The following is a 57671-nucleotide window of genomic DNA, read 5'->3' on the forward strand; positions in this document are numbered from 1 at the left end:
GAGTTCTTTCCATTTCTACCAATGATTCTTCTACTCGTACTTTTTCTAAGGCTACATTGTTCTTAGCTGCAAAGCCATTTAATAAGGGAATGCGTACAGATACTCCTATTACTGAGTTTAAGTTGTTATCAAACTGATCTAAATAGCTTATTTGCTGTGAGCTAAATTGACTTTGTTCTCTCATCACAGGAATATTCTGATTGTTAATTGTAACAAAATCTCCTGTCTCTACAGTAGAGCGCCCAACCTCTGTAAAAGTTTGCGCAGCACTGGAATAATTGGTGTTTAATTGCCCGAAGATTGATACTTGCGGAATGTATTGTGCTCTTGCCACTCCCATTCCTTTTTTGGCAGCCTCTACTCGTAACTCTCTTGCTTTAAAAGTAGCCAAGCTTTGCAGTGCATCTTGGTACACTTCATCAGAAGACAACTTATATTTCTCAAAACTTAGCAAGACTGAGCTTTTGTCAATAGCTACCTCTTCATCTAGATTTAACAACCTGGCCAAGCTTAATCTTGCATTGTTTAATTCAATCTGTGAAGACAAAATATTGGTTTCGTCAATGGCTTTTTGACCCAGTAGATCTGTATAATCTGCAGGATTGGATCTTCCCTCATCATACAGATCTTTCTGAATCTTGAGTTGATTTAAGGTGGCTTCTAAACGTTGTTCGTTCAACAGCAGAACATCTCTACTGTTCAATACTTGCAAGTATGCCAAAGTAACGGACAACACAAGGTTTTGTTTCTCTTGTTCTACCTCCATCATTGCTGCCTTTGCATTCAGTTTTTGCTGCTTTACACTATTTAGCAAACGAAATCCATTGAAGATAACTGCATCCAAATTCAGGTTGGCATTTGAAAACGTTAGACGCTGATTGATGAAATCGTTGGTAAACGGATCAATACTTCTTCCATTGTTAACTCCCAAGTTGTAGTTTCCGTTAACGCTAGGAAGCAAGTTTGCTTTTGATTGTTTGAAATTAATGTTTGCAGATTTCTCTCTGATCTTTGAAGATTTCAAATTCAAATTGTTCTTCAAAGCAATGGAAATACATTCTTCCAAGGTGTACCCCTTCTCCGTTTCTTGAGCAAGGCACAAGGATGAAAAAAGAAAACAAGCAATGATTATGAGGTTTCTCATTTTAATATTGTCTTAAAATTTTATTCTGTTCTTAATGAATCTACCGGGTTTGATGTAGCTGACCTGATGGCTTGGTAACTTACCGTTATCAAGGTGATCAAAAGTGCTCCTGAACATGCGATGAAAAAGACTGTCCATGAGATTCCCGTTCTGTATGGGAATTTTTGCAGCCATTGGTTCATCATAAAATAAGCTATAGGTGATCCGATAATTAGTGAAACCAATACAAGCTTTACAAAGTCTTTTGATAGCAAAATCCACAATTGACTCACAGAAGCTCCTAAAGTTTTTCTTACTCCTATTTCTTTAACTCTCTGCTCAGCCACAAAAGAAGCCAATCCGAACAATCCTAAACAGCTAATAAAAATGGCTAGTAAAGTGAATACTTTTGATAAGTTAGCCACTCGTTCCTCAGTTCTAAATTTTCTACCATATCTTTCATCTACAAATTCATATTCAAACGGTAAGCTTGGAAAGTTAGCTTTATAAGTGCGTTCAATAGCATCTAAATTTTCGCGTACACTTTGCTCCGGATTCAATCTTAGATTGTAATAATTTTCGTTATTCCCTCGGTTAAATACGTACATTGATTGTTTTACCGGGCTGTATGGCGATTGCATGATCATATCATCAATCACTCCAATAATCTTTAAAGGCGGTGCCGGGTCTTCATCACTAGAATCTCGAATATACTTTCCAACAGGGTCCTTTATTCCCATATAGGATACAGCCGTTTTATTTAGTATAACAGCTAATGAATCTGAAGCAAAATCTCTTGAAAAACCTCTTCCATCTATAACTTTTAATCCTAATGTTTCTACAAATTCATGCGAAACCGAAGTATGTGCTAAATCTTCTTGGAATCCCGGAGGCTTACCTTCCCAAGTATATCCACTTCTATTTGACCACACACTTGTGGTAGGGCTACTGGTTGACGCCATTTCTATTGCACCTCCTGAATTGATGAATTGGTTTCTCATAAAGTCTCCTTTACCAATAAATTCGGTACTCATAGCCGGTATTTGAATCAAGCCTTCTTTGTTATATCCTACAGGTCTGTTCTTTGCATAATCGATTTGATCCATTACAATCATGGTTCCAATAATCAATGCTACAGAAACAGTAAACTGAGTTACTACCAATATCTTTCTTGGCAATGCAGAGTAACGTCCCATTTTGAAAGTTCCTTTTAACACAGCAACAGGATCAAAAGAAGACAAGTACAATGCCGGGTAGCTTCCTGCCAAAAACGCAGTAATAACAATAAAGATTAATGAAGTGAGCCAAAATTGAATATTTGACCACGGAAAAACAATAGACTTACTAGCCAGATTGTTAAACCCATCTAGGAATAGTAAAACCAATCCGATGGAAAGAACAAAAGACAAAAGAACAATAAGGAATGATTCGCTCAAAAACTGCGTAATCAATTGTCCTCTTTTTGATCCAATAGATTTTCTAATTCCAACTTCAATAGCTCTTTTCTCTGATCTTGCTGTACTTAAATTCACAAAATTGATACAGGCTAAAAGCAATACAAAAATCCCTATAATTCCAAACAGCCAAACGTTTTCTATTCTTCCTCCTACCTGAACTCCATTTTCAAAGTTGGAATACAGATGCCACTCTTCCATAGGAAACAGAAATATTTGAGGATTGTATTCTGCTGTTTCTGCAGATAAATTCTTTTTTACATCAATGATCTTCTTTGTAATTCCATCCATTGTTGTATTCTCGTTGATCTGAACAAACATCTGAAAAGAGTTATTTCCCCAACTGGTTTCAGATCTTTGTATCCATGGACGTGAAGAGACGTAATAATCCCAAGTACCCAAAAAATTCAACTCGTCAAAACTATTGTTAGAAGGAATGTTCTTATATACGGCTGTTACCATCAAGTCTGCAGTATTATTCACGCGAAGCGTTTTTCCTATCGGATCTTCGCCTTTGAATAGCGCTTTTGCTGTAGATTCAGAAATCATAATTGAATTCTTTTCTTTCAAGCCATTTTTTTCTCCTGCAATGATCTCTAAGCCTAACATTTCCGGAGCTCCTTCTTGCATAAAGTTTCCATCTATATTCAAGTTGATCTCTCCATATCTTAAGTATCTAGGCTGGTTCCATGAAGACATAATAATATGCTTAAAGTTGTCTCCATAGTCTTTTCTTAATGCAAATTCTAAAGGACGTGGAATTGCTTCTCCCGTTTCTACTTCTCCGTTACTAGATTGGTGCTGAAAAACTTGAGCTATCGTTGCTTTATTTTCGAAGTAATCATTGTTACTCAACTCATCATTAATCCATAATCCAATCATAATTGTAGCCGTCATTCCAATGGCCAATCCTGAGATATTGATTAATGAGTAGACCTTATTCTTTAATAAGTTTCTCAGTGCTATTTTTAAATAATTTTTAAACATTTTTTTCTTTTTATATCATTGATGGTTGATAATTATTCTGATCGTAAGGAATTAACCGGATTTGTTTTAGCTGCTTGTATTGTTTTTGTGGCTACAATCATTATTGAAAACAAGATCATTGCCAAGCCACTTACAAGAAATACCCAAAAACTTATGCTTGTTTTGTAAGCAAAATCTTGAAGCCACACATAAATACCGTACCAAGCAATTGGTGTTGCTACTGTAAAAGCAACAATTACTAGGGTTAAGAATTCTTTACATAGTAGAGTATTGATCTGTAATATTGATGCTCCTAAAACTTTACGAACACCTATTTCCTTTACACGTCTGTTTGTTGTATAAATAACCAGTCCTAATAAACCAAGGCAACTGATCAAAATAGATAAGCCTGTAGCCCAGTTTAATAATGTTGATGTTTTCTTTTCTCTGTGATAAAATCTTTCGATTGACTCATCGATAAATTGAGCTCTGTAATCTTCAATTTCTGTATAAACTTCTCCGTAAGCAGACTCTACTTTTTCCATTACCGAGCTTAACTGAGTAGCCTCTATATTATTAAAACTCGCATGCACCGCCTGAAACCTGCTAAATCTAGGTCGATACCAATCTCCAACTAGAGCCATTGGTCGGATACCGGATTTTAATGAACGTTGATTAAAGTCACTCATCACACCTACAATGGGCATGTTTTCATTATTTATAAAAATTGTCTTTCCTATAGCTTCTTGCGGTGTTTTAAAACCGTATGTTTTTCTCGCAGTTTCGTTAATTACAATTTCGTTGATTGTATCGTTAAGACGATTTCTTCCTGCGAGCAGCTCTAATTCAAAAAGTTTCGCATAATTAGCATCTCCAAAAAGCAATTGAAGTTCTGTTTGTGCACTACTCTCTCCATTGTTATAGGTTGTTGTGGTTGTATTTGACGATAGTGAAGCCGGTGCGTGTCCGCCTATACTCAATTCTTTAAGTTCCGGAATCGATTTTAACTTAAGAAGCAGACGCTCTTTCTTTTCTAACTGACTCTCACTTCTTGGACTGTAAACAGAAATAACAGCATCTGTTTTAAAGCCCATGTCTTTGGTAAGCATAAAGTTGATCTGCTTACCAACCAACAACGTTGCAATGATAAAAACCTGAGCTATGGTAAACTGAAAAATTGTCAAAAGCTTTCTGAACTTTACTTTCTTTTCTCCTGTTGCCAAATTGTTCTTTAATACAGCGATTGTATTGAATCTAGATAGCACCAATGCCGGATAAAACCCTGATAAAAATGTAACCAATAACAGTAAAGCTATTACAGATATAATAACAACAGGTGCTTTAAAAAGCTCAAAGCTTACACCTGCAGGAACGAAATCTGAAAGTGCATTGATCAATAGTTTTGATACTAATAAAGACAGAATCACAGAGATCAAAACCAATAAAAAGGTTTCTCCCATGAATTGAGCAATCAGCTGTTTCTTAGTACTTCCCAATGCTTTACGTATTCCTATTTCCTTTGCTCTCTCAGTAGCTCTTGCAGTATTGAGATTGATAAAGTTTATGCATCCTAGAAGAAGTAAGAAAATTGCGATTAGGATTAGATTTTGAAGTAACGACTTGCTAGCCTGTCCTTGTGCCCAGTTGTAAATACCATAATTATCATTAAAATGGATATCGCTTAAAGGCTGTAGCTTGAATTTTCTTTCTTGTCCGTGTTTACGTGAAAAATCATCCCAATGTTCAAAAGCCAAAGCATCCAGTTTTTCTTGAATCTTTTCAAGATTTGCTACTTCATTCAACTTCACATAGAGCTGAGAACTAGAACTTGTAGAGCCCCAATTTTTGTCTAAAAAATCTCCTCTGAGTCTCGTATTTAAAATCGTAGGCATTGAGACAAACTCCTCAAAAACAAAGTCAGTACGCTTTTTAAAGTTTTCTACAACGGCAGTAACCTTTACATTCAAAGAGTCATTATAAACAAGTGTTTTACCAATAATCTCATGAGGTAATTCATTAGGAAAATATGTAGCAGCTCTATTTTCTGTTAAGATAACACTATTAGGATCGGTTAAAGCTCCCGATTGGTTTCCTGCTAAAAATTTATACTGAAAAAGATCAAAGTAATCTTCATCGGTAAAAATAACATTGCTTGGCCATTTTGCTTTAATATCTGCCTCTCTATTCTCTACTTTCGCAGGTCTTTCTATATAAAACCCACTAACTGTTTCAAAGTTCGAATTGTCTTTTAACGCATCTTCCAAAGCAACAGTAACCCCGGAATTATAGGATTTTCCTTCCGGACTCGTAAAATCAGTAACTACTCTATAAATTCTATCTCCACCTTCATGAAAATTATCAAAGGTGTAATCATAGTAAACCATTAAACTGATGAGAAATGAAGCACTCAAACCAATGGTTAAACCAATAACATTTACAAAAGAAAACACTTTGTTTTTGGCCATGTTTCTAAATGCTATTTTGAGATAATTTTTGATCATGTCTGTTGAATTATTACGAATCTGTATCTACTTGAAGTAGTAATTAAACCAAGATGTTTTCTGTTACTTTTTGTCCATCTAACATTCTAATAATGCGATGACTGTATTTTGCATCGTGCTCACTATGCGTAACCATTACAATGGTTGTACCTGCTTCATTAAGATCTATCAACAGATCCATTACTTCATTTCCATTAGAGCTGTCTAGGTTTCCTGTAGGCTCATCTGCCAAGATCAGTTTAGGATTATTCACAACAGCTCTTGCTACCGCTACTCTTTGTTGCTGACCTCCCGATAATTGTTGTGGAAAGTGATTGCGTCTGTGCATGATCTGCATTTTCTCCAAAACCTCTTCTACACGACGCTTTCTTTCTGCTTTTTTTACTCCTGTGTAGATCAACGGAAGTTCTACATTTTCAAAAACAGTTAACTCGTCGATCAAGTTGAAGCTTTGAAAAACAAAACCAACACTGTGCTTACGCAACTGTGATCGTTTTCTTTCATTGTATTTAGAGATCTCTTCTCCATTAAATTTAAAGCTACCTCCATCCGGATTATCTAACAATCCTAAAATGTTTAACAAGGTAGATTTTCCGCATCCTGAAGGCCCCATGATGGCAACAAATTCTCCTTCTTTTACTTCAAAAGATAATTTGTTCAGAGCAATGGTTTGCACTTCATCTGTTCTGTAAAATTTTTCTAAGTTCTTAATCTGTAACATGACTTTATTCTTATTTTTTTGTGAGTTATTTTATGATGAGTTGTTCTATATCATTGAATGATTCGTAACTAGAAGTGACAACCTTATCTCCTACTTTCAATCCTTCCAAGACTTCATAGTATTGAGTATTCTGACTTCCTAAACGGATATTTACTTTATGAGCTTTGCTACCATCTTCATTTAGTTTGAAGATCCAATTTCCTCCGGTCTTTAAAAAGAACCCTCCTTTAGGTACTACCAATGCTTGCTTTTCTGCACTTAATGCCAAACGGATTTGTAGATTTTGTCCTCTACGGATTCCTTCAGGAGCCTTGTCTTCAAAAAGCATATCTACCTGAAATCTTCCATTATTTACCTGAGTATACACCTTTTTGATAACCAAATTGTAGGTTTTATTGTTCAACACAAAAGTTCCAACCTGACCGGCATAAATTCGAGAAATGTAGTATTCGTCTATTTCTGTTCTTACTTTAAAAGATGAAGTAGCATCCAGTTGCCCTAAACGTTGACCTTTGGTTTTAGATTGACCAATTTCTGCATCTAAAGATGTTAACTGACCATCAATAGGAGCTCTTACCACCAAATCTTCTACTTTTTTACGCATTAGCTTTAAAGCATTTTGAGTTCTTTGATAAGAATTTTCTGCTTGCTCAATTTCTTGTTTGGTAGAGATCGAATCTTGCTTTAAAACCTTTTTGGTCAAAATCATTCGTTGTTTTTGGTAATTGTAATTATTCAAAGAAGACTGGTAATCTTGCCTACCAATAGCTCCTTTTTCATACAACTTAGCATTGAGTTCATACAATCTCTTTGCTTCCACCAAACTGTTCTCTACATCTGTGTATTGATTCAATCTGTTAATGGTATTCTGTCTTGCAGCATTTTGAGAAATCTGCATTTGCGTAAGTAAATTGTATACCGCAGTTTCTTGGTTGATCAAGCTCAGTTCCAAATCTGTATTCGACAATCGTAAAATAGGATCTCCTTTTTTCATCATAGCCCCATCTTCTACAAATTTCTCTTCTACACGACCTCCTTCTACAGCATCTAAATAAATGGTAGAAATTGGCAAAACAATTCCACTTACCGGAATGTTTTCTTGAAACACATCACTCTTAATAGTACTTATTGACAAGCGCTCTTCAGATACAGAAAGCTTAGCTCCTCCTGATGTATTTATAATTATATAAATGATAAGAATCAAAAAGATGACAGCTCCTCCGATCATCACTAATTTCCCTTTCGAAAACTTCTTTTTCTCAATTTGTACGTCCATGATTAAATTTTTGTTCGATCTATCTATAGAGAAGACAATGCCAAAAATTCAACATGTTGATTATCAGTTGTTTGTGATTTTTCAAGATTTAAAAAGTGTCCGTTTTTGATACACTTTATGTTCGCTATTGATACACTTCTCCGCTTCTCTTTTTTGTTTCTCAGATTTTTTTTCATCCTGAACAGAATGTCGTAATATTGTGAATATGGTTTTAAAGAAAACTCGAATACTAATTATTGATGATGACGCAGATGTGTTAACAGCTATGCGGCTTCTTCTAAAACCACTGGTAAGTGAGGTTGTTACCGAGAAAAATCCTTCCAACATTAATTTTCAAATAGAAAGTAAAAAGTTTGATGTTATTATTTTAGACATGAACTTTAACGGACTTATCAATACCGGTAATGAAGGAATTTTTTGGTTGAACAAGATCAAAAATTCTAGCCCGGAAACCTCTGTGATTTTAATGACTGCCTTTGCAGATATTGATCTTGCCATTAGAGGTTTGAAAGAAGGTGCTTCCGATTTTCTAGTAAAACCTTGGAAAAACAAGAAACTAATAGATATTGTTACTTCTTTGGTAAAGAAAGAAAAAACGAAAAAGAAGGCAACAAAAAGTTTCGCTTCCATCAGTCAACCCATTGTTGGAGAAAGTGATGCCATGGAAGATGTTTTTGTAAAGATCAAAAAAGTTGGCCCTACAGATGCCAATGTTTTGATTCTTGGAGAAAATGGAACAGGAAAAGATCTGATTGCAAGAGCTCTTCACGACAATTCTCATCGCAAAGACAAGCCTTTTGTAAAAGTGGATGTAGGATCTTTATCTTCTTCTTTATTTGAGAGCGAACTCTTTGGATATAAAAAAGGAGCTTTTACAGATGCGCGAGAAGATAGAAAAGGGCGATTTGAAGCTGCCAATGGCGGAACTCTTTTTTTAGATGAAATTGGAAATATTAGTTTGGGTCAGCAAGTAAGATTGCTAACCGTTCTTCAAAATAGGCAGGTAACGCCTATAGGTTCTAACGAATCTATTCCTGTAGACATCCGATTAATTTGTGCAACCAATGTTGAACCTCAAGTTTTAGCGGATGAGAAAAAGTTTAGAAAAGATCTAATTTATAGAATTAATACCGTAGATATTACCGTACCTCCTCTTAGAGATAGAGATTCTGACATTTTGTTATTAGCAAAGTACTTTGTTTCTATCTACGAAGAAAAATACAACAAAGGTCCTTTTGAATTTGATGCGAGCTTTATCAAAAAATTAAAAGGTCATGCCTTTCCCGGTAATGTGAGAGAACTCCAATATATTTTGGAAAGAGCAGTGATCATGACAGATGATAATGAATTGACTTCTGAAGACCTAGTGTTTTCTACTATTGAAAAGTCAGTTCAAACAACTGCTCCGCAAACCACCAATTTAGATGACCTTGAAAAGAATACTATTTTAAAAGTATTAGAAAAAAACAAAGGGAACATCTCTCAATCGGCTAAAGAATTAGGAATTACCAGAGCTGCCTTATATAGAAGATTAGACAAGTATGAATTATAGAGATTACATACTTAAGTTGTTTTTGAGGGTCTTTATTTTGGTAGGGCTTATTTTAGGTCTTATCTACTTCATTTATGAGGAAAAGACAGTATATCTTACACTCATCAGTTTTGCTATTATCTATTCCATTATTGAACTCTATCAATTCATCAAAAGGCGTTTTTCTGCTATGGATGACTTTTTTGAAGCAGTAAAATATCGGGACTTCTCTCGTTGGTTTCCAGAAGACAGAGGCCCAAAAGACATTCGATTTTTGTACACCGGTTTCAATGAAGTAAACAGAACTATTAAAGAGATCAACCGTCAGAACGAAGCTCAGTTTGTTTACCTACAAAAGATCTTAGAGATGGTAGATATTGGGATTGTCGCCTACAACTTAGAGAACGGAGATGTGTTGTGGATGAACAATTCTTTTAAAGATATTATAGATTTTCCTTCATTTAAAAACATCCGTTTTGTTGAAAAAAGGAAACCCGATCTCTACAATTCTATCTTTGAAACGTATAACAAAGAGCCAAACTCCATCAGTATTGCTCTAGAAAACGAAAAAATTAAGGTTTTGATCTCAGATACCATTTTTCAGGTAAACGATGATTCTTTTAAATTGGTTGTATTACAGAACATAGATAACACACTTAATAGAAATGAATCTGAAGCCTGGAAAAAGCTTTTGAGTGTTATGACTCATGAGATCATGAATTCCATTGCGCCTATTTCTTCTTTAGCAGATACCTTGCAACGAAATATACAGTTCAGTATAGATGATGAAGAGAATCATCCTTTAGAATTGGAAGATCTTAATGCAGGAATTAAAACAATAAAAACAAGAAGCCAAGGCTTATTAAAATTTGCCAAAACTTACAGGAGTCTTAGTAAGGTTACCCACTTAAATCTTCAAAAAGTAAAAGTGGCAGAGCTTTTTCAAAGTATCGAACTTTTAATGGCACCTTCTATCAAAGCCAAAAATATTGAAATAGAGTTTTCAGTTTCTTCAAAAAGGCTTGAATTAGATATTGATGTTCACTTGATCGAGCAAGTGCTTATCAACCTCATCTTAAATGCAAGAGATGCTTGTCAGAATAGCGAAAATCCATTGATCAGGATCAAAGCATCACAAAGTCAAAACCAACAAATTGTCATCAAGATATATGACAACGGTATTGGAATATCTAAAGAGATCATGGAAAACATCTTTGTTCCTTTCTTTACCAGTAAAGCTACCGGAAGTGGAATTGGGCTGAGTTTGTGTAAGCAAATTATGTTATTGCACAAAGGACGTATCCTTGTGAATAGCAAAGAAAATGAAGGAACAGTATTCAGTTTGATCTTTTAAAAAAGACACCTATCGTTCTTAAAATAATGTTAAAATCAAAAAGATGTGTAAGAGAATCCAAAGTTTAGCGTCTTACTAAGCGATAAGATCCTCTTATCATTCTTTTTCATAGCAATTTTTCCCACTCATTTATGAGTGGGTTTTTTGTTTTATATTGCTTTCCAAAAACTTCCTTTTTGAAGAGAATTGTTGTTTCTGTTTCTAACGATCTTGTAACCGACCAACGCGTCGCTAAGATCTGTCGTACTCTTTCTGAGTTAGACTATGAAATTCTATTGATAGGGCGAAAGAATTATTCTCCTTATGTTCTCAACAGAACCTATAAAACAAAAAGGATGATAATGCTCTTTAACCGAGGATTTCTCTTTTATGCAGAGCTCAACATCCGATTGTTCTTCTTATTACTATTCACAAAAAAAGACATTCTCTTTTCTAATGATCTAGATACGCTGTTGCCCAATTATCTTGTCTCTAAAATTCAAGGAAAGGAATTAATTTTTGACAGTCATGAGCTCTTTTCAGAAATTCCTGAACTGACTCACAGAAAGTTTGTGAAAAGTGTATGGCAGCGACTCGAAAAGTGGATATTACCTAAACTTGAGAAAGTAATTACAGTTAGTGACTCTATAAAAGAACACTACGAAAACCTGTACAACATTCATGTAACGGTGGTTAGAAACCTTCCATTTACACAAACTACAGATCAGGTTTCTTTCCCTTTTTCAACCAAAGGAAAAACAGTAATTATCTATCAAGGGTCTGTAAACATTGGAAGAGGCTTAGAATTAATGGTAGAGACCATGAAGCTTTTAGAGAATCACTTGTTGGTGATTGTAGGAGTTGGAGATATTACTGAGTCGTTAGAAACCAAAGTTCTTTCTTCAGGTCTTGAAGACAAAGTAAAGTTTATGGGAAAGATACTTCCCAAAGATTTGAAACACCTTACTCCAAATGCAAACATTGGTATAAGTTTGGAAGAAGATCTTGGACTAAATTACAGATATGCCCTGCCTAATAAGGTCTTTGATTATATACATGCAGAAATTCCGGTAATTGTATCAAACTTACCTGAAATGAGCAAACTGGTATGTTCCTATCAGATTGGTGAAATCATCAACAACAGAACCCCTAAAGAGTTGGCTAAATTGATATTGAGGGTTGAGAAAAAAGATTATTCAGAAGCATTAAAATCAGCTAAAAAAGAATTGAATTGGTCACTTGAAAAAACCAAGCTAATAGCATTACTTAATTCTTAAAGAGTTTATTTCTTGTATTCGTGCTTGTTCTTTTTCACCCCTCTTTTAAAGAGTTTTCTTAGTGTGCCTCTTAAAAAACTATCACACTGCAGTATTGCGTCTTTTAACTTTTCTGAGGGTCTTCCTCTAAAAGTAGTTACATGAAAAGAATCTGTGCTTTTTAGCGGAGTTTCAGAAAAGTAATAATTAGAAACACAACACCTTACTTTGTCTGACATTACTTTACTAACCGAATGCCAAGAACTTTGATGCGTGGTCATTATAGCCAACCTGTTAAATTTACTTTCTATAGTAATAGGTTCGTTCTTTACTCCATGTGGCCATAACTCCAAATTCCCTCCATCTTCCAATCTCCAATCCGGGGTTACATAATACAAAAGGTTTAGCACCCTCCATCGACTACGATCTTTGTCATGCGAATTATCTAAGTGAGGGTTTAAAAAATTATGTTGCTTCATTAATGAAATACCTCCTGCATATAAATTCTCGTCCGGTTCCAATCCTTGTATACCACAAATCTTTGCCACTTCGGCAACAATTTCCGGTTCTTGAAATGCATAAATAACCTCTTCCAACAATGAATCGAACTCGTTCATTTGATATCCGACATATTTGTATTCCCGTAACGATTGTTTTTTTACTGCTTCTTCTGTTGCAGGAAAAGCCTCATGTATTTGCCTGGCCAGATTTTCCGGCAATACATCATCTACTACAAAATACCCAATATCTTGATGGGTCTGTTTGAATTGCTCTTGTATACTTTGGCTATTCTTTTGTAATGATTTTAGAATAAATTCAGCTATTTCTTTTCTGCTATTGATCAAAAGCACATATTTTACAATTCGATAAATGTATTCATTTTTTAAGTTCTATTTTTGCTCTGATGCAAAAAAGGCTACATCTCATTTCTTTTGATATTCCTTACCCTCCTTCCTATGGTGGTGTAATTGATGTTTTTTATAAGATCAAAGCATTAAAAGCTTTGGATATAGATGTTATTTTGCATTGCTTTCAATACAGTCAGCCACAACAACCCAAATTGTTAGAGTACTGTAAAGAGGTTTTCTATTACGAACGAAACTCTTTTTTTAAGAGTATGCTCTCAAATGAAATTCCTTTTATTGTGAAAAGTAGAGGAAATGACCTTTTGATCTCTAATTTAAAAAAGGACACTGCTCCAATTGTTTTTGATGGGCTTCATACAACTCACGTATTGAATCTGGCTGATTTTAAAGACAGGGCTTTATTTTTAAGAGCTCATAATGTAGAGCATCGTTTTTACAAAGGACTGGCAAAAAGCGAATCCAACATCTTTAAACGTAACTTCTTTAAGCAAGAAGCAAAAAAGCTAAAGAAATACGAGAAGATCATTTCTCAAATGGATGCTGTTTTCACGATCTCTCCATACGAACAAGCTTATTTCTTGAAGAAATATGGAAAAAAATGCACATATGTTCCCGCCTTTCACGATGCTGAAAAACATACTCGAAAGTTTACTAAGAGTAAGAGATCTGTATTATATCACGGGAATATTTTAGTTTCAGAAAATGTAAAAGCTGCTCTTTTTCTCATAGACGTATATAAAAAATCTAAGTTTGATCTGACCATTGCAAGTAGCTATATCAATAAGGAGATATTAAAAGAGATCGAAAAATATTCGAATATCAATTTTTATCATATAAAAGAGCAGAATGAATTGTATCGTCTTTTTGAAGAGTCTCACATCAATGCTTTACCTACGTTTCAAAAAACAGGAATCAAACTAAAACTTTTAAACACTCTTCATCAAGGAAAGTTTGTCATTGCAAATAATGATATGATAGAAGATACCGGTTTAAAAATGCTTTGTGAAAAAGCAAATACAAAAAAAGAGTTCCTTCAGAAAACAACAGAACTGATGGCACAGGATTTTTCTGAAAAGATGTTAGAAGAAAGACAAAAAGTGCTTGTAGATCTTAGTCCGGAAACCGGAGCTCAAAAGATGGTCGATATTATTTTTAAGTAGTTGCTTCAATAGCCATCTCAAACAATTCACCACCCTCACATTTAATGGTTTTTTGCTTGAACTTTACAATCAAGGCATAATCATGTGTCGCCATTAAAACACTCTTCCCACTTTTATGAATCTCATTTAGCAATTCCATAACCTCTAAAGACGTTTTAGGGTCTAAATTTCCCGTAGGCTCATCCGCTAAGATCAGCTCAGGATCATTCAATAAAGCACGTGCAATAGCAACACGTTGTTGCTCACCCCCGGATAGTTCAAAAGGTTTCTTGTAGTATTTGGTTTTCATTCCTACTTTTTCCAGAACCTCCTCGATTTTTTGCTTGATCTCTTCTTTATCTTTCCAGCCTGTGGCTTTTAATACAAAAGATAAATTATCAAAAACCGTTCTATCATTCAATAATTTAAAATCCTGAAAAACGATTCCTATTTTTCTTCGTAAGAATGGAATATCTTTTTCTTTTAGCTTTTTAAGATCAAACCCTGCAATAGAACCTACGCCTCTTTGCAATTTAAGGTCTCCATAAAGAGTTTTCATCAAACTACTTTTTCCACTTCCTGTTTTACCAATAAGGTAATACCACTCGCCTTTATCAATCTTCAAGTTTACCTTAGAAAGTACCAAATTGTCTCTTTGATAAATATCTGCATTCTCTAAGTATAAAATTGAGTTTTCCATGAGTTCGTAGTTTCTACAAACCTACATAATTTTATTGATAGATTTCCCAATTGAAATCGAGGAAAGATGTAAATCAATTGCTACCTTTGAGTTAGATTTCGACTATTTTTTCGTTCCCAAATCCAACAAAACATGAAATCATGCGTTATCTCTTGTAAATAGCAAAAAACTCTCCAATGAAAAATCGCTTTTTTAATCGAACACTAACCGCCTTGTTTTTTTCTATTCTTTCAGTAAATGCTTTTAGCCAGCAATCTGAGATCGATATCAACCTTATGGCAGACTACAATCATGCCGTAAAGCTCTTTAACAGTAAAGCCTATGCTGCTGCTCAAAAGACCTTTGTAGATGTATCTGAAAACTCAGAAGACAGAATGCGTTTGAAAGCTGATGCTGATTATTACGATGCTATGTGCGCCATTCGTTTGAATCAGACAGATGCAGACAAAAAGGTACTGAGCTTTGTAGAAAATCATCCAAACAGCAACAAGAAAGATAAAGCCTACTTTAATGTTGGTAACTATTACTTTGCCAACAAGAAAGCAGCCTATGCTTTAAAGTGGTATTCCAAAGTAAATCTGGATGCTCTTTCTGAAGCAAACAGAAAAGAGTTGAACTTTAAAATGGGATACTCCTTTTTATCAACCAGAAATCTAAGTTTGGCAAGAACTAAGTTTGCTAGGCTCATCAATGATCCTAAGTACGGAAATGATTCTCGCTATTACTTCGGATATATTGCCTACAAGCAAGAGGATTATGACATTGCTGAAAAGACGTTGGAAGAAATTGCCGATGATTTAGCATATAAAAGTGAGGTAACTTACTATTTATTAGACATTAGTTTTAAGGCAGGGCGATTTGAAAAGTGTATTGAGGTAGGAAAGAAACTGTTGGAAAAGGCAAAGCCAAAAGATCGTTCTGAGATTGCAAAGATCGTTGGAGAAAGTTATTTCAACCTTAAAAAATACGAAGAAGCCATTCCTTACCTAAAAGAATACAGAGGAAAAAAAGGAAAATGGAACAACACAGATTATTATCAGTTAGGATATGCTTATTTCAAGCAAAACGATTTTGAAAATGCTGTAAGTAATTTCAATAAGATCATTGATGAGAAAAACAATGTATCTCAAAAGGCATACTACAATTTAGGAGAGTGTTACTTGTACTTAGAAAAGAAAGCAGAAGCACTGAATGCATTTAAAAGTGCCAGTGAAATGAATTTCGATCCAAAAGTAAAAGAGGATGCTGCTCTAAACTATGCAAAGCTGAGTTATGAAGAAGGGAATCCTTACAAGAGTGTTGCAGAAGTATTGCAAGATTTCTTGAAAGCCTACCCAAAGAATCCTAGTTATAATGAGATTAACGGATTGGTTGTTACTTCCTATCTATACCAACAAGATTATCAAGGAGCTCTTAACTACTTAGCAAAGAAAAAGAGCAAACAAAATGAAGAATTGAGTTATGAGGTTTCTTATTACAGAGCCATTCAATTGTTCAATGAAAATAAACTGCAAGAATCTTTAGCCTATTCTTTAGAAGGAATCAAATCTATAGATAGCGGTATCAAAGCTAAATCTCAATACTGGAATGCAGAGGCCAATTACAGATTAGGGAACTATAAAGAAGCTCTTGATATGTTTCTTGAGTTCAGAAAAAATGCAACAGCCAGAGATACCGAAGAGTATGCACAAGTTGACTACAATATTGGATACAGTTACTTTAAGCTGAAAGATTATGCTGGAGCGGTAAAAGCTTTCCAAAATTTCATTCAGACTAAAAATGAAGATCTAAGCATGAATGATGACGCCATCATTAGAGCCGGTGATAGTTATTATGCAGAAAGAGATTATAAAAATGCGATCAATTCGTACAGAGTGGTTGTAGATCAAGTAGGAACCGGAGCCGATTATGCGCAATATCAAATGGGAATGAGCTATGGTTTCTTAGGTGATAATGATAAAAAGACACAAGAATTAGAAACGCTTTTAACCAATTTTGAGTTGTCTAATTTTAGAGATGATGCATTGTTCCAGTTAGGAAACACTTACGCTTCTTTAAAAGACAACGATAAAGCACATGGAGCTTATAAAAGACTGTTCCAAAATCATCCTAGAAGTTCTTACAACCCAAGAGCCTTACTAAGAGATGGTCTTTTGTATTACAATGACAACGAAAATCAAAAGGCCTTAACCAATTACAAAGACCTTGTTTCTAGATACCCAAACTCTAATGAGGCTTTAGAGGCTATTAAGAATGCTAGAAATGTATACGTTGATATTGGTAAAGTTGATGAATATGCGACTTGGACAAAAGGGCTTGACATTGTAAATGTGCCTAATGCCGAATTGGACAACGATACTTACGAATCTGCTGAGAATAAATTTAGAGAGAACGATGAAGCAGAGGCGATCATTCGATTCCAAAAATATATTCAAGGATTCCCAAATGGAGTTAACGCTTTAAAAGCCAATTTCTATCTGGCACAATTGCTAACAAAAGCCAATCAACAAGAAAGTGCAATTCCACATTATCAATATGTAGTAGGGCAGTCTCAAAGTGAGTTTAGTGAAGAAGCCATTAACAAACTGTCACAGATCTTATTGGAAAAAGAAGATTGGGCAAACGCAATTCCTTTGCTGGAACGATTAGAGCAAGAGGCTAACTTCCCTCAAAACATCTTATTTGCACAGAGTAACTTGATGAAAGGATATTACCAAGCCGGTCAGTACGAAAAAGCTGTAAACTATGCAGAAAAGATTCTTTTACAAGACAAGTTAGATTCTACTGTAGAGTACGATGCGAAGATCATTATTGCTCGCTCCGCATTCCAAACAGAAGATTATCCAAAAGCAGAAGAATTTTACAGAGAAGTAGAGAGAAATGCTCGTGGTGAGTTAAAAGCTGAAGCTTTATACTACAATGCTTATTTCAAAAATGAGAAAAAACAATATGCTGAATCTAATAAAGTGATTCAAACTATTACTTCAGATTATTCGGCCTATAAATATTGGGGAGCCAAAAGTTTTATCATCATGGCTAAGAACTATTATGCCTTAGAAAACAACGATCCTTATCAGGCTACCTATATTTTAGAAAATATCATTAAGAACTTCAAGCAATTCGACGACATCATTAACGATGCTAAAAATGAATTGAAGAAGATCAAACTCAACGAAGCCAAAACCAATAATTCTGTAACAACTCCTAAAAATTAAGAATTGATGAAAAAGAGTGTTTTAATAGTATTCGCATTTGTTTTAGCTTCTGTACAAGTATTTTCTCAAGAGAAGCCAAAAGATAAAAAGAAAGATACCATAGGCCCAACAGTTGTAAGGGTAGTTACCTCTTATACTCCTACTGTATCTGATGCCTTTAAGATCAAGAAAAGTCCACGTATTATATTAAGTAAGAACTCAGAAAAGCAGAAATTAACTTATAAGATCTTCTCTGCTCCTGTTGCTTCTACTTTTGTTCCTAAAAGTGGGGTTGTTAAAGGAATTGACGTTGGAAAAAAAGAACGTTTGTTCGATAATTATGTAGCTGCAGGTTTTGGTAATTACACCACTCCATTTGTAGAAGCATTTCTACATCAGAATAGTAAATTTGATAATGACTTTGGAATTTATTTGAAATACATTTCCTCTGAAGACGGAGTTGAAAATACGCCTTTAGACAATGGGTTTACCGACATAAAAGTTGGTGCTTATTACTTACAAGAAGAACGTTACTTTACATGGAAGATCGGTGGAAATATAGAACGTCAGAAATACAACTGGTACGGGTTACCTGCCATTAATTTTGATACTCAAACCATTGCTTCTATTCAAGAAGAGCAAACCTATGGTTTTTACCAACTAGAAGGTGAAATGGTTTTTAAAGAGTCTTATTTTGATGATGTAAGTGCATCCTTAAGTATGTTTGACGATAATTTTGGAAGCAAAGAAATTCAGTTTAGCTTAAAGCCTAATTTTAAACTTCCTTTAGATCGTTTTAACAGAAATTGGAAAGACCTGAACTTAAAAACCTCTATTGATTATCTAAGCGGAGAGTTTGAGCAAAGTTATGCAGGTACTGCTAATGTAAAATACAGCTTTTTAAATGTTGGATTGAATCCTACCTATCGTTTTGACTGGAAAGATTTAAATGTAAAACTAGGAACCAAAGTATACTTGTCTTTAGATATGGAGAATAGTTTGACGGATTTCCTAGCATATCCTGATATTCAGTTAACCTATCCTTTGGTTTCCAAATTGGCAAATATCTACGTAGGAGCCGGTGGTGATTTGCAGCTGAATTCTTTTAGAAGTTTAAGTGAAGAAAATCCATTTGTATCGCCAACCTTGTTCCTAACACAAACCAATCAGCAATACAATGTGTTTGGAGGAATCAATGGTAAATTTTCTTCCGATGTAAGCTTTAATATCAGAGCAAGTTATAAAAGTGATGAAGACAGAGCTTTGTTTGTGCGAAACAACTCTAAATCCGACGGTGTTTTTAACGCCTTTAATCCTTTGTTAGGATTTGAATACGGGAACTCATTTGGAGTCTTGTATGATGATATCAAAACCTTATCGATCTTTGGAGAATTGGAGATTGATGTTACCAAACGTTTGGTTGTAGGAGGAAATGCACAATTCAATTCGTACACAACCACAAATCAAACAGAAGCATGGAACTTACCGCAAATGGAAGGTGCTGTTTTTGGAAAATACAAGAATCATAAATGGTATGCTTCTGCAAATGTTTTCTTTGTTGGAGAGCGTAAAGATTTATTGTATTCAGGAGTATTTCCTTCAACCATTAGTGGAGTGCAGAACCTAGATGCTTATGTAGATGTAAACTTAAACGGAGGATATCACTTTAATGATTTTGTTTCGGTATTTGTAAAACTAAACAACATCTTAAATTCAGACTATGAGCGTTTTGCAAACTTTAATGTGCAAGGTTTTCAGGTCTTAGGAGGATTTACTTATAAGTTTGATTTTTAAAGGCATTGCCTTTTTAGGTAATACTTTTTGATACTAAAATAGATGATCAAAGGAATCATCCATATTCTTGTTTTTGTTCTTTTAACTCTTATAACACAAATAGGAGGTGTTATCTATTTATTTTCTGTGCTTATCATCAAAAGAAAAAAGAAACGATATAGACTCAAAAGATTTCTTGTTTTTGCTTCTCTTTATCTTTTTGCTACTTATTTAGTAGTGCCAAATACATCTTCCTTCATTTCCGGAAGAGTGCAGGTACAAACAAACACCCACATGCGGGCTCATAATTTTTTGACAGGACTGTTGAATAGGAACTATGTCTCTAAAGATCTACACGAAAGTCTTATAGATATCGCTTCCAAAGTCAATAATCGTTTCCACGAAATTCAATTAATATATCTCGATGCCAACTTTCCTTTTTTCGACGGATTTCCTCTCTTACCTCATTTGAGTCATAACGATGGTAAAAAAATTGACATCTCATTCATTTATAATGATCAAAATGGAATAATAACCAATCGCAAACCATCAAATAGTGGTTATGGTGTTTTTGAAGAACCTAAAGAGAATGAATTTGATCAAACCAAAGAATGTAAAGAAAAAGGTGCTTGGCAATATGATTATCCTAAGTACCTAACTTTTGGAGTTCACAAAGAATTATCATTAAATGAAAAAGCTACAAAAGAATTAGTTGAGCTTTTCACACAAAACCCAAAAGTGAAAAAGGTATTTATTGAACCTCATCTCAAAAGACGATTAAGACTCTCTTCTTCAAAAATACGCTTTCAAGGTTGCAAAGCTGTTAGACATGATGATCATATTCATGTAGAGATCAACTAAATATTGTTACCTTAGTTTCCTCGAAAGATCGAAGATCACATGCTAACAATGCTTTCTTATTACATTACCGCTATTGTCTGTATTCTTACGGGTTTTGTCATTCAAAGAATCTACAGCAAAGAAAAACTACGAAATGCGAAAGCTATCTCCATTCAAGGAATCAAATGGTTTGCCTTGGCAATTTTCTCTTGGGGATTAGGCGCACTCATTAATATCATTCTTATTTCCTTTTTTGATGTTGCCAATGAAGACAAGGTCATTGTTAGTTTAGGAGTATTCTTTTCGCTAATCAACTCTTTATTTATTTTGATGTCTATACCCTCTATAGAACATCATGGCAAACGAAATCTGGTTATACGAATCATAGAACGGTTTACTAACAAAGAGGTCTTTATGATCTTTGGTGGAATCCTTTTTATGATCTCTTCCGTCTTTCTCATTTCCTTTTACAGCAACAGTCAACAAGACGCTAGTAATAATGTGATCTGGCTTATTGATATTCCTATTTCATTAGTGGTAGCTATTGCGCTCTTACAAGAGTTGAACAAGGCCTTTAGAAAGAGGGGAATGCGATTTATGTATTTACCCACATTTGCCTTGTTTGTAATGATCGTTATTGCGGTAACTCATCGTATCATTCCTACAGAACAAGCTGCTGAATGGATGCATATTGCAACTTGGAACATGATTGGTGTGATTGCTTCTTTATCATTCAAATTTCTTTTCATTCTCTTATTTACCATCTTACTTTATAGCTGGAAGTTATTAGCTGAAAAAGAAGAACAGCAAAGTGAGTTTATCAAACTTAAAGAAGACAATCAGCAATTAAGAAAAGAACAAGAGACTTTATTATTAGCCAATGAAAGTCATTTAGACACAATCAAAAATCTAAAATCCGATCTGAATCAACAACAGAAAAAGTACGAACAACTTAAAAAAGATTCTGCTGTAGAACTGTCTGATCGTCAAAAAGAAGTCTTGGCTAATTTGGGTATTTGTGGGGCGAAAAAATCCTATACAGAGATTGCAGAAGCTATGAACATTAGTGTAGATGGTTTTCAAACACATATTTATCAGATCAAAAAAGTACTAAACATTTCCGGTTCCGGCGGAAAAGAACAACTTATCACCTACGCTTTGGAGAACGATCTACTCTCCTATGCTACTATTTCTTGCAATGACTAACCATGCTTAACCCCATGCTTAAGCATTCTTCCTTTTAAATTTCATCACTGCGTAACCTTTCGCTCTGTATTGATTCTAAGCAATTTAGCTTCATCAATTCAAACAAGATGAAATACATTACAACACTACTCTTTTTTATGGGCTCGATTGCCTCGTTCGCTCAAGAAAACACACAATCCTTAGACCAACGAATAGATCAATCCTTTGCCAATGCAACAGATTGGTATACAAATGCTATTTTATATGAAATTCCAATTACCCAAAACATCAGTATCCCTTGGGTATTGATCATTTTAGTTTGCGGAGCACTGTATTTCTCTTTCTACTTCAGAGGAATTAATTTCCGAGGCTTTTTTACAGCCATCAATGTTGTAAGAGGAAAATACGATCACGTCGACAAATCCGATGAAAGTGATAATGACAATGGAGAAGTTTCCCATTTTCAGGCGCTTACTGCCGCACTATCAGCCACCGTTGGATTGGGAAATATTGCCGGAGTTGCCATTGCATTATCTATTGGAGGTCCCGGAGCTACCTTTTGGATGATTGTTGTAGGATTACTGGGAATGGCTTCTAAGTTTGTCGAATGTACTTTAGGTGTCAAATATCGAGAGATCGATAGCGACGGAACTGTGTTTGGTGGTCCTATGTACTATTTGAGAAACGGGTTGAAAGAATTAGGGATCGGAAAGATCGGGCGAGTTTTATCCATACTCTTTGCCATCATGTGTGTGGGAGGTTCTTTTGGTGGAGGAAATATGTTTCAGGTAAACCAAGCCTTCAAACTCTTTGAATATGTGACCGGAGGAGAAGAAAGCTTTATCTATGGTCAAGGGTGGATCTTTGGTACCGTAATGGCCATTTTTGCCGGGATCGTAATTATTGGAGGAATCAAAAAGATCGCAAAAGTAACCGATAAGGTAGTTCCTGTTATGGTAGTTGTCTATGTTTTAGCTGTGCTAACCATCTTAGGAATGAACTTTTCGCAGATTCCTGCTGCTTTTGAAGCAATCATTCAAGGTGCTTTTAACCCTGAAGGAATTGCCGGAGGACTTGTAGGTGTTATGATTCAAGGATTCCGAAGAGGTGCTTTTTCAAACGAAGCCGGAATTGGATCGTCTTCTATTGCTCACTCTGCAGTAAAAACCAATTATGCTGCCAGCGAAGGACTGGTTGCTTTATTAGAACCTTTTATAGATACGGTTGTTGTATGTACCATGACAGCCCTAGCACTTATTATTACAGGACAAATCACTGCCGGAAATGCTGTTACCTTTGAACAAGGTGCTATTTTAACATCTAAAGCTTTGGAAAGTGGTATTTCATGGTTCCCTTATGTATTAACTGTTGCCGTGATCCTTTTTGCTTTCTCTTCTATGATCTCATGGTCTTATTACGGATATCAATCTTGGTCTTACTTATTTGGAAGAAAGAAAAGAACCGGAAATATTTACAAGGTAATCTTCTGTTTATTTACCATTATAGGAGCGGCTGCAACCTTAAATTCTGTTGTCGATTTTTCCGACGCCATGGTTTTTGCCATGATGGTTCCAAACATGATCGGACTTGTATTATTAGCCCCTAAGGTCATCAAAGAATTAAGGAGATATAAATCGGCCATACAAAACAAACTATCTTAATTGGATTTTGTACTTTTAGAAGCCTAAAAACCAACGAACACATGAAAAAATTAGTACAGCTGGCTTTCGCTTCTCTATTAGTGATTGCTTGCCAGACGAATGAGAAACCTACAGTAAGTTCTAAAGCTTTATCTGCAGAAGAAAAAATAGACTCTACTCATATCAAACAATTTTTCAATACTGCCTTAACAGAAGGTAAATCTTACGAGTGGCTGCGCGATCTAACACAAAACATTGGAGGACGATTATCAGGCTCACCGGAAGCTGCTAAATCTGTTGTCTGGGGAGAAAAAGTAATGAAGGAAGTAGGTCTGGATTCTGTATGGTTACAACCTGTAATGGTACCTCATTGGGTTCGTGGAGAAAAAGAAGAAGCTCATTACACCGTAAACGGGCAAAAGAAAGATGTTGCCATTTGCGCCTTAGGATTTTCTGTGGCTACTCCTAAAAGCGGAGTAACGGCAGAAGTGATTGAAGTAAAGAGCTTGGATGAAGCAGAAAAGTTAGGAGATCAGATGAAAGGAAAGATCGTTTTCTTTAATCGCCCATTCGATGATACTTTGATCAATACATTTCAAGCCTATGGAGGTTGTGTAGGACAGCGTGTTTTTGGTGCTGCTGTTTGTGGTAAATACGGAGCCAAAGGAGTAATTGTTCGTTCTATGACCAATAGCATTGACGATTTTCCTCATACAGGAACCATGAGCTACAGAGATCTTCCAAAAGAACAGTACATTCCTACTGCGGCTATCAGTTCAAAAGCTGCCGAAAATCTAAGTGCTGATCTAAAGAAAAATCCAAACTTAAAATTCTATTTCAAGCAAAGCTGCGAGACTTTACCGGATGCTCCTTCATTTAATGTGGTTGGAGAGATCAGAGGTTCTGAAACTCCGGAAAATATTATTGTTGTTGGAGGTCATTTAGATTCTTGGGATTTGGGTGAAGGTGCTCATGATGACGGAACGGGAGTTGTACAATCGTTGGAAGTAGCATACCTGTTCAAGAAAAATGGAATTCGCCCTAAAAACACATTACGCGTGGTTTTCTTTATGAATGAAGAGAACGGAACTCGCGGAGCACAAGAATATGCTCGTTTGGCAAAAGTGAACAAAGAAAATCATATTGGAGGATTAGAATCTGATGCTGGTGGACATACACCAAGAGGATTTTCTATTGATGCCAATGATGGAAATACCAAATTGCTGCAGAGTTGGAAAAAATTATTGAGTCCTTATGGATTGCACGATCTTGACAAAGGAGGAAGCGGTGCAGACATTTCGCCCTTAAAAAATGAAACTGTTACCTTGGTTGGATACAGACCAGACAGTCAGCGTTACTTTGATTATCACCATACTTCAAGAGATACATTTGACAAAGTAAACAAACGTGAGTTGGAGTTAGGAAGTGCTTCTATGACCAGCATCATCTATTTGATGGATAAATATTTATACGACAATACGCCTGTAAAACCATAAGCATGAAAAAACTCGTTTATTCTCTGTCTATCCTTTTGGCTTTTGCTTCTTGCAAACAAGAGGAAGTAGATCTGATTGTTACCAATGCCAATATCTATACTGTTGATGATGCGTTTGGCAAGGCAGAAGCTTTTGCCGTAAAAGACGGAAAGTTTGTAGCCGTAGGAAGCAGTGATGAGATCACCAAAAAATATACAGCTGGTAATACCGTTGATGCCAAAGGACAAACCTTGGTGCCGGGATTGATTGATGCCCATTGTCATTTTTTCCGTTACGGGTTACAACTTCAGAAAGTGAGTTTGGAAGGAACCAAAAGTTACGACGAGGTATTACAAAAGATCTCTGATTTTATAGATGAAAAAAAGGTTGATTATGTAACCGGACGTGGTTGGGATCAGAACGATTGGGAGGTAAAAGAATTTCCTACCAAGGAAAAGCTAGACAAGTTATTTCCTCGTACTCCGGTGGCTGTAAAACGAGTAGACGGTCATGCCTTATTGGTAAACGAAGCTGCCTTAAACTATTCTGGTCTGTCTGAAACCAACTTCCCAAAGAATATCACAGGAGGCGAATTCATTACCAAAAACGGAAAACTCACAGGAGTTTTGATCGACAGGGCAATGGATTATATCAAAATGCCAAACACCTCTACCAAAGAAGCGATTTCTGGTTTGATGGATGCTCAAAAGATCAATTTTAGCTATGGTTTAACAACTGTTGATGATGCCGGACTAGCGAGAAAGGAGATTGAGCTTATGGATAGTTTGCAAAAAACAGGTGATCTAAAGATGCGTGTTTATGCCATGGTATCTGCAAGTCAAGAAAACTTGGATTACTACACTCAAAAAGGAATTTACAAAACAGATCGTATGAATGTACGTTCGTTCAAAGTATACGGAGACGGAGCTTTAGGTTCTCGTGGTGCTGCCATGAAAAAATCATATAGCGATAGAGAAAATCATTTTGGTGCTTTGATCTATTCTCCTGAAAGATATCAGCAGATAGCCAAGCAAATTGCTGCTTCAGATTATCAAATGAACACACATGCCATTGGAGATTCTGCCAACTATTGGGTGTTAAAAGTTTATAAAGATGCTCTAGGAGATGCAAAAGACAGACGTTGGAGAAACGAACATTCTCAGATAGTAGATATGAACGATTTTGAATTGTTCGAAAATGTAATTCCATCCATTCAACCTACACACGCAACCAGTGATATGTATTGGGCAGGAGATCGTGTTGGGGCGGATAGAATCAAAGGCGGATATGCTTATAAAAAGTTGTTGGACACTTATGGTAAAGTAGCTTTAGGAACAGATTATCCGGTAGAGAAAGTAAGTCCTTTCTTAACCTTTTATGCGGCTGTAGTGCGTAAAGATTTAGATGGATATCCTGAAAGCGGATATCAAATGGAAAATGCTTTATCTAGAGAAGAAACCTTAAGAGGAATGACTATTTGGGCTGCCTATTCTAATTTTGAAGAGAACGAGAAAGGAAGTATTGAAGTTGGAAAGTTTGCTGATTTCGTAATCTTAGATCAAAACATTATGGAAGTAGCCGGAGAGAAGATTCCTAAAACCAAAGCTGTAGCAACTTACTTGAATGGTGAGAAGGTTTATGAAAATGACTAAAGAACAATTTACCGATGAACTTAAAGAGCTTTGTCAAGATCTAAAAGAAAACCCTTCTAATTGGGAAAATAGAACTTTAGAAAGTTACTTAGAAGCCTTGATAGCATATACTGAAGATGTCCAAGGCTACTATGACAATATGAAAACAGGTACAAATGCTAATATCCCTACATGGGAAAACTTTTTAACCATTTTAAAAGGAGCATCTGTTTATGAATAGAAAAAGCGAACCAATTTGGTTCGCTTTTTATTTTTACACCCCTGTTGTCCCCTCAAGGGGACAAATCTTACATCCCTCCTTGAGGAGGGTTAGGGAGGAGTCAATACTACCTCACTTCTTTTAGAAGAACATCCACAGCTTTTTTCAACTGATCGTCTTCTCCTCTAGCTCCCCATCCCGGAGCATTCTTTACAATAAAATCTGGAACTGCCGGTGCATCATTTTCCATGTTCTTTCCAGACTTTTTCACATACCAAGCTCTAAATGGCATACGAACAAATCCTTTTGTCAGTCCGTAACCTCCGGTAGAAATTACAGCTCCAAACGTAGGCATACCTACTAGTTTTCCTAAACCTAAGTTCTTGTATGCGTGTGAAAAGATTTCAGCATTTGAATAACTGTTCTCATTACACAAAGCAATACTTGGTTTTGTATTTACAGATAAGATTGCACGCTCGTTAAACGGATAGTTTCCTGCAAATTTCTTGTTCTCTTTTTGCAAGCTCTTAGCAGCTCCACGAGGAATGGTATATGCATGCTGATCTACATTTAATACCGCCATTAAACGGTCTGTAGTCCAACCACCACCGTTGTAACGTACATCAATCACAATTCCTTTCTTACCATATCCGCTAGCTTTTAGTTCGCGCTCAAAACGCTCAAAACTTGGAGCATTCATTCCTTGAATGTGGATGTATCCTAATTGACCGTTTGAATATTTGTCTACCAACGCTTTTCTAGAAGCTACCCATGCTTCGTATTGAAGTGTACGCAAGCTTCCTGATGTTCTTGCCACTACTTCTTTTCCGTTAGCTAAAGTTAATAGAACCTCATCACCTCTGCTATTCTTTAACAAGCTGTAGAAATTGGTATTAGCTCCTACTTTTTGTCCGTTTACAGCCGTGATTACATCTCCAACTTTTAGGTTTACTTTAGATTTGTTAGCTACAGAGTTTTTAAGTACATACTCTACTCTAGCTCCTTTAGATGTGTTCTTTACTTCCAACCCTAGCAATCCAATGTTGTCGCTGTTGGTTCTTTCTGAAGTACCTGCACGGAATCCCATATGACTCGCGTTTAGCTGCCCTAACAATAGGTTAAAGATGAAACTATAGTCTTGCTCTGTACTGGCTCTTAATGCTAAAGGCTTGTATTTTTTGATCAATTGCTTCCAGTTGTATCCGTGGAAGTTTGGATCATAGAATCCCATCGTTAATGCACGTGTTCCTTCTTCAAACATTTGCTCGTTAATGGCTTTAAAATCTTCTCTGTATTTTGCTGAGTGTGGTAAAGAAGTTACTCTATCAGATTTTGGATTCAACTCTTTCAATCTTCCTGCGGAAGTGAAGTAGAATTTTCCGTTGATGTCTGCAAATCCTCCTACTCTAGAAGTTCCTTTAATGGCTCTTGGGCTACGTCCGTCAATCTTTACTTTGTAAAAGCTTCTGCTGTTGGTAGCCGGGTCTGTAGCAGAGTAGTAAATATATTTACTATCTGGGCTAAATACGCCTCCAAACTCATCGTCCGGTAAACGAGTAATACGCACCAATCTGTCAAAGATTCTATCCTTATCTATGCTTACTTTTACTTTCTTTTTACCCTTTCCTTTTCCTTTCTTCTCTTTTTTCGCAGGGTAGTAATCTCCGTCTTCTCTATCAGTTCTAGAACGCTCCCAATCTTCTTTCTTTAACCAAACCATCCATACATCAAAATCGATTCCTCCTCTGTTACCACTTCTATTTGAAGTAAAAGCGATCTTCTTTCCATCCGGACTCCATACCGGTGAGAAATCACTTCTTGGGTGCATAGAAATATTGATCTTATCTGCCGGATTGTCTACAGATTGAATGAAAATTTCACTATCAAAATCTAAATCTTCTTGAGAGTATGCTAAATACTTGCTATCCGGACTCCAGCTAACTCCTTCTGCTGCTGCCCATCCTGATGAGTAGGCTTTAGGGTTTACAATCTTTCCTCCTTTAATATCAGCAACCATTAAATCGCCACGTCCAACTCTATAAGCTATTTTCTTATGGTCTGGAGATACGATCAAGTCGTATACATCTTCTTTGCTTTTAGTCAATTTCTTGGTATCGATCTTCAAACTTCTTTCCAATCCTACCAAGGTATCTTTTGACGTAGAAATATAAATTTCATTATGTCCGTCTCTATCAGAAATAAAGATCACTTCTTTATCGCTAATCCATTGTGGATCACGATCTCTAAAACTATGATTACTCACATTGTTAGAGCGTCTTTTTTCTTTGTTGTTATGCTTTACAAAAATCTCTCCGTTGATCTCCATGGCAACTAACTTTCCGTTTGGAGATACATCAAAAGAAGAAATTCCTCCGGAAGTAGTAGTTGTTTTTTCTTCTTCAAAACGGTAATCAGTAGTTAAGTTTAATGATAACTTCTTAGTAGATCCATTCTTGATCTGATATACATTAAATGCTGTTGAAAACACTATGGTTCCGTTGTCACTTACTGAGTAAGAAACAACTCCGTCTTTTCTTTGATTGGTTAATTTTTGTGGTCTTCCTTGTGCAGAACCATTTGAAGAAATCGCTTGCTTGTAAATGTTATAACGTCCGCTTACGGCTCCAATGTAGTATAAGTTTCCGGCAGCATCCCACTGTGGAGAATGCTCGTTCTTTGAAGAGTCTGTAATTTGCACATACTGCTTTGTAGCTGTATTGTAAATCCAAATATCGCGTTGTGCCGATCCTGAATAATCTTCACGTGAAATACGACATGCTCCTTTTGCATAAGCAATAAATTTCCCATTTGGAGAAACGGTTGCCATGCTACCCAATGCTGTGATCAAACGCTCCGGAGTTCCTCCGTTTGCATTTACTGCATAGGTTTGTGCATCCCATTCCGGTCCTTTTAAAACACGATTGGTTGTAAAAACGATCTCGTTTCCTTTGGTCCAATCATAAGGTGTGTCTGTGGTAGGATAATAAGTAATTTGTTTAGGAGCGCCTCCATTTTTTGAAACGGTAAAAACGTTGTTAGCTCCTTTTCTGTTTGAATTAAAAGCTAGTTGAGTTCCGTTAGAATTCCATATCGGATTTCCCTCATAAGCTTCGTGTACAGTAAGTCTTTTTGTTTGTTGTGTGTTAAAGTTGTAGGTCCAAATATCTCCCTGGTACGAAAAAGCCAGTTCTGAGGCATCCGGACTTATGCTTGGCATACGTATCAGCGAGTTTTGTGCTGACATCAAACCTGTTGCTAGAAGTGCTAGAACAGTTAAGAATTTAGTTGACATAAGTGTTTGTTTTTGATAAAGGTCAACAAGTTAGAACTTTAATCAATCCAATATGCCATTTTAAGATTTTCTTAACAGATGATTTTCAATCCAAAACGGAATTAATAAAATCATTTATTTTTTCAACATACCCTATTTTATCAAATGAAAAAGCAACCTGTACAGGTTGCTTTTTGTATGGTATATTAGTTTACTACTACTTTCTTAGTTGCATATCCTTTTGAAGAATTTACTTTTAAGAAATAAACTCCGGCAGCTAACTGTGAGGTATTGATCTCTAATGGAATTACTAAACTTGTTTGTTTATTGTAATAGACCAATTGGCCTCTAGCATCAAACAGTCTTACTGAAACATCTTCTGCTCTATCCCACGAGATTTTCAATTCATCATTAGCTGGGTTTGGGTATACATTTAAAGATTCTAAGACGTGATTCTGCGCACTTAATGTACGGTTAAATTTTGGCGATTTCCATATTCCTCTTCCATAGGTAGAAGCGTAAATATGATTGTCTACATAATTTATCTCTAATTCGGTTACTTTAACATTTGGCAAGTTGTTGTTAAACAAATTCCACTCCGTATACTCATCATCTATATAATATATTCCATAGTTCATCCCTAGGTATAAGCCATCTCTTCCATTATTATCCCATACCAAAGTATAAGGCGAAAAGTTTGGAAGATTGTTACTATATCCGGTCCATGAAGTTCCTCCATCTGTAGACTTATATACTTTTTCTGAATCTCCTGCTACAGCAATAGCTACCTTATCAGGGTCGGTTGGATGAACAGCAATACTGTTAATAATCCCAGTAAATCCGGATAACTCTTCCCAAATCTCTCCATCTGTACCTCCCTTTTTGGATTTATACAAACTAGATCCTACAGAAGCATAAATGATTTTAGAATCTGAAGGAGCTATTTTTACCTGATTTGTTAAGTTTCCAAAATTTTGAGAGATCGTAGTCCAACTGTTCCCTCCATCTTCGGATTTAAAAACACGATCTCCTCCAAAATATAGAAAGCCATCTGAGTCTTGTTCAAGTGGAGTTACCCATCCTGTAGGCATTGGTCTATTAGCTTGTATAACTGTTTGCCCCTGATCTAAAGACTTAAGCAGGATCCCGTTATAGATGGTTCCGTATAAAATTTTAGGGTCTTTCACATCTACGATAGACTCAAAACCATCAGCTCCAAGCCAATCTACCCAAGTTCCATTGCTATTAAAAACTGAAGTACCATTGTCTTGAGCTCCTGCAGAGATTACTACCGGATCTGTTTGAGAAATCCCCATTAGATAGAACTGTCTAATTCCCAATCCAGTAGATAAATCTTTATAATAATTGGTGTTAACATCAGATGTATCTTCACAAATAAAGATTCCGCCATCTGTAACAACATATAAATTATTTCCTACAAATTCGATATCATCAATATCAGCATGGCAATATCCAACACCTTCATTAGCTGCATCATCTGGTGTCCATTGAGAAGTGATTGAGAAGTCGCTCCCTCCATTGGTAGATCTCCACGAGTTGATTCCTGCTATATGAACTTCATTTGCGTCAGTTCTAGAAACGGCAATCCCCATATCTCTTGGAGCTTGCCCTAAATTATCTAAACCATTGGAATCATATCCAAAGAAATTTTTATTTCCATGATCTAATTTAGAAAACGAAACGCCATTGTCTGAAGATTTGTAAAAAGCTCCAAAAACATTTCCGTTTGCTTCTACTATGTAAACTCTATTCGAATCCGCCGGAGTAACACCTATCATTTTTGGTCCATCTCCAAATCCTGAAATTTTAGTAAATGTATTTCCTGAATCTGTAGATCTATGAACATCAAATCCTGATGCAAATACAATAGAGCTATCATTTGGATCGAACTCTACATCGAAAGAACTTTCGGGAACAACTTGTGTCCATGTCGTTCCTGCATTTGTAGATTTGTATAATCCGTCATACTGAGATGATGCGAATAAGATATTAGAATCTGTTGGATGCACTACTATTTTTAAAATACTACTACCTCCTGCGTTTCCCACAGGTTTCCAAACCGAACCACCATCAGTAGATCTATATATTCTTCCTCCGTAAGAACCCCAATAATAAGTTGATGAATTGTTAGGGTCTATGGTTAAAGAAAAACTATACATATTTCCATGATTGTCTGATAAGGGTTGCCATGTTGTTCCTCCATCAGTAGTTTTCCAAATTCCTCCACCAATAGATCCAACAATAATATGGTTTTGGTTAGATGCATCTACCGCAAAAGCTGCAAGTCTTCCTACTCCTGGATTCCAACCAATGGTTGGATTCCAATAGGTAGGTCCTACTTCAGACCAATCGTCGTTAAATCCGTTTGTCTTATTAGCGTTATTGGTATTTTGCACCTTCGAATATCTATTCCATTCTGTATACAGATAATTAGGATCTTTTAGGTAACCGTTGGTATCTTGATCTTTTAATGCAAAATATTCCCAACGTTTGTATTGGACCCAACCGGATCCTCTTCCTTTTTCTTTTCCTTCGAAGTATTCTTCAGCTTTTTGCTGAATTTGTTTCACAGTAAAATTACCGGAAGCAATCATGTCTTTATACTCCTGTGCATAGAGAACCAAAGACATAAAGATTAATGTGAGTGTAAAAAGTTTTTTCATTGTGTATTGTGTTTAGGGTTTGTTGAACAACGAAAGTAACAAGTTGCCTAACCACACACATAAAAAACAGTGAATCAAAAGGTGACACTTTTCACAAAATCAGAAATTTTATCAATTCCTTTCTCTTCTAAGAACCTAATAAATGCCGAACCAATAATTGCTCCGTTCCCATATTCACAAGCTTTTGAAAAGGTCTGATGATCAGAAATTCCAAATCCAATGATCAATTTACTTTGCAAATTCATCGCTTTAATTCGCTCAAAGTAATCGATCTGCTGTTGTGAAATCTCCCCTTTTGCCCCTGTAATAGAGCTTGAAGCAACCATATAAATGAAGCTTTGTGTATAAGAATCGATCTTACGAATTCGTTCTTCAGAGGTTAACGGCGTGATTAAAAACACATTATTGATTCCGTATTTTTGAAATAGAGCTTGATAATGATTCTCATATTCGACCATCGGTAAATCGGGAATAATTACTGTATCAATTCCGCAATCAACTAACTTCTGACAGAACTTATCTTCACCATATTTTAGCATTTGATTTAAATACCCCATCAATACCAATGGGGTTGTATTGCTTTCTTTGATCTGTAATAGCTGATCAAAAACGATATCTAAATTGATTCCGTTTTTCAATGCTTTCTGACTACTATTTTGAATGGTAGGACCATCTGCCAACGGATCAGAGTACGGCAATCCTACTTCAATAAAATCTACTCCCGATGAACTCAATCCTTGAATCACTTTTGTTGTATCATCCAACGCCGGAAAACCTGAAGTGAAATAGATTGAGAGGATATTTTGGTCTTTGTTCTGAAATATGTTTTGTATCGAATTCATAATTACTGTCAGTTCGAGCGGAGTCGAGAACTATTTTAAAATTGTCATTACCTCTCGACTCCGCTCGAGGTGACAATTTTATTTTTTTACTCTTCTAAATGTTTGATATAGGTTTCTAAATCTTTGTCTCCTCTTCCAGAAAGGTTTATCACAACCACCTGATCTTTAGTAAACTCTATTTTAGGTAATACGGCCAAAGCATGCGCTGTTTCTAAAGCCGGAATAATTCCTTCAATCTTCGTCAGCTCATAAGCCGCTTGCAATGCTTCTTTATCTGTAGCATTCATAAACTTGGCTCTTTTTGTCTCATATAGGAAAGCATGTAAAGGTCCTACTCCCGGATAATCCAATCCGGCTGAGATCGAATAAGGCTCAACTATTTGCCCATACTCGTCTTGCATTAAAATAGTTTTGCTTCCGTGTATAATTCCTACTTCTCCTAACTGTGAAGTGGCAGCACTCTCTCCTGAATTTACTCCCAATCCTGCGGCTTCTACAGCAATCAGCTCTACCTCTTCATCTTCCATATAATGGTAAAATGCACCGGCTGCATTACTACCTCCTCCTACACAAGCAATGATTGTATCTGGATTTTCTTTTCCTGTTTTCTCTTTTAACTGCCATTTCATTTCTTCAGAAATTACTGCTTGCAAACGAGCAACCATATCCGGATGCGGATGTGGCCCTACTACAGAACCGATCAAGTAAAATGTATGTGGGTTTTGAATCCAGTAACGAATGGCCTCATTGGTAGCATCTTTTAAGGTTTTGCTTCCGCTAGTAGCCGGAACAACCTTAGCTCCCAACATTTTCATACGAGCTACATTTGGTGCTTGACGTTGAATATCTGTTTCTCCCATAAACACTGTACACTCCAACCCCATCAAAGCACATACGGTAGCAGTTGCAACTCCGTGTTGCCCCGCTCCTGTTTCTGCAATAATTTGGGTTTTCCCCAGCTTTTTTGCAATGAGTATTTGGCCAATGGTATTGTTTACTTTGTGCGCTCCTGTATGGTTTAAGTCTTCTCTTTTCAAATAGATGTGTGCTCCGTACTTTGAAGACAATCGTTTTGCATAATACAACGGACTGGGTCTTCCTACATAGTCTTTTAGTAAGCTCTTGTACTCTTTTTGAAATTCTTCTGACTCGATGATCTGTATATAATTATCTTCGATCTCTTTTACATTTGGATACAACAGTTCCGGGATATAAGCTCCTCCAAACTGTCCAAAATATCCGAACTCATCAGGTTGAAATTTTGATTTCATACTATACTTTTCAGGTCATTTCGAATGCAATGAAGCAATCTTTATTCATTCATAAGGTTACTTCGTTTTTGTTCTCGATTTCGCTCGAACTTATATACTCGTAATGACAGATTGTTTAAATTTTTTAATCAATTTTATATTCTTAAATCCGGGCTTGGTTTCAAATCGACTGTTGATGTCAATTGCATATACAGGCAACCCCGAATTCTTTATTTTTTTTACTTCCTCCACATCTTCAACTCCAATTCCTCCACTTAAAAAGAATGGTTTTTGCAACGGATATTCTTTCAATACTGACCAATCAAACTTCACTCCATTGCCGCCTCTTTCTTTTCCTTTAGTATCAAAAAGAAAATAATCGACTACATCTTTATAAGGTTCTAATAAAGAGAAATCAAAATCATCTTTAATTCCGAATACTTTGATGATCTCTACTTTCTTCAAGTGTTCTTTCAATACTTGAATGTAGTCTACCGTTTCATCTCCATGCAACTGCAAAGCTTCTAGCTTGTACTCTTGTGCTAAGGAGATTAGTATTTCCGGAATCTCATTCACAAAAACTCCTGTTTTTTTGATCTTCTTAGGCAGCTCAGGAATGATTCCTTCAAAGTTTCTTGGCGATCTATCATAGAAAATAAACCCTAAATAATCAGGCTGCAAATCGGCAACCGACTGTAGGTTTTCTATGTATTTCATTCCGCAAACTTTTAGTTTCATCTTGTTATACTTTACTTGTTGATTTGTTTTATCTAATCTGACTGATAAATTCTTCGCAGGCCAATCCCGGATTTTCTTCTTTCATAAAGTTTTCACCGATTAAGAATCCTTTGAAATTGTATTCTTTTAATCCTGTAATAATTCTTGGGTCGCTAATTCCACTTTCAGATACTCGTACACAATCGTCAGGAATCTGACTTGCTAAATTGATGGAATGTTCAAGATCAACTTCAAATGTTTTTAGGTTTCTGTTGTTTATTCCAATGATCTTATTGCTAAGTTCTATCTTATCTAAATCTTCTTGGGTATGTACTTCATACAATACTTCTAATCCAAGTTCTTCGGCTAGTTTTCCGTAGTTTTTTATTTCTTCTTTGGTCAAACAAGCTGCAATTAACAGAATTACATCGGCTCCGATTGCTTTGGCTTCTACAATTTGAAAACCGTCTACTATGAAGTCTTTTCTTAAAATAGGTTTCTCTGTGTTGATGGATCTGGCTTGCATTAGATCTACCATAGTTCCTCCAAAGAAAGATGTATCTGTTAAGATTGATTGTGCTGCTACATTGGCTTCTAAATATCCTGTAGTAACATCTTCTACACTTACTTGATCATTGATAATTCCTTTGGATGGAGACTGCCTTTTAAACTCTGCTATAATTCCTGTTGAATAGGGTTCTAACAATGATTTTCTTAAAGAGATTGGTTCTCTTTTAAAGTTAGGACTCTCTACCAGTTTCTTAATAGGAACATCTGCTTTGATCTTTGCAACTTCCTTCTTCTTAAATGCTATTATTTTATCTAGTATTGTCATATTTAATTACTAATTCTTAATTATGAATTACGAATTGTCTTTTGAATGCTTCCTATAATTCTTAGTATTTCTTCTACGTCAGATATCAAATCATCTGCCTTCTGTTTTACAATATATCCTGTATCTTTTAATAGTCTAATCCAATAATGAGTTTCTCTTGCTTCCTTATACGCAATGGTTAGTTTTGCGAAGAAGTCTTTTCTACTCTGACCTCCTATTGCTTCTTCTACATTTGCTCCTATTGATGTCCCTGAACGTAATAATTGCTTACTTAAGACAAACTCTCTTTTTCTCCACTTAATTCTTTAGTTAAATTCACAACTTTCACTGCGAAGTCATAACTTTTTATTTGTATTACATTATCTTTTTTCATAGCATAAAATTTGTAATTCGTAATTTCTAATTCATAATTAATTTATCTAAACATTCTTTTGCCCTGCCTCCCAACAAGGAATCTTTTGCTTCTTCAAAAGCTGTTTCAAATGACTTATTTGAATCTATAATCTTTAAAGCAAAAGCCGCATTGGTTAGAACTACATTATTTTGTGCTTCTGTACCACTCCCCTCTAAAATATTCTTGAAGATCTTTGCTGCTGCTTCTACAGAATCTCCTCCATAGATATCAGATTGTAAAATTCTTTTCTGCTCTAAATCTTCTGGATTGATCAATTGCTCTCCTTCTTTTGTAAATAACTTAAATCCGCTTGTAAGAGAAATCTCATCATAGCCATCCAGTGCATGAATGATTCCATAATTCGAATCTTCTTCTTGTAATATATAATTGTACAATCTTGCCACTTCCAAATTAAAGGTTCCTAACATCGAATTTTGTGGTGAACTCGGGTTTACTAAAGGCCCTAGCATGTTAAAAAATGTTTTCAATGCCAACGCTTTACGAGTAGGCCCCACAGCTTTCATTGCAGGATGGAATTTTGGTGCGTGTAAAAAACAAATATTGGCTTTTTCTAAATGATTTTTTAATGTTGCTTCATCATTGGTAAACTCATATCCAAAACTCTCCAACATATCTGAAGAGCCTGATTTTGAAGACACACTATAATTACCATGCTTAGCTACTTTCTGACCGGTTCCGGCTACAATAAAAGAAGTAAGCGTAGAAATATTAAAGGTATCTTTTCCATCTCCTCCTGTTCCTACAATGTCAATCGTATTGTAATCAGACAAATCAACCTTTATTGCCAATTCTTTTAATGCTTCTCTAAACCCGGCAAGTTCATCAACCGTAATAGGTCGCATCATAAAAACTGTCATGAACGACGACAAATGTGCATCGTTATATTTCTCTGCAGCAATATCTATGAGAATTTGTTTTGCTTCGGACTTCGAAAGTCGTTTATGCTGATATAATTCGTTTAATATTTGTTTCATTTCTTATTGTTAGTCATTGCGAAGTAAATTTTCTCTCGACTCCGCTCGAGATGGTAGATTTGCTGTGGCGATCTTTTCATTAAACAGATTACTTCTTCCGAATTCTCGGAATCGTAATGACACTTATTTATGTGCTTCAATGAAATTAGACACGATCTGTTCTCCTACTTCTGTTAAGATGGATTCCGGGTGAAATTGCACCGCACTAATAGGATGAGTTTTATGGCGAATAGCCATAATACTTCCATCTTCGTCCAAAGCAGTTATTTCTAATTCTTCCGGAAGATCTTCGTTGGCAGCAATCCAAGAATGATAACGAGCCGCAGGGAATTCATCTGGAATTCCTTTAAAAATAGTAGCGCTAGGCTGTGTTACTTTCATGTCTGTAGCTACACCATGAAATACCTCTTCTAAATTGATTAAGCTTCCTCCAAATACTTCTGTAATGGCTTGTAATCCTAAACAAACACCGAAGATGGGTTTCTTACCTGCATACATTTGAATGGCTTCTTTTAAGATTCCGGCTTCATCAGGAATTCCCGGTCCCGGAGACAGCATGATCAAATCGTATTGATCTATCTCGTCTAGTTCGATTTCATCGTTACGAAATACTGCCGGAAATTCACCGGTAATTTTCTCAACCATATGTACTAGGTTGTAAGTAAACGAATCGTAATTATCTATGATCAGTATTTTCATGTTATATATTTTCTGCTAAAATCAACGCTTTTTTCAACGCTGCCAATTTGTTATTTACTTCTTGTAACTCGTTTTCTTCATTAGAATGGATCACAATTCCTGCTCCTGCTTGATAGTATAATTTGTTCTGTTTGCTCACAAAAGAACGAATGGCTATTGCAAGATTTACAGAACCATTTAATCCAATAATCCCCACAGCTCCTCCATAAAATCCTCTGGATTGATTTTCATATTTATCAATTAATTCCAAGGCTTTGTATTTGGGTGCTCCACTTAAGGTTCCTGCAGGAAAGGTATCCCCTACAATTTTAATTGGATCTCCTTTGATCTCTCCTTGTACTGTAGACACCAAGTGAATGACATGACTAAAAAATTGTACTTCTTTAAACACCTCTACATTTACATCGTTTGCATGTTTGCTTAGGTCGTTTCTTGCCAAGTCAACTAACATCACATGTTCTGCAGTCTCTTTTTTATCCTCCGAAAGGATTTTCCCTAGTTTGATATCTTCTGCCATATCTCCGGTTCTTCTAAAGGTTCCGGCAATAGGGTTTATGATTGCTTTTCCATCATTTACTTTGATCTGTGCTTCCGGAGAAGATCCCATCAATTTAAAACTTCCATAATCGAAGTAGAATAAATATGGTGAAGGATTGATTGAACGTAAAGCTCTGTACACATTAAACTCATCTCCCTTAAAGGATTGTTGAAACTGACGCGATAATACCAATTGAAATACATCTCCTCGTTTACAATGTGATTTTGCTTTGGCTACATACCCTTTAAAATCTTCATCTGTACAATTGGAAGTTTCTTCTCCAACAATTTCAAAATCTTGTGTGTTGAATGTTTGAGCTTTGATGATCTTTTCAATCTCAAGCATTCTAGGTTCTGTTCCTTCTTCCACATTTTCTATCAATGTCATTTCATCATTAAAATGATTGATGGCTATGATAAAACGATAGAAACTGTATTGCATAAAAGGAATCGCAGAAGGTGCTTGTGGTGTTTGAAAAGTAATATTCTCAAAATACTGCACGCTATCAAAAGTGGTGTAACCATATAATCCGTTGAACGATTTTATAGATTCATCACAATCCAATTGTATCGCATCTGTAAAATTCAAGAACTGCTCGTAAAAATCTTTGTCGATCTTTTGTTCTGTTTGTACGGCTCCTTTATAGTGAGTAGAAAACACATGATCTTCAACTTTCATCCCTACAACAGGTTCGATACATATAAAGGAGAAGCTTTCTTCTTTGCTATGATAATCAGAACTCTCTAAGAGTAATGTATTAGAGTATTTATCTCTAAATCTCAAATACAAACCTACCGGAGTTACTGTATCTGAAATTTGTTTTTTGCTGTTTGTTTTAAAATTTATTTTTCTCATTCTTCTATTAATGTCAGGTCGAGCGGAGTCGAGACCTATTCATAACCTCTCGACTCCGCTCGAGGTGACAACAAACTATTCTTTTTAGAAACTAAAAAAGGCTTATCGTGAGATAAGCCTTTGTCATATATTATATACATAATGGTTCTTCTCACTTATTTACATAAGAAAGTTCCACCACCAAGTATTTTGTTGTCTGTTCATTACGAAGCAAAAATAAATACTGATTTTAAATGCAACAAATTTTCTTGCCTTTTTTTTGAAAAGATTTACAATCTGTAAGCTAGGCTCTTTTTTCTATTCAAAAAAATTACATATTAAATCAAAAACAGCAAATAAAGTTTCATTTTAATATTAAAAAATGATTTTACGTTTCATAACCAAACATTATTCGTCTTCTTTGTACCGAAATTAAAACAATCACTCGAGTTTATTCGAGATAACTCTAAAAAAAGAAAAGATTATGTGTGGAATTGTATGTGCGTTTGACTTAAAAGAAAGTTCCGAGAAACTAAGACCTCAGTTGCTAGAAATGGCAAAAACGATTAGACATCGCGGTCCGGATTGGAGTGGAATTTATAGTGATGAAAAAGCGATCTTGGCACATGAAAGATTAGCTATTGTAGATCCCACTTCGGGAAAACAACCTTTATTTAGCAAAGACCAAAAGTTAGTTTTGGCTGCTAATGGCGAAATATACAACCACCAAGAGATAAGAAAGCAGTTTGAAAACACTTATGAGTTTCAAACAAAATCTGATTGTGAGGTTATCCTTGCTTTGTATGAGAAAAAAGGGAGTGATTTTATTGATGATCTGAACGGAATCTTTGGTTTTGCTTTGTATGATGCAGAAAAAGATGAATACTTAGTTGCCAGAGATCATATGGGAATTATTCCTCTATATCATGGTTGGGACAAACAAGGAACTTACTATGTAGCTTCAGAGCTTAAAGCTTTAGAAGGAGTTTGCAACACCATTGAAGTATTTCCTCCGGGACATTTTCTTTCTAGTAAAGATGGTGAGCTTAAAAAATGGTACAAAAGAGATTGGATGGAGTATGATGCTGTAAAGGAAAACCAAACTAGTATTGACAAACTAAGAGATGCTTTAGAAGCTGCTGTACACAGACAGTTAATGTCTGATGTTCCTTACGGAGTTTTACTTTCCGGAGGGTTAGATTCTTCCATCACATCAGCTATCGCCAAAAAATATGCGCAAAAGAGAATTGAATCTGGCGATACACAAGACGCTTGGTGGCCACAGTTACACTCTTTTTCTATTGGGCTTGAGGGTTCTCCTGATTTGGAAGCAGCTAAGAAAGTATCTGAACATATTGGTACGATTCATCACGAGATCACTTTTACCATACAAGAAGGTTTAGATGCTATTAGAGATGTGATCTATCATTTAGAAACCTATGATATTACTACTGTTCGTGCTTCTACTCCTATGTATTTAATGGCAAGGGTTATCAAATCTATGGGAATTAAAATGGTATTATCAGGTGAAGGAGCCGATGAGATCTTTGGAGGATACTTGTATTTCCACAAAGCACCTAGTGCAGAGGAGTTTCACAAAGAAACAGTTAGAAAATTAGATAAATTATATCAATATGATTGTTTACGCGCCAATAAGAGTTTGGCTGCCTGGGGAATTGAAGGGCGTGTTCCTTTCTTAGATAAAGAGTTTATGGATGTAGCCATGAGCATTAACCCACAAGATAAAATGATCAATGGAGAGCGAATGGAAAAATGGGTGTTGCGTAAAGCCTTTGAAAGCTACTTACCGGAATCTGTAGCATGGAGACAAAAAGAGCAGTTTTCTGATGGTGTAGGTTACAACTGGATAGATACTTTAAAAGCGTTAGTAGATACTTCGGTAACTGACGAGCAAATGCAAACAGCCAAACATCGTTTTCCAATTCAGACACCAAGAACGAAAGAAGAATATTATTACAGGTCAGTTTTTGAGCAGCATTTCCCTTCTGAAACAGCTGCCTTAACTGTTCCTTCTGTTCCATCAATAGCATGTAGCTCTCCTACAGCTTTAGCTTGGGATGAGAGTTTTAAAAACATCAACGAGCCTAGCGGACGCGCTATAAAAGCAGTGCATGAAGATGCCTATTAGAAGTTTGTTTTAATTTTTAAAATCCCGCGTTCTGCGGGATTTTTGCTTTATATTGCACTGTAAACCCTTGCAAACACTGAAAGTGACAGTTAGGTGACACGCAAATGACGCTACAATTCCTCTTGATCGATCATACCTTTGTAGCATCAAATCGAACAAAATGAAAAGATTAGTATTAAGTGAAAATTTAGTGTACCAAAGAAAACTGAAAGGTTATACCCAAGAGGACCTTTCTGAAAAAACCACTGTTGGTGTTAGAACTATTCAACGAATAGAAAAAGGGGAAACACAACCTCACTTACAAACCATTAAATTATTAGCTGCAGGATTGGATATAGAAGTAAATGATCTTCTTCCTTTAAACAATCCAAACGAAGAAACCATCAAAAAGAAATGGATGCTTTTATTACATGCTTCTCCGTTCTTTGGGTTTATCATTCCTTTTGCCAGTATTTTATTCCCGTTGTTCTTATGGATTCACAAATCCAACGACAATAAAATCTACGATGAGCATGGAAGGGCTATTGTTAATTTTCATTGCTCTATTATGTTGTATTTCGTTGTTTCATTGCTGCTCTTCTTCCCTTTTCCCGGGTACAATTTTTTCTTAACCGGATTTGTTGTTCTTTTTAGCATTGTATTTAGCATTCGAAATATAAGTTCTGCTTTAAACTCTACAACCTTTTATTACCCTCTTTCGATTTCCTTTTTGAAATCAAAATCAATCTAACCTTTTAAAACATACATACCAATGTTAGGATTATTAGTCATCATAGTAATCTCATGGGTGCTGCTGCATTTTATTGAGAAAAAAAACATAGACGTTTTAGGTATCGTACCTACAAAAAATCGCATGATTCAGTTTTGTATTGGATTCATCATCATCTCCCTTTTTGTCTTACTGAAAATTTATATAGAGACTGTTGTTCAAAAAATTGAATGGAAATCAAATACCATTAACTATACATCTATTTTTAACGCGTTTATTTATCACTTAAAGTCAGCATTAACCGAAGATTTGGTTTTTAGAGGTGCCTTGCTTTACATCCTCATTCAAAGAATTGGAGCAACAAAAGCCATTCTTTTATCTACTATCGTTTTTGGAGCTTACCATTGGTTCTCTTACGGAATCTTAAATGAGCGAATCATATTACTTGTTTATGTTTTTCTGATTACGGGTATGACCGGATATGTTTGGGCTTATACCTATCATAAAACCAATTCTATTTTAATGCCTTTAGGGTTTCATTTAGGATACAATTTAACTATGTCATTTTTCTATGAAGCTCAACCTTATGGTGAACTTTTGTTTAGTGAAATATCTAAAGTAGAACTAACCGGATGGAGTGATTTTTTCTTTTCCTTCTTTAAAGGACTCTTTCCTTCAATTTTGACATTGGTTTTTGTGAAAATTCTACTAAAAAAGAAGAATTCAATAATTTTATCACCTTAGCAAGGTCTTAAAATATTACTTTTGCGGGATTATATCACTTTTCAATTCCACAAACTCAAATTAAAGTTCATAAAATTTATTTTAAAGCCTTTTTTAAGCGTTTTAAGCCACTTTTTACATTTTAACAATTGTTGATAATTTTCACATAAAGTGGCGGAAATCTTTTTAAACCGCTTTTGATTTTTGTATCTTTGAGTATAGAACTCGATCGCCACTTTATGGCGATTTTTTTTGAGAAAAACACATTAAAAATATGAGCGAAGAACAAAAGAAACACAATTATTCGGCGGATAGTATTCAGGCCCTCGAGGGAATGGAACACGTGCGTATGCGTCCGTCCATGTATATTGGTGATGTTGGTGTAAGAGGATTGCACCATTTAGTATATGAGGTAGTAGATAACTCTATTGATGAGGCTTTAGCCGGACATTGTGATCATATCGATGTTACCATTAACGAAGATAACTCTATTACTACAAAAGATAATGGTCGTGGTATTCCGGTTGGAATTCACAAAAAAGAAGGAGTTTCTGCCTTACAAGTAGTAATGACCAAGATTGGTGCCGGAGGTAAATTTGATAAGGATTCTTACAAGGTATCCGGAGGTTTACACGGTGTAGGTGTATCTTGTGTGAACGCACTTTCTGATCACTTAACCGCTACCGTACACAAAGAAGGAAAGATCTGGCAACAAGAATACGAAAGAGGAAAAACTTTATATCCTGTAAAAACAATTGGTGATACCGATTTTACGGGTACCATTGTTACCTTCTTACCAGACAAATCTATCTTTACGCAAACTACCGAGTATAACTACGATACTTTAGCAACTCGTTTACGTGAGCTTGCCTATCTGAATAAAGGAATTACGATTACCTTAACAGACAAAAGAAATAAAGATGACGAAGGGAATGACATTTCTGAAACTTTCTATAGTGAAGAAGGGTTGCCTGAATTCATTAAATATTTAGATAGTACTCGTGAGCAATTAACAGCCGGAGTTATTTCTATGGAAGGTGAAAAGAACGGAATTCCTGTAGAAGTAGCTATGGTATACAATACTTCGTATGCTGAGAATTTACATTCTTATGTAAACAACATCAACACGCATGAAGGTGGTACACACCTTTCAGGTTTTAGAAGAGGATTGACAGGAACTTTGAAGAAGTATGCTGACAATTCCGGACTTCTTAAAAATGTAAAATTTGAAATTTCCGGTGATGACTTTAGAGAAGGGTTAACAGCCATCGTATCTGTAAAAGTTGCTGAACCACAATTTGAGGGACAAACCAAAACAAAATTAGGAAACCGTGAGGTTACTTCGGCAGTATCTCAAGCGGTATCTGAAATGCTTACAGATTATTTGGAAGAGAATCCAAATGATGCTAAAACCATCGTTCAAAAAGTAATTCTTGCAGCTCAAGCCCGTCATGCAGCTCGTAAAGCTCGTGAAATGGTACAACGTAAAACCGTTATGAGTATCGGTGGATTGCCTGGGAAATTATCAGATTGTTCTGAAACAGATCCAGAAGTATGTGAGATCTTCTTAGTTGAGGGAGATTCGGCAGGTGGAACTGCTAAGCAAGGACGTGATCGTAACTTCCAAGCTATCCTTCCACTTCGTGGTAAGATCTTAAACGTAGAGAAAGCCATGCAACACAAGGTTTTTGAAAACGAAGAGATCAAAAATATGTTTACTGCTCTTGGAGTAACTATTGGAACCGAAGAAGACAGTAAAGCATTGAATTTATCCAAACTTCGTTACCATAAAGTTGTGATCATGTGTGATGCCGATGTTGATGGTTCTCACATTGCTACATTAATTCTAACATTCTTCTTCAGATATATGAGAGAAATGGTAGAACAAGGATACGTATATATTGCAACCCCTCCTTTATACCTTGTAAAGAAAGGTCAAAAGAGAGAATATGCGTGGGATGACAATCAACGTGATTTAATTGCTCAGAAAATGGGTGGTGGAGTAAACATCCAACGTTATAAGGGTCTTGGAGAGATGAATGCAGAGCAATTATGGGAAACAACCATGAACCCTGAGTTCAGAACCTTAAGACAAGTAACCATTGATAGTATGACAGAAGCTGATCGAGTTTTCTCTATGCTTATGGGAGACGAAGTTCCTCCTCGTAGAGAGTTTATCGAAAAGAATGCTGTGTACGCAAATATTGATGCATAAATAAAAATCAGGGATTTTCCCCTAAGCACAATCCGTATGGGTTGTGCTTTTTTTTTATCTTAGCTTTAGTGAAAGTCCCTAAAAAACAAGATCAATAACCAATAACTTAAATAACATCATGAAAAAGTTTCTCCTCGTTTTTGTGAGCGTCTTCACACTAACATTTAGCGCAAAAGCTCAAACAAATGACGGCTTTGAGTCAATTTTATTAGCAGCCGACGACGCTGAAAAATTAGTCGGAGCTTACATCAACCCTGCTATGACAGGGCTTATTTACGGAATGAACAACGGGTGGTATCATACTGCAAAAGTTCACAAACTGTTTGGGTTTGACATTTCTATAGGCTTAAACGCTTCTATAGTACCAAGTTCAGATGAAATTTTCAGGTTTGCAGATCTAGGATTAACCAACGTTACTTCTACATCTCAAACAGCCGCCACTGTAGCCGGGCCTAATAGCTTAGAAGCTCCGGTAACTTTTAGCGGAACCATACAAGGGCAAGCCGTAACCGCCACCTTCAATATGCCCGGAGGTGTTAAAGACGATCTTCCGTTAAATGCGGTTCCAACTCCGGCAGTTCAATTTACCATGGGACTTCCTTGGAAAATTGATGGTATGGTTCGTTTGGTTCCTAAAGTAGGGTCAGACAATGTAAAAGGTAGCCTCTTAGGTTTAGGAGTTAAAAAAGAGATTACCAGTTGGTTTGGACCAATGGAGAAAACACCATTACATGTTTCTCTTTTGGCCGCCTTTACTTCGATGACTGTTGATTACGACATTCAAGCAGAAAGCACGATTCCGGGATCGAATCAAAAAGCTGAATTCGATTTAAATTCATATACCATTGAAGCCATCGCTTCTTTAAACTTCCCTTTCATTAATATCTTTGGTGGTTTTGGATATAATGGTGGTAGCTCAGATTTAAGCATGTCTGGTACATATCAACTAGAATATAACACCGGATTACCGGCACCTAATGATACGCTTACTGAAACAGTTGTAGATCCTGTAGACCTTAGTTTTAATGCTAGTGGGTTTAAAACCACACTAGGAGCAAGAATCAGTTTAGGTTTCTTCAAAATATTTGGAAGCTACACAATTCAAGAATACAATACATTAAATGCAGGTATTGCGTTTAGCTTCAGATAAAAGCATATACAAATACATTATAAAAGACGCTATTTCAGCGTCTTTTTTCATTTTTATTGTAATTATTTGTCCTATTTTTGCACTACTTTATTTTAAACACAATTAAAAACACAAATATTATGAAAGTTACAGTTGTTGGTGCAGGTGCTGTTGGAGCAAGTTGCGCTGAATACATTGCTATTAAAAACTTCGCTTCAGAAGTAGTTTTATTAGATATTAAAGAAGGATATGCAGAAGGAAAAGCTATGGATCTTATGCAAACTGCTTCATTGAATGGATTCGACACAAAAATTACAGGAAGCACAAATGATTATACCAAAACTGCTAATTCAGATATCTGTGTAATTACTTCAGGAATTCCAAGAAAACCGGGAATGACTCGTGAAGAGTTGATCGGAATCAACGCAGGAATTGTAAAAACTGTTTCTGCTAGTTTAATCGAGCATTCTCCAAATACAATCATCATTGTTGTATCTAATCCAATGGATACAATGACTTATTTGGTACACAAAACAACAGGTCTTCCAAAGAACAGAATTATTGGTATGGGAGGAGCATTAGATTCTGCTCGTTTCAAGTACAGATTAGCTGAGGCTTTAGGAGCTCCTATTTCTGATGTAGACGGAATGGTAATTGGAGGGCACTCTGATAAAGGAATGGTACCTTTAACAAGATTAGCTACAAGAAATTCTGTACCTGTATCTGAATTCATTTCTGAAGAGAGATTAACACAAGTAAAAGAAGATACTAAAGTTGGAGGTGCAACCTTAACTAAATTATTAGGAACTTCTGCTTGGTATGCTCCGGGAGCTGCTGTATCTGGATTGGTTCAGGCAATTGCTTGTGACCAAAAGAAAATCTACCCTTGTTCTGCATTGTTAGAAGGAGAGTTTGGATTGTCTGATCTTTGTATTGGAGTACCGGTTGTATTAGGTAAAAACGGAATTGAGAAGATTGTTGAGATCGACTTAAATGATGCTGAAAAAGCTCATATGGCAGAATCTGCTGCAGGTGTTTCTAAAACTAACGGATTATTAGAATTTTAAAAAGATGAAAAAGTATTTTTTATTCATTCTATTTATTTCTCTTACGCTTAATACGTTTGCTCAGAAAGAGATAAAAGAAGGAGTCATTAAAGTAAAGATGACTATGTCTAGTGAAGACAGTCAAATAAACTCACAATTAGCCATGATGGGCGATTTGGTAATGTCAACATATTTCAAAGGCGCTAATTCACGTACGGAAATGAAAAATCCTATGGCCGGAGAAACTATTACCATCGTAAATAGTGACAAGAAAAAATCTTTAATGCTTTTAAATAACCCTATGTTAGGGAAAAAGTATAGAGAAAGTGACATTGCTCTTTCTGAAGAAGATTTAAAAAATATTACTGTTACTGAAAAAGGTGATACAAAAACTATTTTAGGTTATGTATGCAAAGGGTATGTCTTTACAATAAAGAAAGATGGTAAAGAGAATACAGTAACCATGTATACAACTGAGAAAATAAAAGCCATTAACCAAAACAACATGAATTTAGGAAAAAAGGCTAAAGGTTTTCCTATGTACATGACTGGTGAGATTTCTCAACCTAACGGTATTGCAATTAAAATGGTTTTAGAAGCAACTGAGGTAAAAGGTGAAAAAATAGCTGATGCTAAATTTAGCTTAACAGTTCCTGAAGGGTACTCTAAAATAGAGCCGCAGAAACCATCAAGTATTGATTAATAAAAAAAGAGGCTGATTTTTATAATTCAGCCTCTTTTTTTTATATCTATTCTTCCAGATAATTCTTAAGTCTATCTAAGAAATAATTCCACCCTCCGGTGCAACTCTCTCTAGAAAACTCCGGAATATCTTGAGGTAAGTTTTCCAAACCTACACAAGTTAACATCAACTTAATCCCTTCTTTTTCTTCTGATATTTCAAAAGTAGAAACAGATTCTCCTTGAATGTCTGTATAATTCCAGGTATACGAAATCATCTTATTTGGAACTACTTTCGTTACTTTCCAAAGATGATAGAAATCTCTACTAGGAGCCTGCACGTTGAATCCTGTTTCAAAACCCACTTCGGCTTTGAAATCAGGAATGTTATCAAAATACCATTGAATCATCTCTTCTTGAACAGTAATTGCCCTCCAAGCAGATGCTAGATTGGTATTGATATTTCTTTCAACAATAATAGGCTTCATGAGTGTTCTTTATGATAATCCAGAAATTACTCCGTTGTTATCAATTGTCATTCCTTCTGATGCAGGTACTGATGGCAATCCTGGCATACGCATCATCTTTCCTAAGATTGGAATTACGAATTGTGCTCCAGCTGCAATCTCTATTTCTCTTACAGTTACCGTAAATCCTTCCGGTCTACCGATCAACTTATCGTTATCAGAGAATGATTTTTGAGTTTTTGCCATACAAACAGCAAAATCATTAAACCCTAGACGATCGATACGACGTAAATTCAATTGAGCTTTTTTACTGTACTCAACGTTTACAGCTCCGTATACTTCTTTAGCAATGGTCTCGATCTTTTCTGTTATCGGACTCTTCCAATCGTATAAAGGCTTATACTGAGTTGCTTTGTTCTCTACAACATCTACAACTGCTTTTGCTAATTCTTGAGTTCCATCACCTCCTTTTGCCCATCCTTCAGACAAGACAGCATGTACTCCTAAGCTCTTACATTTTTCAATAACAAAATTTACTTCATCATCAGAATCTGAGATAAATGAGTTGATTGCCACAACAGGTTCAATATTGTATTTTCGAATGTTCTCGATATGCTTCTCAAGGTTTTTAAACCCTTCCTCTACTCTTTCTACACTTGGTGTATTGTATTCTTCTTTAGCGGCTCCTCCGTGGTGTCTTAAAGCTCTAATAGTTGCTACCAACACAACACATTTAGGATTTAATTTTGCGAATGCCGATTTGATGTTTAAGAACTTCTCTGCTCCAAGATCAGCACCAAAACCTGCCTCTGTAACTACATAGTCTGACAAAGACAATCCCATTTTTGTTGCAATGATTGTATTGGTTCCTTGTGCAATGTTTGCAAAAGGTCCTCCGTGGATGATCGCAGGATTTTCTTCTAAAGTCTGTACTAAGTTTGGCTTAATGGCGTCCTTTAACAAAATAGCCATTGCATTTTCTGCTTTTAGATCTTTTGCAAAGATTGGCTTCTTGTCGTAAGTAAATCCGATAAAGATATTTCCTAATCGCTCTTTCAAGTTGTCAAAGTCCGTCGCCATACAAAGGATTGCCATTACTTCTGATGCAGGAGTAATGTTAAATCCATCCTCTCTAGGAACACCATTGGCAGTTCCTCCCAACCCGATAGTAATGTTTCGGAGAGATCGATCGTTCATATCAATCACACGCTTCCAAAGAATTGTTCTTGGGTCTATATTCAAATTGTTGACTTTGCTTTGGATATTATTATCGATCAATGCAGAAAGCAAATTGTTTGCTTTTTCAACCGCATTGAAATCTCCTGTAAAATGCAGGTTAATATCTTCCATTGGAACAACTTGTGAATGTCCTCCACCAGCAGCTCCTCCTTTAATTCCGAATACCGGACCTAAAGATGGCTCTCTTAATACAACAGTTGCTTGTTTCCCAATCTTGTTTAATCCTTCGGTTAAACCAATAGAAACTGTTGTCTTACCTTCTCCAGCCGGAGTTGGAGTCAAAGCAGTTACCAAAACAAGGTTGTTTTCATCAGCTTTCTTTTCGTCTATTAGGTCTAAAGGAAGCTTTGCTTTGTACTTTCCGTACATTTCCAAATTGTCTTCTGCTACGCCTAATTTTTCAGCAATTTTCTTAATATGCTGTAGCTTTTTTGCTTGTGCAATTTCTATGTCAGATAAATGCGCCATAAAATAAGTTTTAGTCTTGGGTTGTTTGTCAACTTTTTGAATATCAAAAAGCGTGTAAATATACACAATTTCATTAGGCTAATCTTACTTTATAACAAACAAAACAACTGAGAATTATCTGTTAAAAATAAGAACCTTATCTACCAAAGCAGAAAGCAATCTTTTTATAAATTTCTTCAGTAGAAGACTAAATTCTCGTATAAACAGGATACAAAATTTAGCTTCACTTCAGGAACCGCTTCATTAATCCATATTTTTTTTCATTTATGTTTTTATCAACTTCTAAATGAAAAAATTCATGTACTTTTGAAATCATGAACGCTAAGTGGTACATTGGTACTTTATTTTTGATATTTGCTTACTTTGGAACATTCCAAGAGCAAGCTTCTGTACCCAATCAAGAAATTGTTTTAGAGTTTGTTGATACTAAAGTTGACCAAAAAGACATTAAAAGTACGATTGCCGATGTTAGGCAAAAGCTTTTAAAGATTGGTGCTTCAAACATTACAATTCAAGAAACTAAGGAAGGTACCTTAAAAATTTCTTACCACAGTCTTACTCATACTGACGACATTAAAGATGCTCTTCACAAAGAGAATCAATTAGTTCTAAATCAAAACTCAGGAGATAAAGAAGAAAACAATACTTCTTTAGATTATAAAATAGATGTTTATGAGTTAACTGACAGTACTGATATTTCAAACCACAATGACAAGTTTGTATTTGAAATAAAGTCTCACTCAGATAGATCTACAATAAACTACAACTATGGCTTTGTAAAAAGTATAAAAACTGCAAAAGCAAATCAGCTTTTTAAAACCACTTACAAGGCGTACAAAAACAATCCATTTACCAAGGATTACACTTCTCATAAAGAACCTGAGGTTAGAGCTGGGCCTTTTACCTACAACGTTTAAAAAAAATACTAGTTTACAGCTTTGTTAAACTACTTTAAACTAATGAGCATCAAACTCATTATAAAAAACAATCAACAAAAATAATTGTCAAGTTTTACGAGAAGATATATATTTGCTCGTTTTTATAAAAATTGACGAAAAAAACATATAAATAATGCAAAACAAGGGACTAATCAGATTATTTGCGATCCTTTTTGGATTGGTAAGTTTATACCAATTATCCTTCACCTACTTTGCCAACAAAGTAGAAACTGAAGCAGAAGTATACGCTAAATCTAATGGTGATGAAAAAAATGTTAGAGAACTAGCAACTTTAGAAAGAAAATACTTAGATAGCGTTGCCAACAAAGAGGTTGTGAATTTAGGTTTCACTAAGTTTACTTACAACGACATCAAAGACAAGGAAATGAACCTTGGTCTTGATTTAAAAGGAGGTATCAATGCCGTTTTACAAGTTTCTGTAAAAGAGGTGTTAATTGCTCTTTCTAACAATTCTAAAAGTGTTGTCTTCAAGCAAGCTTTAGAAGCTGCCGATAATAGATTAAGAGAAAGCAACTTAAGGTACTTAGACTTGTTCTTTGAGGAGTTTGAGAAAATCTCAAACGGTGCTATCAAATTAAGCGATCCTGCTATTTTTGGTACCAAAGCGCTTCGTGAAAAAGTTAACTTTAACAAAACAGATGACGAAGTAAAGGCTGTTTTAGAAGAAGAAATTAATATTTCTATTAGTACTGCTTTTGAAGTATTACGTAGTAGAATTGATAAGTTCGGGGTTACGCAACCTAACATCCAAAGAATTGGGACTTCTGGAAGAATTCAAATTGAATTACCGGGAGCAAAAGATATTGAACGTGTTACTAAGTTAATTACAAGTAAAGCAGAATTACAATTCTGGGAAGTATACTCAAACATAGACATTCAAAACTACTTTATTGCTGCCAACACTAAGGTAGCTGAAATGTTAAAAGACGATAAGGTAGAACAACAAAAAGATTCAACGAAAACAAACAATATCGATGACATCTTAGGAAAAGATCAAGATTCTACTAGTGTTCAACAAAAAAGTTTATTTACGTACTTATTACCAAACTTTGCTCAAGACGAAAGACAAAAGAGTTCGTTAGTTGCTCAAGCCAGAGTAATTGACACTGCTATGGTAAATAAGTTATTAAAAGAAAGAGAAGTTATTGCTGCTCGTCCAGCTGAATTAAGATATGTAAAGTTCTTATGGGACTACAAACCTGTAGTGGCTAATGATGGAACTGAACTTCTTGGATTATATGCAATCAAATCTAACAGAAATGATGTAGCTCCTATTCAAGGAGATGTAATTACAGATGCTGCTCAGGTATTTGACCAATTAAACAATCCTGAAGTTAGTATGACCATGAATTCAAATGGATCTAACAAATGGGCTAAGTTAACCGGTGACAATGCAGGTAATTTTGTGGCTGTAGTATTAGATGATTATGTATATACTGCTCCTTCAGTTCCAGGTGCAATTACGGGTGGAAGAACTTCTATTTCCGGTGGTGCGATGACGGTAGAAGATGCACAAGATATTGCCACTGTATTAAAAGCAGGTAAGTTACCAGCAGAAGCTAGGATCATTGAAATGGAAGTGGTTGGACCTTCTTTAGGGCAAGAGTCTATTGACAGGTCTCTAAACTCATTCTTATTAGCTATCGCATTGGTATTGGTATGGATGATCGTTTACTATGGAAAAGCCGGTGCTTATGCAAATGTTGCCTTAGTAGTAAACATCTTATTTATCTTCGGGGTTCTAGCATCGTTTAATGCTGTTCTTACCTTACCGGGTATTGCAGGTATTATCTTAACCATTGGTATGTCTGTAGATGCCAACGTAATTATCTTTGAGAGAATCAAAGAAGGATTGGCAAAGAAAAAAGGATTGAAACAATCTGTTGAAGAAGGATTTAGTATCAAAGGAGCATTATCTGCTATTATAGATGCAAACATTACCAGTTTATTAACGGGAGTTATCCTTTACGTTTTTGGAACAGGTCCAATTAAAGGTTTCGCCTTAACATTAATGATCGGTATTGCTACTTCTTTATTTACAGCAATCTTTATTACCAGATTATTAATTGACGGTGCTACTAATAAAGGAAGTAACTTAACTTTCAACACAAGCTTATCTAAAGGTTGGTTCCAAAACATCAATATCGAGTTTTTACGTAAGCGTAAAATTGCTTATGTAATCTCAGGAGCAATTATTTTAGGAGGTATTGTTTCTATTGCTACAATTGGATTAAAACAAGGTGTAGACTTCAAAGGAGGTCGTACATATACTGTTCGTTTTGACCAAGCAATGAATCCTACAGAAGTTAGAGCTGATTTAGCTGTAGTTTTTGATGGAGCTCCAGAAGTAAAAACATATGGTTCAGATAACCAATTAAAGATCACTACTGTTTACAAGATTGAAGAAACCGGTAAAGATGTAGATGATCAAGTACAAAAAGCTCTTTACGACGGGTTGAAAAAACACCTTTCGGCAGGAACTACGTACGAAGATTTCAAACCTGGTTTTGAGAAAACAGGAAATGGAATCATGAGTTCTAGAAAAGTTGAGCCTACCATTGCAGATGATATTAAGACTTCAGCAATCTATGCTGTATTCGGATCATTATTGGTAGTATTCTTATATATCTTATTACGATTTAGAAAAGTATCCTTTAGTTTGGGAGCTGTAGTTGCAGTATTCCACGATGTATTGATCGTATTAGGAATCTTCTCGATTCTTTACAAAGTAATGCCATTTGACATGGAAATCGGACAATCATTTATTGCAGCAATTCTAACCGTAGTCGGTTACTCGCTGAATGATACCGTGGTTATCTTTGATAGAATTAGAGAGTTTGCAGGAATTCACACAAAATGGGCTTACTCTGAAGTAGTAGACAAAGCCTTGAGCAGTACTTTAGGAAGAACCATTAATACATCATTAACTACTTTGTTAGTAATGTTAGCGATCTTCTTATTTGGTGGAGATTCTATTAAAGGATTTATGTTTGCATTGATCATTGGTGTTATTGTAGGTACCTACTCATCATTGTTCGTAGCAACTCCAATTATGTATGACACTTCTAAAAAGAAAGAGTCTAAGAAGAACTAATTTTTAGAAAGAAAATATATGGTAAGCCGTTTTGCAAATAAGATGCTGAAATAAGATCAGCAGCGTGCAAAACGGTTTTTCCATTCCTATATATCCTAATTAACAGCATGAGTAATATTCAACTTCATGATCTTTATTTCAAACCTTTCTTAACAGAAGAAGAGGTAGATAAGATCGTAGAAACTCTCGTATTTCAAGTAAGCAAAGATCTTGATAAAGATGAAATTCCTTTGTTCATCGGAATTTTAAACGGATCGTTTTTATTTGCCTCTGACTTTATCAGAAAATTCAAAGGTAACTGTGAGGTTTCCTTCGTTAAGCTGAGTTCTTATGAAGGAACAGAATCTACTGAAGCTGTAAATGAACTGATCGGAATTAATGAAGATCTAACAGGTAGAACGGTTGTTATTTTAGAAGATATCGTAGACACCGGTAATACCTTGCATAAAATTTACGATATCTTTAAAAACAAGAGCGTTAAAGAATTAAAAATAGCCACACTGTTTTTTAAACCTGATGTATACCGTAAGGAGTTACCAATTGATTATATCGGGAAAAGTATTGAAGATAAATTCATTGTCGGATACGGATTAGATTACAATGGTTTAGGAAGAAATCTTCCGGCTATATACCAGTTAACAACACAACAATAAACATGAAAAACATCGTATTATTTGGCCCTCCGGGTGCAGGAAAAGGGACTCAAGCAGAGATTTTAAAAGAAAAGTACAATCTAAAGCATATCTCTACCGGAGATGTATTTAGGTACAACATTAAAAACGAAACTGAGCTTGGGCTTTTGGCTAAAACTTACATGGACAAAGGTGATTTGGTACCAGATGAAGTAACCATTAACATGTTAGAAGCAGAAGTAGATAAAAATCCTGACGTTGAAGGTTTTATTTTTGATGGATTTCCAAGAACTCAATCTCAAGCTGAAGCATTGGATGTTTTCTTAGCAACAAAGGGATCTGCTATCAATGGAATGGTAGCCTTGGAAGTTCCTGAAGACCTTTTGGTTGTTCGTTTATTGGAGCGTGGAAAAACTAGTGGTCGTTCTGATGATACTGATGAGACTAAAATTCGTAATCGTTTTAACGAGTACAATACAAAAACAGCTATTTTAAAAGATTTTTATCAAGCAAAAGGGAATTACTACGGAGTAGACGGTGTAGGTTCTATAGAAGAAATTACAACACGTTTGTCTGAAGTATTTGACAAACTATAAATAGTTTACCTTTATAAAAATTTGGCCGTTATAGGCTATATAAGTCATGACTGAAGGAAATTTTGTCGATTACATAAAAATTTATGCTTCCTCGGGTAAAGGTGGAAAAGGTTCTGCGCATTTACATCGAGAAAAGTACATTACCAAAGGAGGACCTGATGGTGGAGATGGAGGACGCGGTGGTCACGTAATTATTCGTGGTAGTAAGAATATGTGGACATTATTTCACCTAAAGTTTAAAAAGCACTTTAGAGCTGAGCAAGGTGGTGATGGTGGAAAAAGTAGAAGTACCGGTAAAGATGGCGAAGACATATATATTGATGTTCCTTTAGGTACCATCGTAAGAGATGGAGAAACTCAGGAAATTCTTTTTGAAATTACAGAAGATACTCAAGAAAAGATCTTAGTTGAAGGAGGAATGGGTGGTCGTGGTAACTGGCATTTTAAATCGCCAACCAATCAAACACCACGTTATGCTCAACCCGGAATTGAAGGTCAGGAAGGCTGGTTTCAATTAGAATTAAAAATATTAGCAGATGTTGGTTTGGTTGGATTTCCTAATGCAGGAAAATCAACCTTACTCTCTGTGGTTACTGCTGCCAAGCCTAAAATTGCAGATTATGCCTTTACTACGCTAAAACCTAATTTGGGAATTGTAGAATACAGAAATTTTCAAAGTTTTGTGATGGCAGATATTCCCGGTATCATCGAAGGTGCTGCCGAAGGAAAAGGATTAGGACATCGTTTCTTACGTCACATAGAGCGTAACTCTACCCTACTCTTTTTGATTCCTGCAGATAGTGATGATATTGCTAAAGAGTATGAGATCTTATTAAACGAGCTTAAAAAGCACAATCCGGAACTATTAGACAAGCAACGCTTATTAGCTATATCGAAGTCCGATATGTTGGATGACGAACTAAAAGAAGAATTAGAAAAAGAAATTCCAAAAGATATTCCGTACTTGTTTATTTCTTCTGTTGCTCAAATGGGCTTAACAGAGCTAAAAGACAAGCTCTGGAAGATGTTAAACTAAAAATATCTGAAGTCAATTAACGATCTAGTTTAATTCTAATTGGCAATGTATATTCGGTTGTTACCGGAATCCCTCTTTTGATCGCGGCATAGATCTTAGGTAAATCATCTATACTTTTTTCGATCATTTTTTTAAGGTTAGGTATTTGCTGAATCATATGTTCAGAGGCTTCAACAGATTTTAATGTGATCTTATGATCAGCATGAATAGTGATTACTACCTGAATGGTTTCATCAACCTTCTTTTTTACCTTGATATGTTGCTTTTCAAGACTGGAAGATATCTCCTTATGGATAATGTTTCGAAAGCAATTTGTTTTTTCTTCTTTGTCGATTATAGAATTGCAAGCCTCAAAAGAAGGAGGTGTATCTACTGATGTTGTATCCAAGTTTGTATCTACCTTTTCGATATCCTTTTTTCTTTGAAAAGAAAAGTAATCGCAAGAACTGCAAAAAGTAATAATGAATACAAATACTAGAAAACGACGCACAGGGTACAATAATAGTTAACTCTGTGAAAATAAGAAATTAAAATTATTGAAGCCTAAAGAGAATAGGTAATCTCATTCTAACTCTTACTTTCTTTCCGCGTTGTTCTCCGGGTTCTAACTTTGGCATCATTTTCAACACTCTAATAGCTTCTGCA

42 protein-coding genes and 2 pseudogenes (2 of these 44 only partly in view) are annotated in these 57671 nt (G+C 35.6%); 23 read left to right on the forward strand and 21 right to left on the reverse strand.

Annotation, left to right across the window (positions count from 1 at the left end):
- The 5 genes from ACFSRZ_RS03145 to ACFSRZ_RS03165 form a co-directional block, all read right to left on the reverse strand.
- Window positions 1–1144, reverse strand: the 5' portion of a protein-coding gene (locus tag ACFSRZ_RS03145) for a TolC family protein (protein WP_379665061.1). The gene continues 269 nt to the left of window position 1, outside the view; only the first 1144 of its 1413 coding nucleotides appear in the window; it begins with the start codon at window positions 1142–1144; the stop codon falls past the left edge of the window.
- 20 nt (window positions 1145–1164) lie between these two features.
- On the reverse strand, window positions 1165–3564 hold the full coding sequence (locus tag ACFSRZ_RS03150; protein WP_379665062.1) for an ABC transporter permease: 2400 nt from the start codon (window positions 3562–3564) through the stop codon (window positions 1165–1167).
- Window positions 3565–3596: 32 nt separating this feature from the next.
- Window positions 3597–6008, reverse strand: coding sequence for an ABC transporter permease (locus ACFSRZ_RS03155; protein WP_379665063.1), 2412 nt, complete (start codon window positions 6006–6008; stop codon window positions 3597–3599).
- A 79-nt stretch (window positions 6009–6087) separates the two neighbouring features.
- Complete coding sequence (locus tag ACFSRZ_RS03160) at window positions 6088–6765, reverse strand: ABC transporter ATP-binding protein (RefSeq protein ID WP_379665064.1); 678 nt, start codon at window positions 6763–6765, stop codon at window positions 6088–6090.
- 25 nt (window positions 6766–6790) lie between these two features.
- On the reverse strand, window positions 6791–8041 hold the full coding sequence (locus ACFSRZ_RS03165; RefSeq protein ID WP_379665065.1) for an efflux RND transporter periplasmic adaptor subunit: 1251 nt from the start codon (window positions 8039–8041) through the stop codon (window positions 6791–6793).
- Window positions 8042–8246: 205 nt separating this feature from the next.
- Between ACFSRZ_RS03165 and ACFSRZ_RS03170 the strand changes: the two genes are divergently transcribed.
- From ACFSRZ_RS03170 to ACFSRZ_RS03180, 3 genes are all read left to right on the forward strand, one after another.
- The gene (locus ACFSRZ_RS03170) at window positions 8247–9593 is read left to right on the forward strand and encodes a sigma-54-dependent transcriptional regulator (protein ID WP_379665066.1); all 1347 of its coding nucleotides are present in this window, start codon (window positions 8247–8249) and stop codon (window positions 9591–9593) included.
- Complete coding sequence (locus ACFSRZ_RS03175) at window positions 9583–10926, forward strand: sensor histidine kinase (protein ID WP_379665067.1); 1344 nt, start codon at window positions 9583–9585, stop codon at window positions 10924–10926. Before ACFSRZ_RS03170 ends, ACFSRZ_RS03175 begins: the two co-directional genes overlap by 11 nt.
- A 176-nt stretch (window positions 10927–11102) precedes the next feature.
- On the forward strand, window positions 11103–12182 hold the full coding sequence (locus ACFSRZ_RS03180; RefSeq protein ID WP_379665068.1) for a glycosyltransferase: 1080 nt from the start codon (window positions 11103–11105) through the stop codon (window positions 12180–12182).
- Window positions 12183–12187: 5 nt separating this feature from the next.
- Here ACFSRZ_RS03180 and ACFSRZ_RS03185 read toward each other — a convergent pair whose 3' ends face one another.
- Window positions 12188–13006: a 2OG-Fe(II) oxygenase gene (locus tag ACFSRZ_RS03185; RefSeq protein ID WP_379665069.1), complete on the reverse strand. Its 819-nt coding sequence runs from the start codon at window positions 13004–13006 to the stop codon at window positions 12188–12190.
- Between the two features lie 59 nt (window positions 13007–13065).
- On the opposite strand from ACFSRZ_RS03185, the gene ACFSRZ_RS03190 reads away from it, so the two are divergent.
- On the forward strand, window positions 13066–14187 hold the full coding sequence (locus ACFSRZ_RS03190; protein WP_379665070.1) for a hypothetical protein: 1122 nt from the start codon (window positions 13066–13068) through the stop codon (window positions 14185–14187).
- Here the strand turns inward: ACFSRZ_RS03190 and ACFSRZ_RS03195 are convergent.
- Complete coding sequence (locus ACFSRZ_RS03195) at window positions 14180–14866, reverse strand: cell division ATP-binding protein FtsE (protein WP_379665071.1); 687 nt, start codon at window positions 14864–14866, stop codon at window positions 14180–14182. The genes ACFSRZ_RS03190 and ACFSRZ_RS03195 overlap by 8 nt on opposite strands.
- Before the next feature lie 176 nt (window positions 14867–15042).
- Here ACFSRZ_RS03195 and ACFSRZ_RS03200 point away from each other — a divergent pair, with 176 nt between their 5' ends.
- The 8 genes from ACFSRZ_RS03200 (at window position 15043) to ACFSRZ_RS03235 (ending at window position 26845) form a co-directional block, all read left to right on the forward strand.
- Window positions 15043–18081, forward strand: coding sequence for a tetratricopeptide repeat protein (locus ACFSRZ_RS03200; protein ID WP_379665072.1), 3039 nt, complete (start codon window positions 15043–15045; stop codon window positions 18079–18081).
- Between the two features lie 6 nt (window positions 18082–18087).
- The gene (locus ACFSRZ_RS03205) at window positions 18088–19854 is read left to right on the forward strand and encodes a hypothetical protein (RefSeq protein WP_379665073.1); all 1767 of its coding nucleotides are present in this window, start codon (window positions 18088–18090) and stop codon (window positions 19852–19854) included.
- A gap of 42 nt (window positions 19855–19896) precedes the next feature.
- On the forward strand, window positions 19897–20694 hold the full coding sequence (locus tag ACFSRZ_RS03210) for a hypothetical protein (RefSeq protein ID WP_379665074.1): 798 nt from the start codon (window positions 19897–19899) through the stop codon (window positions 20692–20694).
- Window positions 20695–20742: 48 nt separating this feature from the next.
- Window positions 20743–21879, forward strand: a complete 1137-nt coding sequence (locus ACFSRZ_RS03215; protein ID WP_379665075.1) for a helix-turn-helix transcriptional regulator — start codon at window positions 20743–20745, stop codon at window positions 21877–21879.
- Between the two features lie 107 nt (window positions 21880–21986).
- Window positions 21987–23519, forward strand: a complete 1533-nt coding sequence (locus ACFSRZ_RS03220; protein ID WP_379665076.1) for an alanine/glycine:cation symporter family protein — start codon at window positions 21987–21989, stop codon at window positions 23517–23519.
- 41 nt (window positions 23520–23560) lie between these two features.
- A complete protein-coding gene (locus tag ACFSRZ_RS03225) occupies window positions 23561–24994 on the forward strand; it encodes a M20/M25/M40 family metallo-hydrolase (protein WP_379665077.1) in 1434 nt (477 codons plus the stop codon).
- Window positions 24995–24996: 2 nt separating this feature from the next.
- Window positions 24997–26625: an amidohydrolase gene (locus tag ACFSRZ_RS03230; RefSeq protein WP_379665078.1), complete on the forward strand. Its 1629-nt coding sequence runs from the start codon at window positions 24997–24999 to the stop codon at window positions 26623–26625.
- Window positions 26618–26845, forward strand: coding sequence for a DUF7660 family protein (locus ACFSRZ_RS03235; RefSeq protein ID WP_379665079.1), 228 nt, complete (start codon window positions 26618–26620; stop codon window positions 26843–26845). The genes ACFSRZ_RS03230 and ACFSRZ_RS03235 overlap by 8 nt, the downstream gene beginning before the upstream one ends.
- A gap of 106 nt (window positions 26846–26951) precedes the next feature.
- Here the strand turns inward: ACFSRZ_RS03235 and ACFSRZ_RS03240 are convergent, their stop codons facing one another.
- The 10 genes and pseudogenes from ACFSRZ_RS03240 to ACFSRZ_RS03285 all read right to left on the reverse strand — a co-directional run bounded on the left by ACFSRZ_RS03240 (window position 26952) and on the right by ACFSRZ_RS03285 (window position 39904).
- Complete coding sequence (locus ACFSRZ_RS03240; RefSeq protein ID WP_379665080.1) at window positions 26952–30116, reverse strand: S41 family peptidase; 3165 nt, start codon at window positions 30114–30116, stop codon at window positions 26952–26954.
- Window positions 30117–30301: 185 nt separating this feature from the next.
- A complete protein-coding gene (locus ACFSRZ_RS03245) occupies window positions 30302–32779 on the reverse strand; it encodes a T9SS type A sorting domain-containing protein (RefSeq protein ID WP_379665081.1) in 2478 nt (825 codons plus the stop codon).
- A 74-nt stretch (window positions 32780–32853) separates the two neighbouring features.
- Window positions 32854–33621 carry a tryptophan synthase subunit alpha gene (gene trpA, locus ACFSRZ_RS03250; RefSeq protein WP_379665082.1) on the reverse strand — a complete coding sequence of 256 codons (768 nt, stop codon included), beginning with the start codon at window positions 33619–33621 and terminating at the stop codon, window positions 32854–32856.
- 86 nt (window positions 33622–33707) lie between these two features.
- Entirely contained in the window at window positions 33708–34892 is a 1185-nt protein-coding gene (gene trpB / locus ACFSRZ_RS03255; protein ID WP_379665083.1) for a tryptophan synthase subunit beta, read from the reverse strand.
- A gap of 90 nt (window positions 34893–34982) precedes the next feature.
- Window positions 34983–35588, reverse strand: a complete 606-nt coding sequence (locus ACFSRZ_RS03260) for a phosphoribosylanthranilate isomerase (RefSeq protein ID WP_379665084.1) — start codon at window positions 35586–35588, stop codon at window positions 34983–34985.
- Between the two features lie 49 nt (window positions 35589–35637).
- Window positions 35638–36423 (reverse strand): indole-3-glycerol phosphate synthase TrpC, encoded by a 786-nt coding sequence (gene trpC / locus ACFSRZ_RS03265; protein WP_379665085.1) that lies wholly within the window; start codon window positions 36421–36423, stop codon window positions 35638–35640.
- Window positions 36424–36443: 20 nt separating this feature from the next.
- Window positions 36444–36796: pseudogene (locus ACFSRZ_RS03270) on the reverse strand (four helix bundle protein).
- A 26-nt stretch (window positions 36797–36822) separates the two neighbouring features.
- Complete coding sequence (gene trpD / locus ACFSRZ_RS03275) at window positions 36823–37812, reverse strand: anthranilate phosphoribosyltransferase (RefSeq protein ID WP_379665086.1); 990 nt, start codon at window positions 37810–37812, stop codon at window positions 36823–36825.
- A gap of 123 nt (window positions 37813–37935) precedes the next feature.
- Entirely contained in the window at window positions 37936–38511 is a 576-nt protein-coding gene (locus tag ACFSRZ_RS03280; RefSeq protein ID WP_379665087.1) for an anthranilate synthase component II, read from the reverse strand.
- Window position 38512: 1 nt separating this feature from the next.
- Window positions 38513–39904, reverse strand: coding sequence for an anthranilate synthase component I family protein (locus ACFSRZ_RS03285; RefSeq protein ID WP_379665088.1), 1392 nt, complete (start codon window positions 39902–39904; stop codon window positions 38513–38515).
- A gap of 463 nt (window positions 39905–40367) precedes the next feature.
- Here ACFSRZ_RS03285 and asnB point away from each other — a divergent pair, with 463 nt between their 5' ends.
- The 7 genes from asnB to ACFSRZ_RS03320 all read left to right on the forward strand — a co-directional run bounded on the left by asnB (window position 40368) and on the right by ACFSRZ_RS03320 (window position 48557).
- Window positions 40368–42032, forward strand: a complete 1665-nt coding sequence (asnB, locus tag ACFSRZ_RS03290; protein WP_379665089.1) for an asparagine synthase B — start codon at window positions 40368–40370, stop codon at window positions 42030–42032.
- Window positions 42033–42192: 160 nt separating this feature from the next.
- Entirely contained in the window at window positions 42193–42762 is a 570-nt protein-coding gene (locus tag ACFSRZ_RS03295) for a DUF4870 domain-containing protein (RefSeq protein ID WP_379665090.1), read from the forward strand.
- A gap of 21 nt (window positions 42763–42783) precedes the next feature.
- The gene (locus ACFSRZ_RS03300) at window positions 42784–43485 is read left to right on the forward strand and encodes a CPBP family intramembrane glutamic endopeptidase (RefSeq protein ID WP_379665091.1); all 702 of its coding nucleotides are present in this window, start codon (window positions 42784–42786) and stop codon (window positions 43483–43485) included.
- A gap of 253 nt (window positions 43486–43738) precedes the next feature.
- Window positions 43739–45679, forward strand: a complete 1941-nt coding sequence (gene gyrB, locus ACFSRZ_RS03305; protein WP_379665092.1) for a DNA topoisomerase (ATP-hydrolyzing) subunit B — start codon at window positions 43739–43741, stop codon at window positions 45677–45679.
- 118 nt (window positions 45680–45797) lie between these two features.
- A complete protein-coding gene (locus tag ACFSRZ_RS03310; protein WP_379665093.1) occupies window positions 45798–46829 on the forward strand; it encodes a DUF6588 family protein in 1032 nt (343 codons plus the stop codon).
- A gap of 119 nt (window positions 46830–46948) precedes the next feature.
- Window positions 46949–47875 (forward strand): malate dehydrogenase, encoded by a 927-nt coding sequence (mdh, locus tag ACFSRZ_RS03315; protein ID WP_379665094.1) that lies wholly within the window; start codon window positions 46949–46951, stop codon window positions 47873–47875.
- 4 nt (window positions 47876–47879) lie between these two features.
- Window positions 47880–48557 (forward strand): hypothetical protein, encoded by a 678-nt coding sequence (locus ACFSRZ_RS03320; RefSeq protein WP_379665095.1) that lies wholly within the window; start codon window positions 47880–47882, stop codon window positions 48555–48557.
- Between the two features lie 46 nt (window positions 48558–48603).
- Here ACFSRZ_RS03320 and ACFSRZ_RS03325 read toward each other — a convergent pair whose 3' ends face one another.
- Entirely contained in the window at window positions 48604–49023 is a 420-nt protein-coding gene (locus ACFSRZ_RS03325) for an SRPBCC family protein (protein ID WP_379665096.1), read from the reverse strand.
- A 9-nt stretch (window positions 49024–49032) separates the two neighbouring features.
- Window positions 49033–50709: a formate--tetrahydrofolate ligase gene (locus ACFSRZ_RS03330; RefSeq protein WP_379665097.1), complete on the reverse strand. Its 1677-nt coding sequence runs from the start codon at window positions 50707–50709 to the stop codon at window positions 49033–49035.
- Window positions 50710–51023: 314 nt separating this feature from the next.
- Here ACFSRZ_RS03330 and ACFSRZ_RS03335 point away from each other — a divergent pair, with 314 nt between their 5' ends.
- From ACFSRZ_RS03335 to obgE, 4 genes and pseudogenes are all read left to right on the forward strand, one after another.
- Window positions 51024–51626 (forward strand): hypothetical protein, encoded by a 603-nt coding sequence (locus tag ACFSRZ_RS03335; protein ID WP_379665098.1) that lies wholly within the window; start codon window positions 51024–51026, stop codon window positions 51624–51626.
- A gap of 154 nt (window positions 51627–51780) precedes the next feature.
- Window positions 51781–54762, forward strand: a complete 2982-nt coding sequence (gene secDF / locus ACFSRZ_RS03340) for a protein translocase subunit SecDF (protein ID WP_379665099.1) — start codon at window positions 51781–51783, stop codon at window positions 54760–54762.
- A gap of 107 nt (window positions 54763–54869) precedes the next feature.
- A pseudogene (locus tag ACFSRZ_RS03345) lies at window positions 54870–55990 on the forward strand (adenylate kinase).
- A 46-nt stretch (window positions 55991–56036) separates the two neighbouring features.
- Window positions 56037–57026, forward strand: a complete 990-nt coding sequence (gene obgE, locus ACFSRZ_RS03350; RefSeq protein ID WP_379665100.1) for a GTPase ObgE — start codon at window positions 56037–56039, stop codon at window positions 57024–57026.
- Between the two features lie 16 nt (window positions 57027–57042).
- On the opposite strand, the gene ACFSRZ_RS03355 is transcribed toward obgE, so the two are convergent.
- Both ACFSRZ_RS03355 and ACFSRZ_RS03360 read right to left on the reverse strand, forming a co-directional pair.
- Entirely contained in the window at window positions 57043–57414 is a 372-nt protein-coding gene (locus tag ACFSRZ_RS03355) for a hypothetical protein (RefSeq protein WP_379665101.1), read from the reverse strand.
- A 145-nt stretch (window positions 57415–57559) separates the two neighbouring features.
- Window positions 57560–57671, reverse strand: partial view of an energy transducer TonB gene (locus ACFSRZ_RS03360; RefSeq protein ID WP_379665102.1) — the end only. It continues 392 nt past the right edge of the window; only the last 112 of its 504 coding nucleotides appear in the window; its start codon lies off the right edge, out of view; the stop codon is at window positions 57560–57562.

This window comes from Pseudotenacibaculum haliotis (genome assembly GCF_042684245.1).
In the GTDB taxonomy this organism is placed as follows: domain Bacteria; phylum Bacteroidota; class Bacteroidia; order Flavobacteriales; family Flavobacteriaceae; genus Polaribacter; species Polaribacter haliotis_A.

Coding starts and splice junctions, on each gene's coding strand:
- ACFSRZ_RS03260 (WP_379665084.1), bottom strand. CDS start 35,588: ATGAAATACATAGAAAACCTACAGTCGGTTGCCGATTTGCAGCCTGAT.
- ACFSRZ_RS03205 (WP_379665073.1), top strand. CDS start 18,088: ATGAAAAAGAGTGTTTTAATAGTATTCGCATTTGTTTTAGCTTCTGTA.
- ACFSRZ_RS03335 (WP_379665098.1), top strand. CDS start 51,024: ATGAACGCTAAGTGGTACATTGGTACTTTATTTTTGATATTTGCTTAC.
- trpB (WP_379665083.1), bottom strand. CDS start 34,892: ATGAAATCAAAATTTCAACCTGATGAGTTCGGATATTTTGGACAGTTT.
- ACFSRZ_RS03295 (WP_379665090.1), top strand. CDS start 42,193: ATGAAAAGATTAGTATTAAGTGAAAATTTAGTGTACCAAAGAAAACTG.
- ACFSRZ_RS03200 (WP_379665072.1), top strand. CDS start 15,043: ATGAAAAATCGCTTTTTTAATCGAACACTAACCGCCTTGTTTTTTTCT.
- mdh (WP_379665094.1), top strand. CDS start 46,949: ATGAAAGTTACAGTTGTTGGTGCAGGTGCTGTTGGAGCAAGTTGCGCT.
- trpC (WP_379665085.1), bottom strand. CDS start 36,423: ATGACAATACTAGATAAAATAATAGCATTTAAGAAGAAGGAAGTTGCA.
- ACFSRZ_RS03240 (WP_379665080.1), bottom strand. CDS start 30,116: ATGTCAACTAAATTCTTAACTGTTCTAGCACTTCTAGCAACAGGTTTG.
- ACFSRZ_RS03195 (WP_379665071.1), bottom strand. CDS start 14,866: ATGGAAAACTCAATTTTATACTTAGAGAATGCAGATATTTATCAAAGA.
- ACFSRZ_RS03235 (WP_379665079.1), top strand. CDS start 26,618: ATGACTAAAGAACAATTTACCGATGAACTTAAAGAGCTTTGTCAAGAT.
- ACFSRZ_RS03175 (WP_379665067.1), top strand. CDS start 9,583: ATGAATTATAGAGATTACATACTTAAGTTGTTTTTGAGGGTCTTTATT.
- obgE (WP_379665100.1), top strand. CDS start 56,037: ATGACTGAAGGAAATTTTGTCGATTACATAAAAATTTATGCTTCCTCG.
- trpD (WP_379665086.1), bottom strand. CDS start 37,812: ATGAAACAAATATTAAACGAATTATATCAGCATAAACGACTTTCGAAG.
- ACFSRZ_RS03310 (WP_379665093.1), top strand. CDS start 45,798: ATGAAAAAGTTTCTCCTCGTTTTTGTGAGCGTCTTCACACTAACATTT.
- ACFSRZ_RS03300 (WP_379665091.1), top strand. CDS start 42,784: ATGTTAGGATTATTAGTCATCATAGTAATCTCATGGGTGCTGCTGCAT.
- ACFSRZ_RS03320 (WP_379665095.1), top strand. CDS start 47,880: ATGAAAAAGTATTTTTTATTCATTCTATTTATTTCTCTTACGCTTAAT.
- ACFSRZ_RS03170 (WP_379665066.1), top strand. CDS start 8,247: ATGGTTTTAAAGAAAACTCGAATACTAATTATTGATGATGACGCAGAT.
- ACFSRZ_RS03285 (WP_379665088.1), bottom strand. CDS start 39,904: ATGAGAAAAATAAATTTTAAAACAAACAGCAAAAAACAAATTTCAGAT.
- ACFSRZ_RS03230 (WP_379665078.1), top strand. CDS start 24,997: ATGAAAAAACTCGTTTATTCTCTGTCTATCCTTTTGGCTTTTGCTTCT.
- ACFSRZ_RS03330 (WP_379665097.1), bottom strand. CDS start 50,709: ATGGCGCATTTATCTGACATAGAAATTGCACAAGCAAAAAAGCTACAG.
- ACFSRZ_RS03215 (WP_379665075.1), top strand. CDS start 20,743: ATGCTTTCTTATTACATTACCGCTATTGTCTGTATTCTTACGGGTTTT.
- trpA (WP_379665082.1), bottom strand. CDS start 33,621: ATGAATTCGATACAAAACATATTTCAGAACAAAGACCAAAATATCCTC.
- ACFSRZ_RS03245 (WP_379665081.1), bottom strand. CDS start 32,779: ATGAAAAAACTTTTTACACTCACATTAATCTTTATGTCTTTGGTTCTC.
- ACFSRZ_RS03325 (WP_379665096.1), bottom strand. CDS start 49,023: ATGAAGCCTATTATTGTTGAAAGAAATATCAATACCAATCTAGCATCT.
- ACFSRZ_RS03165 (WP_379665065.1), bottom strand. CDS start 8,041: ATGGACGTACAAATTGAGAAAAAGAAGTTTTCGAAAGGGAAATTAGTG.
- ACFSRZ_RS03280 (WP_379665087.1), bottom strand. CDS start 38,511: ATGAAAATACTGATCATAGATAATTACGATTCGTTTACTTACAACCTA.
- secDF (WP_379665099.1), top strand. CDS start 51,781: ATGCAAAACAAGGGACTAATCAGATTATTTGCGATCCTTTTTGGATTG.
- ACFSRZ_RS03155 (WP_379665063.1), bottom strand. CDS start 6,008: ATGGCCAAAAACAAAGTGTTTTCTTTTGTAAATGTTATTGGTTTAACC.
- asnB (WP_379665089.1), top strand. CDS start 40,368: ATGTGTGGAATTGTATGTGCGTTTGACTTAAAAGAAAGTTCCGAGAAA.
- ACFSRZ_RS03150 (WP_379665062.1), bottom strand. CDS start 3,564: ATGTTTAAAAATTATTTAAAAATAGCACTGAGAAACTTATTAAAGAAT.
- ACFSRZ_RS03190 (WP_379665070.1), top strand. CDS start 13,066: ATGCAAAAAAGGCTACATCTCATTTCTTTTGATATTCCTTACCCTCCT.
- gyrB (WP_379665092.1), top strand. CDS start 43,739: ATGAGCGAAGAACAAAAGAAACACAATTATTCGGCGGATAGTATTCAG.
- ACFSRZ_RS03225 (WP_379665077.1), top strand. CDS start 23,561: ATGAAAAAATTAGTACAGCTGGCTTTCGCTTCTCTATTAGTGATTGCT.
- ACFSRZ_RS03160 (WP_379665064.1), bottom strand. CDS start 6,765: ATGTTACAGATTAAGAACTTAGAAAAATTTTACAGAACAGATGAAGTG.
- ACFSRZ_RS03220 (WP_379665076.1), top strand. CDS start 21,987: ATGAAATACATTACAACACTACTCTTTTTTATGGGCTCGATTGCCTCG.
- ACFSRZ_RS03210 (WP_379665074.1), top strand. CDS start 19,897: ATGATCAAAGGAATCATCCATATTCTTGTTTTTGTTCTTTTAACTCTT.